Origin of the sequence: Paraburkholderia antibiotica (assembly GCF_012927125.1) — a bacterium.
Classification (GTDB): Bacteria; Pseudomonadota; Gammaproteobacteria; order Burkholderiales; family Burkholderiaceae; genus Paraburkholderia; species Paraburkholderia antibiotica.
Map to the genome: position 1 here is coordinate 112,075 of NZ_JABBFZ010000013.1, position 56,231 is coordinate 168,305.

52 protein-coding genes and 1 pseudogene (2 of these 53 only partly in view) are annotated in these 56,231 nt (G+C 64.7%); 34 read left to right on the forward strand and 19 right to left on the reverse strand.

The features are described 5' to 3' along the window. The 6 genes from rfaE2 to HHL14_RS20815 form a co-directional block, all read right to left on the reverse strand. On the reverse strand, positions 1-21 hold the beginning of the coding sequence (gene rfaE2, locus HHL14_RS20790) for a D-glycero-beta-D-manno-heptose 1-phosphate adenylyltransferase (protein WP_169499498.1). Its footprint begins 462 nt before the window's first position; 21 of the gene's 483 nt are visible here — the first part of the coding sequence; its start codon is at positions 19-21; its stop codon lies beyond the left edge, outside the window. A gap of 215 nt (positions 22-236) precedes the next feature. Continuing rightward, positions 237-1,112, reverse strand: coding sequence for a ferritin family protein (locus HHL14_RS20795; protein WP_169499499.1), 876 nt, complete (start codon positions 1,110-1,112; stop codon positions 237-239). A gap of 660 nt (positions 1,113-1,772) precedes the next feature. Next, positions 1,773-2,534, reverse strand: coding sequence for a PhaM family polyhydroxyalkanoate granule multifunctional regulatory protein (locus HHL14_RS20800; protein WP_169499500.1), 762 nt, complete (start codon positions 2,532-2,534; stop codon positions 1,773-1,775). Positions 2,535-2,636: 102 nt separating this feature from the next. Continuing rightward, complete coding sequence (locus tag HHL14_RS20805) at positions 2,637-3,521, reverse strand: enoyl-CoA hydratase/isomerase family protein (RefSeq protein ID WP_169499501.1); 885 nt, start codon at positions 3,519-3,521, stop codon at positions 2,637-2,639. 43 nt (positions 3,522-3,564) lie between these two features. Beyond that, positions 3,565-4,833, reverse strand: a complete 1,269-nt coding sequence (locus HHL14_RS20810) for an ABC transporter substrate-binding protein (protein WP_169499502.1) — start codon at positions 4,831-4,833, stop codon at positions 3,565-3,567. A 274-nt stretch (positions 4,834-5,107) separates the two neighbouring features. Then, the gene (locus tag HHL14_RS20815; RefSeq protein ID WP_169499503.1) at positions 5,108-6,091 is read right to left on the reverse strand and encodes a fumarylacetoacetate hydrolase family protein; all 984 of its coding nucleotides are present in this window, start codon (positions 6,089-6,091) and stop codon (positions 5,108-5,110) included. Between the two features lie 258 nt (positions 6,092-6,349). On the opposite strand from HHL14_RS20815, the gene HHL14_RS20820 reads away from it, so the two are divergent. From HHL14_RS20820 to HHL14_RS20850, 7 genes are all read left to right on the forward strand, one after another. After that, a complete protein-coding gene (locus tag HHL14_RS20820; protein ID WP_169499504.1) occupies positions 6,350-7,273 on the forward strand; it encodes an IclR family transcriptional regulator in 924 nt (307 codons plus the stop codon). 128 nt (positions 7,274-7,401) lie between these two features. Further along, positions 7,402-8,760 carry a DUF3108 domain-containing protein gene (locus HHL14_RS20825; protein ID WP_169499505.1) on the forward strand — a complete coding sequence of 453 codons (1,359 nt, stop codon included), beginning with the start codon at positions 7,402-7,404 and terminating at the stop codon, positions 8,758-8,760. A gap of 256 nt (positions 8,761-9,016) precedes the next feature. Next, on the forward strand, positions 9,017-9,805 hold the full coding sequence (locus tag HHL14_RS20830; protein WP_169499506.1) for an alpha/beta fold hydrolase: 789 nt from the start codon (positions 9,017-9,019) through the stop codon (positions 9,803-9,805). A 117-nt stretch (positions 9,806-9,922) separates the two neighbouring features. Next, positions 9,923-10,180 (forward strand): BTH_I0359 family protein, encoded by a 258-nt coding sequence (locus HHL14_RS20835; protein WP_169499507.1) that lies wholly within the window; start codon positions 9,923-9,925, stop codon positions 10,178-10,180. A gap of 517 nt (positions 10,181-10,697) precedes the next feature. After that, positions 10,698-11,768, forward strand: coding sequence for a homocysteine S-methyltransferase family protein (locus tag HHL14_RS20840; RefSeq protein ID WP_169499508.1), 1,071 nt, complete (start codon positions 10,698-10,700; stop codon positions 11,766-11,768). Positions 11,769-11,842: 74 nt separating this feature from the next. After that, a complete protein-coding gene (gene metH, locus HHL14_RS20845; RefSeq protein WP_329601712.1) occupies positions 11,843-14,575 on the forward strand; it encodes a methionine synthase in 2,733 nt (910 codons plus the stop codon). 250 nt (positions 14,576-14,825) lie between these two features. Further along, complete coding sequence (locus HHL14_RS20850) at positions 14,826-15,035, forward strand: acid-shock protein (protein ID WP_169499510.1); 210 nt, start codon at positions 14,826-14,828, stop codon at positions 15,033-15,035. Positions 15,036-15,212: 177 nt separating this feature from the next. On the opposite strand, the gene HHL14_RS20855 is transcribed toward HHL14_RS20850, so the two are convergent. Further along, a complete protein-coding gene (locus HHL14_RS20855; RefSeq protein WP_169499511.1) occupies positions 15,213-15,539 on the reverse strand; it encodes a DUF1840 domain-containing protein in 327 nt (108 codons plus the stop codon). 434 nt (positions 15,540-15,973) lie between these two features. On the opposite strand from HHL14_RS20855, the gene argS reads away from it, so the two are divergent. From argS to HHL14_RS20885, 6 genes are all read left to right on the forward strand, one after another. Then, complete coding sequence (gene argS / locus HHL14_RS20860; protein WP_169499512.1) at positions 15,974-17,764, forward strand: arginine--tRNA ligase; 1,791 nt, start codon at positions 15,974-15,976, stop codon at positions 17,762-17,764. A gap of 61 nt (positions 17,765-17,825) precedes the next feature. Further along, positions 17,826-18,641 carry an SPOR domain-containing protein gene (locus HHL14_RS20865; RefSeq protein WP_169499513.1) on the forward strand — a complete coding sequence of 272 codons (816 nt, stop codon included), beginning with the start codon at positions 17,826-17,828 and terminating at the stop codon, positions 18,639-18,641. 182 nt (positions 18,642-18,823) lie between these two features. Next, positions 18,824-19,462 carry a thiol:disulfide interchange protein DsbA/DsbL gene (locus HHL14_RS20870; protein WP_169499514.1) on the forward strand — a complete coding sequence of 213 codons (639 nt, stop codon included), beginning with the start codon at positions 18,824-18,826 and terminating at the stop codon, positions 19,460-19,462. Positions 19,463-19,477: 15 nt separating this feature from the next. Further along, positions 19,478-20,251 carry an SDR family oxidoreductase gene (locus HHL14_RS20875; RefSeq protein WP_169499515.1) on the forward strand — a complete coding sequence of 258 codons (774 nt, stop codon included), beginning with the start codon at positions 19,478-19,480 and terminating at the stop codon, positions 20,249-20,251. Positions 20,252-20,254: 3 nt separating this feature from the next. After that, entirely contained in the window at positions 20,255-21,070 is an 816-nt protein-coding gene (locus tag HHL14_RS20880; RefSeq protein WP_169499516.1) for a helical backbone metal receptor, read from the forward strand. Positions 21,071-21,355: 285 nt separating this feature from the next. Beyond that, positions 21,356-22,942 carry an ABC transporter substrate-binding protein gene (locus HHL14_RS20885; RefSeq protein WP_169499517.1) on the forward strand — a complete coding sequence of 529 codons (1,587 nt, stop codon included), beginning with the start codon at positions 21,356-21,358 and terminating at the stop codon, positions 22,940-22,942. A 128-nt stretch (positions 22,943-23,070) separates the two neighbouring features. Here HHL14_RS20885 and HHL14_RS20890 read toward each other — a convergent pair whose 3' ends face one another. Further along, positions 23,071-23,616 (reverse strand): hypothetical protein, encoded by a 546-nt coding sequence (locus HHL14_RS20890; RefSeq protein WP_329601707.1) that lies wholly within the window; start codon positions 23,614-23,616, stop codon positions 23,071-23,073. A 19-nt stretch (positions 23,617-23,635) separates the two neighbouring features. Then, the gene (locus tag HHL14_RS20895) at positions 23,636-24,238 is read right to left on the reverse strand and encodes a DUF6782 family putative metallopeptidase (protein WP_169499518.1); all 603 of its coding nucleotides are present in this window, start codon (positions 24,236-24,238) and stop codon (positions 23,636-23,638) included. A gap of 657 nt (positions 24,239-24,895) precedes the next feature. Here HHL14_RS20895 and HHL14_RS20900 point away from each other — a divergent pair. Beyond that, a complete protein-coding gene (locus HHL14_RS20900; RefSeq protein WP_169499519.1) occupies positions 24,896-25,336 on the forward strand; it encodes a lysozyme inhibitor LprI family protein in 441 nt (146 codons plus the stop codon). Positions 25,337-25,425: 89 nt separating this feature from the next. On the opposite strand, the gene HHL14_RS20905 is transcribed toward HHL14_RS20900, so the two are convergent. Beyond that, positions 25,426-26,499 carry an MBL fold metallo-hydrolase gene (locus tag HHL14_RS20905; RefSeq protein WP_169499520.1) on the reverse strand — a complete coding sequence of 358 codons (1,074 nt, stop codon included), beginning with the start codon at positions 26,497-26,499 and terminating at the stop codon, positions 25,426-25,428. A gap of 160 nt (positions 26,500-26,659) precedes the next feature. On the opposite strand from HHL14_RS20905, the gene HHL14_RS20910 reads away from it, so the two are divergent. The 7 genes and pseudogenes from HHL14_RS20910 (at position 26,660) to HHL14_RS20940 (ending at position 34,500) form a co-directional block, all read left to right on the forward strand. Further along, positions 26,660-27,064 (forward strand): MerR family transcriptional regulator, encoded by a 405-nt coding sequence (locus HHL14_RS20910; RefSeq protein WP_169499521.1) that lies wholly within the window; start codon positions 26,660-26,662, stop codon positions 27,062-27,064. A 31-nt stretch (positions 27,065-27,095) separates the two neighbouring features. Then, a complete protein-coding gene (gene aceK, locus HHL14_RS20915; protein WP_169499522.1) occupies positions 27,096-28,922 on the forward strand; it encodes a bifunctional isocitrate dehydrogenase kinase/phosphatase in 1,827 nt (608 codons plus the stop codon). 60 nt (positions 28,923-28,982) lie between these two features. Beyond that, the gene (locus tag HHL14_RS20920) at positions 28,983-30,191 is read left to right on the forward strand and encodes an acetyl-CoA C-acetyltransferase (RefSeq protein WP_169499523.1); all 1,209 of its coding nucleotides are present in this window, start codon (positions 28,983-28,985) and stop codon (positions 30,189-30,191) included. Positions 30,192-30,234: 43 nt separating this feature from the next. After that, positions 30,235-30,912, forward strand: coding sequence for an SDR family oxidoreductase (locus HHL14_RS20925; RefSeq protein ID WP_169499524.1), 678 nt, complete (start codon positions 30,235-30,237; stop codon positions 30,910-30,912). Between the two features lie 38 nt (positions 30,913-30,950). Further along, positions 30,951-32,074, forward strand: a pseudogene (locus HHL14_RS20930) (acyl-CoA dehydrogenase family protein). A gap of 5 nt (positions 32,075-32,079) precedes the next feature. After that, positions 32,080-32,535, forward strand: coding sequence for a YchJ family protein (locus HHL14_RS20935; protein ID WP_169499525.1), 456 nt, complete (start codon positions 32,080-32,082; stop codon positions 32,533-32,535). 654 nt (positions 32,536-33,189) lie between these two features. After that, on the forward strand, positions 33,190-34,500 hold the full coding sequence (locus HHL14_RS20940; protein WP_169499526.1) for a dienelactone hydrolase family protein: 1,311 nt from the start codon (positions 33,190-33,192) through the stop codon (positions 34,498-34,500). Positions 34,501-34,530: 30 nt separating this feature from the next. Here HHL14_RS20940 and HHL14_RS20945 read toward each other — a convergent pair whose 3' ends face one another. The 5 genes from HHL14_RS20945 to HHL14_RS20965 all read right to left on the reverse strand — a co-directional run bounded on the left by HHL14_RS20945 (position 34,531) and on the right by HHL14_RS20965 (position 40,240). Next, complete coding sequence (locus tag HHL14_RS20945; RefSeq protein WP_169499527.1) at positions 34,531-35,712, reverse strand: lipid-transfer protein; 1,182 nt, start codon at positions 35,710-35,712, stop codon at positions 34,531-34,533. A 16-nt stretch (positions 35,713-35,728) separates the two neighbouring features. Next, positions 35,729-36,604, reverse strand: a complete 876-nt coding sequence (locus HHL14_RS20950) for a transporter (RefSeq protein WP_169499528.1) — start codon at positions 36,602-36,604, stop codon at positions 35,729-35,731. A gap of 80 nt (positions 36,605-36,684) precedes the next feature. Next, on the reverse strand, positions 36,685-38,226 hold the full coding sequence (locus tag HHL14_RS20955) for an AMP-binding protein (RefSeq protein ID WP_169499529.1): 1,542 nt from the start codon (positions 38,224-38,226) through the stop codon (positions 36,685-36,687). 40 nt (positions 38,227-38,266) lie between these two features. Next, the gene (locus HHL14_RS20960) at positions 38,267-39,388 is read right to left on the reverse strand and encodes a DUF5938 domain-containing protein (protein WP_169499530.1); all 1,122 of its coding nucleotides are present in this window, start codon (positions 39,386-39,388) and stop codon (positions 38,267-38,269) included. A gap of 48 nt (positions 39,389-39,436) precedes the next feature. Then, entirely contained in the window at positions 39,437-40,240 is an 804-nt protein-coding gene (locus HHL14_RS20965) for an SDR family NAD(P)-dependent oxidoreductase (RefSeq protein ID WP_169499531.1), read from the reverse strand. A 256-nt stretch (positions 40,241-40,496) separates the two neighbouring features. On the opposite strand from HHL14_RS20965, the gene HHL14_RS20970 reads away from it, so the two are divergent. From HHL14_RS20970 to bioB, 5 genes are all read left to right on the forward strand, one after another. Continuing rightward, positions 40,497-41,153, forward strand: a complete 657-nt coding sequence (locus HHL14_RS20970; RefSeq protein WP_169499532.1) for a TetR/AcrR family transcriptional regulator — start codon at positions 40,497-40,499, stop codon at positions 41,151-41,153. Between the two features lie 372 nt (positions 41,154-41,525). Then, entirely contained in the window at positions 41,526-42,899 is a 1,374-nt protein-coding gene (gene bioA / locus HHL14_RS20975; RefSeq protein ID WP_169499533.1) for an adenosylmethionine--8-amino-7-oxononanoate transaminase, read from the forward strand. After that, entirely contained in the window at positions 42,899-44,083 is a 1,185-nt protein-coding gene (gene bioF / locus HHL14_RS20980) for an 8-amino-7-oxononanoate synthase (protein ID WP_169499534.1), read from the forward strand. Before bioA ends, bioF begins: the two co-directional genes overlap by 1 nt. Then, positions 44,080-44,814: a dethiobiotin synthase gene (gene bioD, locus HHL14_RS20985; protein ID WP_169499535.1), complete on the forward strand. Its 735-nt coding sequence runs from the start codon at positions 44,080-44,082 to the stop codon at positions 44,812-44,814. The genes bioF and bioD overlap by 4 nt, the downstream gene beginning before the upstream one ends. Before the next feature lie 45 nt (positions 44,815-44,859). Next, the gene (gene bioB / locus HHL14_RS20990) at positions 44,860-45,975 is read left to right on the forward strand and encodes a biotin synthase BioB (RefSeq protein WP_169499536.1); all 1,116 of its coding nucleotides are present in this window, start codon (positions 44,860-44,862) and stop codon (positions 45,973-45,975) included. 98 nt (positions 45,976-46,073) lie between these two features. Here the strand turns inward: bioB and HHL14_RS20995 are convergent, their stop codons facing one another. Both HHL14_RS20995 and HHL14_RS21000 read right to left on the reverse strand, forming a co-directional pair. Then, a complete protein-coding gene (locus HHL14_RS20995; RefSeq protein ID WP_169499537.1) occupies positions 46,074-47,111 on the reverse strand; it encodes a sulfate ABC transporter substrate-binding protein in 1,038 nt (345 codons plus the stop codon). 169 nt (positions 47,112-47,280) lie between these two features. Beyond that, positions 47,281-47,883, reverse strand: coding sequence for an RBBP9/YdeN family alpha/beta hydrolase (locus HHL14_RS21000; protein WP_169499538.1), 603 nt, complete (start codon positions 47,881-47,883; stop codon positions 47,281-47,283). Between the two features lie 350 nt (positions 47,884-48,233). Here HHL14_RS21000 and HHL14_RS21005 point away from each other — a divergent pair, with 350 nt between their 5' ends. From HHL14_RS21005 to HHL14_RS21030, 6 genes are all read left to right on the forward strand, one after another. Further along, positions 48,234-49,175 carry a 2-hydroxyacid dehydrogenase gene (locus tag HHL14_RS21005; protein WP_169499539.1) on the forward strand — a complete coding sequence of 314 codons (942 nt, stop codon included), beginning with the start codon at positions 48,234-48,236 and terminating at the stop codon, positions 49,173-49,175. Between the two features lie 88 nt (positions 49,176-49,263). Continuing rightward, on the forward strand, positions 49,264-50,190 hold the full coding sequence (locus tag HHL14_RS21010) for a hydroxymethylglutaryl-CoA lyase (RefSeq protein ID WP_169499540.1): 927 nt from the start codon (positions 49,264-49,266) through the stop codon (positions 50,188-50,190). A 55-nt stretch (positions 50,191-50,245) separates the two neighbouring features. Further along, entirely contained in the window at positions 50,246-50,767 is a 522-nt protein-coding gene (locus HHL14_RS21015; RefSeq protein WP_169499541.1) for a YbaK/EbsC family protein, read from the forward strand. Positions 50,768-50,772: 5 nt separating this feature from the next. Continuing rightward, entirely contained in the window at positions 50,773-51,030 is a 258-nt protein-coding gene (locus HHL14_RS21020; RefSeq protein ID WP_169499542.1) for a DUF1289 domain-containing protein, read from the forward strand. Then, entirely contained in the window at positions 51,027-51,500 is a 474-nt protein-coding gene (locus HHL14_RS21025) for a MaoC family dehydratase (protein WP_169499543.1), read from the forward strand. Before HHL14_RS21020 ends, HHL14_RS21025 begins: the two co-directional genes overlap by 4 nt. Continuing rightward, positions 51,497-52,414, forward strand: coding sequence for an MBL fold metallo-hydrolase (locus HHL14_RS21030; protein ID WP_169499544.1), 918 nt, complete (start codon positions 51,497-51,499; stop codon positions 52,412-52,414). The genes HHL14_RS21025 and HHL14_RS21030 overlap by 4 nt, the downstream gene beginning before the upstream one ends. A 323-nt stretch (positions 52,415-52,737) precedes the next feature. Here the strand turns inward: HHL14_RS21030 and HHL14_RS21035 are convergent, their stop codons facing one another. Next, a complete protein-coding gene (locus HHL14_RS21035; protein ID WP_169499545.1) occupies positions 52,738-53,676 on the reverse strand; it encodes a DMT family transporter in 939 nt (312 codons plus the stop codon). A gap of 113 nt (positions 53,677-53,789) precedes the next feature. Here HHL14_RS21035 and HHL14_RS21040 point away from each other — a divergent pair, with 113 nt between their 5' ends. Further along, positions 53,790-54,260, forward strand: a complete 471-nt coding sequence (locus tag HHL14_RS21040) for an Lrp/AsnC family transcriptional regulator (protein ID WP_169499546.1) — start codon at positions 53,790-53,792, stop codon at positions 54,258-54,260. A gap of 51 nt (positions 54,261-54,311) precedes the next feature. Here HHL14_RS21040 and HHL14_RS21045 read toward each other — a convergent pair whose 3' ends face one another. After that, a complete protein-coding gene (locus tag HHL14_RS21045) occupies positions 54,312-55,202 on the reverse strand; it encodes an alpha/beta fold hydrolase (protein WP_169499547.1) in 891 nt (296 codons plus the stop codon). A 356-nt stretch (positions 55,203-55,558) separates the two neighbouring features. Between HHL14_RS21045 and HHL14_RS21050 the strand changes: the two genes are divergently transcribed. Next, on the forward strand, positions 55,559-56,231 hold the 5' portion of the coding sequence (locus tag HHL14_RS21050; RefSeq protein ID WP_169499548.1) for an NAD(P)H-dependent flavin oxidoreductase. Its footprint extends 287 nt past the window's final position; 673 of the gene's 960 nt are visible here — the first part of the coding sequence; its start codon is at positions 55,559-55,561; its stop codon lies beyond the right edge, outside the window.

Consider the following 56,231-nt stretch of genomic DNA (forward strand, 5'->3'; position numbering starts at 1 on the left):
GCGTTCAAAGATAGCGGTCATCGCAGAATCACAAAGTTACGGGAGAAAAGAAAAGTGCCGTCACGATACACGGTGGACGGCCCCAAGCAAAACGGTCCGACAAGCTCGCGCCTGCCGGACCGTGTAAAGCGAATTTCAAAGCACTAGCGGATGCCGTTCGCAGCGGGGACTTTCACCCAACGCCGCGAGGCCCGATACCAGCGCCTACGTCGCCAACGACGTCAGCGCCCGCACCATCACGCCGGTTGCTGCGCCGGGTTCTGCTCGGCGGCTTGCAGGCGCGCGACCACTTCCTTGCGATAGCGGTTCAGTTCCTGCGCGGTATTGAACGTGCGCTCGAACAGCAGCGACAGGTTGTGCAGAATGCGCTCGACGACCTTCTTTTCCCAGCCGTCGTCGAAACGGATCTGCTCGTCGAGCCAACGCTCGAGCCATTCCGGATCCGGCAGACGCGACTGGATCGTGTCGCGCGGGAACAGCGCCTGGTTCACGTGCAGATTGGTGGGGTGCAACGGCTTTTCGGTGCGACGCGCCGACGCCATCAGCACGCCGATCTTCGCGAACGCGGCCCGCGCGATGTCGCCGGTCTGCACCATCGCCTTCTTCATGTAGCGCAGATATGCGCCACCATGACGCGCTTCGTCGCGCGAGATGGTTTCGTAGATGTGCTTGATGACTGGCTCGGTGTGCCATTCGGCAGCACGGCGATACCAGTGATTCAGGCGGATTTCGCCGCAGAAGTGCAGCATCAGCGTTTCGAGCGGCGGCGCCGGATCGAATTCGAAGCGCACCGCGTGCAGTTCCTCTTCGGTCGGGCACATTTCCGGCTTGAAGCGGCGCAGGTATTCCATCAAGACCAGCGAGTGTTTCTGTTCCTCGAAGAACCACACGCTCATGAACGCGGAGAAATCGCTGTCGTGATGATTGTCACGCAGAAACATTTCCGTGGCGGGCAACGCCGACCATTCGGTGATCGCGTTCATCTTGATCGTCGCGGCCTGCTCGTCGGTCAACAGCGATGCATCGAATTTATCCCAGGGAATGTCCTTCTCCATGTCCCATCGAACGGATTCGAGCGATTTATAAAGTTCCGGATAAAGCATGGTGTTCATAGTCCCACCCCTGTTCTGCGCATACTGTATGTGTCTGTTACTGCTACGTGTAGCCGTTTTGCCTGCGACGAACGGACGTGCCGTTTATCGGCCAAGCATTCAATTTTACGCGGTAATCGGCCGCCCATATGCATCGGGCAACAAAGAAGTCCGGGCGTTTTTGCACTGGCGTCTGAAGCATGATCGGGCGCGGTGCGGTCAACCGTGGGTGAGGAATACCCTGTGCCTGGGGTCGAGCCAGTCTGGGTCGAATACCGTACCGTCCAGCCCCGCACCGGGAGTGCCGGCGGCAATGACGCAAGGGCGGCGGGATTGGTTCTTTTCAGCACACGCCCCAAAGCCAGATCAAGCTTACACAATGATAGCACGCGGATTTGACGAAACCTGTGACAGGAGGGGCTCGAAGCGCTTCGCCGTTGACTTCTCTCAACAAAGTCGCTGAGAGGTGCGGAAGGCCGATTGCAGCGCCGAAATCGGGACGAAAAAGGACGAGCTTCAGGCATGCCGCTCGCTATGCCGTACCGGTTTGGATGACGGTTGGATGGTGGGCTAACGGAAGCGCGGTGGATTCGCACATCGTGAGGGAAGGAAGCGCGACAGGTCCGCGCCTCCTCCATGTTTCGTCGCGCGGCGGTCACGCTTGCCAGCGCCATCGTCCGCTTACGACGATTTCTTCGGCGCTGCCGCGCCCGCGCCTTCGCCGGCCGCACGTTTGGCCGCCGGCGCCGCGCGCTTCGCAGCCGGCCGTTTGGCCGCGGGCTTCGCGCCCGGTGCATCCGACGCACCGGCGTCCGACGCCGCCGGCTTGCCCTGCGTGCCGCCACCGGCCGCGGCCACCGCCACCGACGGCTGCGTCATCGCGAACTGGGCGATCTGGTTGAACTGCGATTGCAGCAAATTCCACCACGCGGAGGCATCGAACGACGGCGCCGCGGGCGCTTCCTGTTCCTCGCCGTCCGCCGCGGCCGTGCTTTCAGGCGCAGCCGGCGCCGGCTCGGCCGGCCTCGCCCAGCTCGGCGTCGCACTCGGTGTGGAGTTCGGAGCCGGCGTTGCAGCCGCCGCCGGCTGCGTCATCGACGACTGCGCGAACGCGCCGAACGCACGCAGCGTCGTGAGCGTCGCACGCTGCACTTCGAGCGCCTGGATCGCGGACTGCAGCATGCTCAGATTCAGCTTCAGCCACTGCTCGACCGCGCGCATGTCGGTGATGCGCTTGTCGAGTTCCTCGACGTTGGTGAGCGGCGCCATCATGTCGGACATCATCGACAGCGACGGGCTCGCGCCGCTGCCCGGCTGCGCGCCGGTGAGCGCCGAGCCGAACGGCGACAGCCGCATCATGCCCCACATGCGATCGAGCATTTCAGCGGGCGGGAAACCAGGAAAGCCCGGAAAGGGCGGCGTGGAGCCAGTCGTATCGGTCATGCTTGTCGCCTCAGTGCTTAATGAGATGTCATGCGCGAAGCTGCGCGCGGTGTTTCGATCATACCGTGCCAGTTACCTACTCCAGCTACCCACTCGCCAACCTCAATCGCTCGCCCCACCACCCGACTCAGTCCCCGTCTCACTCCGCCACGGATCGCGCCCGCCAAAATCCGGCGCGCGCCGCTCACGCAATGAGCTCACGCCCTCGCGCACGTCCGGCCCCGCAAAGCCCATGAATTCGAGCGCGAGCGACGTATCGAACGCCGGCCCCGCGGTACGCAGCCAGTTGTTCAGCGCGTACTTGGTCCAACGGATCGCGGTCTGCGAACCGTCGGCCAGCTTGCGCGCGACTTCGAACGCCTTCGGCAGCAGCTCGCTTTCGTCGACGGCGAGCGACACGAGCCCGATGCGCTCGGCCTCCTCGCCGCTCACCGGTTCGCACAGCATCAGGTAGTACTTCGCCTTCGCCATGCCGCACAGGAGCGGCCAGACGATCGCCGCGTGATCGCCGGCGGCGACGCCGAGCCGCGTGTGTCCGTCGATGATGCGCGCCGTCTTCGCCGCGATCGAGATATCGGCGAGCAGTCCCGCGACGAGCCCCGCGCCGACCGCCGGCCCGTGCATCGCCGACACGATCGGCTTGCCGCAATTGATCACGTTGTAGACGAGGTCGCGCGCTTCGCGCCACACCCGCGCGCGAACGTCGAAATCGTTCGCCATGTCCTCGACGAGCTGCAGATCGCCGCCCGCCGAAAAGCCCTTGCCCTCGCCGCGAATGATCGCGACGCGCGTGTCGGGATCGCGGTCGATGTCGCGCCAGATTTCCGCGAGTTCGTAATGCATGCGCGCGTTCGCGGTCGCGAGCCCGCTTTTATTCGCGCCCTCGCCGCTCATCACGACTTCGAGCACGCCGTGCGGATGACGCTGCAAACGCAATGCGCGGTAGTTCGCGTAGTACGTATCGTTGGATTGCGGTGGCTGAGACATGGTGAGCAGTCCGTAAAAGATCGATCGGGGTATCGTCGCGCGTTCAACGCGGCTGATACACCCATTTGCCGTTGCTGATCTCGACCATCACGCGGGCACGCTGATCGAGCCCGAGGTGATCGGTCGCGCTCATGTTGACAACGCCGTTGGTATCCGCGAGACCGTGCGTTCCCTCCAGCGCGTCGCGCAACGCGCGGCGAAATGGCGGCGTGCCCGGCGCGCCTGCTTTCAGCGCGAGCGGAATCGCGTGTTCGAGCAGCGCGCCGGCATCCGACGTGTACGAGCCGAACGCCGACACGCTGCCCGCGCCGTGCTTCGCTTCGAAACGCGCGATGTAGTCGAGCGCGAGGCGCTTCGCCGGATGATCGGCCGGCAATTGCGCGGCGACCAGCACCGGGCTCGCGGGCAGGAAGGTGCCGTTGCAATCGGCGCCGCAGACGCGCAGGAAATCGTTATTGCCGACGCCGTGGTTGTGATAGATCGCGCCTTTGTAGCCGCGCTCGCGCAGCGTCTTCGGCGGCAGCGCGGCGGGCGTGCCGGCCGCGCCGACCACCACCGCGTCCGGATGCGTCGCGAGAATCTTCAGCACCTGGCCGGTCACGCTCGGATCGGTGCGATTGAAGCGCTCGCTCGCGACCACATCGATGTGATGCAACTGCGCGAACTTCGCGACCTCGGCGTAGAAAGTCTCGCCGAGCGCGTCGGCCTGGCCGATGAACGCGATCGTCTTCACGCCGTGGCTGCTCGCGTGCTCGGCGATCGCCGAGGCCATCATCGCGTCGGTCTGCGGCGTCTTGAACACCCAGCGGCGTTTCGCATCGACTGGTTCGATGATTTTCGCCGACGACGCGAGCGAGATCATCGGCGTTTCACCTTCGGCGACCACGTCGATCATCGCCAGCGAATTCGGCGTGATCGACGAACCGATGATCGCGTCGACGTGGTTCTCGGAGATCAGCTTCTTGGTGTCCTGCACGGCCTGGGTCGTGTCGGAGGCATCGTCGAGCACGATGTATTCGACGTTCTGGCCGCCGATCTGCTTCGGCAGCAGCGCGACCGTATCGCGCGCGGGAATGCCGAGCGATGCGGCCGGCCCGGTCAGCGACAGCACGAGCCCGATCTTGACCTGCGCGAACGACGGCAACGGCAACGCGCAGGCGAGCGCCGCGCACGCCGTCATGCACAGCGTCGCGACACGCTGCCCGAGACGCCGGCCGCGCGAGTCGACACACGCATCGACTCGCGCCCCGACCACCGAAGACGACGCGCGCGCGCGCCGGTTCTCAACTTCGCGGAAGTCCAATCGCGGCATGCTGTCTCCTCACGTCGGTTTTCGTTCTGATGGGTTGCCGATGCATGGCTGCACTCGATCCGCCCGGCTCGCCGGCCGCTCCGGCGCGCCAGTCAGTGTAGCGGCGCGCGCAGGCGGTGGCATCGGGCGAAACCCTTTCGCGCGGCGATGGGGCGATGGGGCGCCACGGCGTCGCGCAGGCGCGCGTCAATGTCAATGCAATGTCAACTGCTCGTGCCTTGGCGCGTGCATCGCCGATCTGCCGATCACTCGCGCCGTCCACCTAACCGCACACTCAATCGAGCGGCGCGATGCTCTGCTCGATTGCGCCGAAGATCGACTTGCCGGCTTCGTCGAACATCTCGATCTTCACGACATCGCCGTACTTCATGAAGCCGGTTTGCGGCGCGCCGTGCTCGATCGTTTCGAGGCAGCGCTTCTCGGCGATGCAGCAGTAGCCGCGCTTCGCGTCCTTGTTCGACACCGTGCCCGAACCGACGATCGCCCCGGCACGCAGATTGCGCGTCTTCGCCGCGTGCGCGATCAGTTGCCCGAAGTGAAACACCATGTCGGTGCCCGCATCGGGCTGGCCGACTTTCCGGCCGTTCCAGTGGACGATCATCGGCCGATGCACGCGGCCTTCGCGCCAGTACTCGCCGAGTTCGTCGGGCGTGACTGCGACCGGCGCGAACGAGGTGGCCGGCTTGCTCTGAAAAAAGCCGAAGCCCTTCGCGAGTTCGGCGGGAATCAGATTGCGCAGCGACACGTCGTTGACGAGCGTGACGAGACGCACGCTTTTCAATGCCTGCTCGGGCGACGTGCCCATCGGCACGTCGGTCGTGACGACCGCGACTTCCGCCTCGAAGTCGATGCCGTACTCTTCCGATGCGCACAGCACATCGTCGCGCGGGCCGATGAAGTCGTCGCTGCCGCCCTGGTACATCAGCGGGTCGGTCCAGAATTCGGGCGGCATTTCCGCGCCGCGCGCGCGCCGCACCAGCTCGACGTGATTCACGTACGACGAGCCGTCGGCCCACTGGAACGCGCGCGGCAGCGGCGCCATGCAGTCCTTCGCGTCGAAGGAGAAGCTGTTGCGCGCGCGGCCCTGGTTGAGCGCGTCGTAAAGGTCTTGCAGTTGCGGCGCGTAGAAGGCCCAGTCGTCGAGCACGCGCTGCAGCGTGGGCGCGATCGCGTCGGCGATGGCCGCGGTATGCAGGTCGCGGGACACGACGATCAGTTGACCGTCGCGCGTGCCGTCCTTCAGCGAGGCAAGTTTCATAGAGCTGTGAACCGTGGGTTAGTGACGATGGAAGGAATCTATTCTACGATGGTGAATCGGCGCGGCCCAGTGCGCCCGCGTTGCGTACGTCGCGCGCGGTGCGCTGGAAGCCGCCGTGCGCAAGGTCGCATGCAGTCCTCGCCGCAGCAGCCACCGCTGCCGCCGCCGCTGTCGCCGCCTTTATCGCAACTCTTACCGCAACCCTCGCCACTCCCGGCCACGACCGATTACCGAACGCGCCGCCCGCGCCCTTTGCATATGTCCGCCAACGCCCGCTCCGGCACGCCCCGCACCCGCACCGCTCACGCCTGCGCCGACGATCCGCTCGACTCCGTCGATGCCACCGACGCCGGCGTCGACGACGACGCGGCCGAAGCCGGCGAGGAAAAACTGCGCTCGGGCATCCAGTCGATCGAAGTCGGCTTCAGGCTGCTCGAGGTGCTGACCCACGAACCGCGCGCGATGATGCTGCGCGATCTCGCGCAACGCGCGGGCATGAGTCCGGCGAAAGCGCATCGCTATCTGGTGAGCTTTCTGCGCCTCGGCGTGGTCGCGCAGGATCCGCTGTCGGGCCGCTATGAACTCGGCGGCTTCGCGTTGCAGTTGGGGCTCGCGCGGCTCGCGCGCGTCGACGGCGTATCGCTCGCGCGCATCGCACTCGCCGAATTGCGCGACCGACTCGATCTGACGGTCGGCATCGCGGTGTGGGGCAATCGCGGACCCACGATGGTGCACTGGATGGAATCGAGCTATCCGGCCAAGGCATCGCTGAAACTCGGCGATGTGATGCCGTTGCTCGGCTCCGCCACCGGTCTGCTGTTCGCCGCCTACATGCCGTCCGGCAAAACCGCGGCGATGCTCGAACGCGAGCTGGCCGACTCGCGCCGCTCGTCGTATAGCGGCGCGCCGCGCACCCGCGAGGACGTCGAGCGCGTGCTCGGCGAGGTGCGCGAGCATCGGGCGGCGCGCGTCGAAGGGATGTTGCTGCCGACCATCCACGCGTTCTGCATGCCGGTGTTCGACTCGACCGGCGAACTCGCGCTCGGCCTCGTCGCACTCGGTCATGAAGGCGCGTTCGATATCCGCTGGGGCGGCGAGGTCGATATGGCACTGCGCGAATGCGCGCAAAAGCTGTCGTACGAGCTTGGCTATAGCGCGACGCCGCGTAGCGAGAACGGTTAAACGCGCGGCTGAACCGCAACTGAACCCGCAGCTAAACCTGCGGCTACACTTGCAGCCAGACTCTCTGGCAGATACCCGAACCACGCCTCACACACGCACACCTTCAACACCCTCACGCTCACGCGCCGATGGACTTTGCTTCCGCACCCCGCCGCTCCGCTTCGCCGCCGCCGACTGGCCACGGGCCCAGGCACGCGGCGCGCGCCTCGCGCTGGATCGCGGTGCTCGTCGCGGTGGCTGTGTTGCACTGGATCGCCGCGCAGTGGTTCGAGCGTAATCGCGTGAACCTGAATCCGGCCGATCGCGAACATGTGCCGGTGCAGGTCGCGCTGTTGACGCCCGAGCGCGTCGAGCGGCAACCGCAAATCGCGCCCGCCGCGGCACCCGCGCATGCGCCCGCGCCGACGCATAAACCCGCTGCGCCTGAACCGCGTCAGCAGCATGTGCTGACCGCGTTGCAGCCGGCCAAACCGGATGAGCCGGCGGCGGCGCCCGCCTCGGAAGCGGCGGCGAGCGCGCCTGCCGCCGCGGCTTCCGCGACTGCGGGCGCCGGTGCGAACGCGAACGGCAACGCCGCTAGCGCACCCGCTGCGGCGAGTGCGGTGCAGGCATCGAAGGGCGTAAAGTTTGCGGTGCCACCATCGGCCGAACTCGAATACGACACCTTCTACAACGGCGTGCGCAATGCGCCCGGCACGATCCACTGGGCGAGCAATGCACAGGGCTACGAAATGATTGTGTCGGTGCCACTGCCGTTCGTCGGGCCGTTCGTGTTTTCGAGTCACGGCGGCATCGACGCGTTCGGTCTCGCGCCGGCGCAATACAGCGAAAAGCGCGGTCATCGCGCGGAAGACATCGCGATCTTCAATCGCGACGAGAAAAAAATCGGCTTCACCCGCACGCCGACAACACTGCCGCTGCCCGATGGCGCACAGGACCGCTTCAGCGTCGTGATGCAACTCGCGAGTCTCGTGCGCGGCGACCCAAACGCTTATACGCCGGGCGTCACGCGACAATTTTTTGTCGTCGATAGCGATAGCGGCGAGAACTGGCCGATCGAAACGATCGGCGACGAAACGATCCGCGCGGCCCAGGGTTATCTGCAGACGCGTCATTTCAAACGCCTGCCGCGCCACGATGGCGATCAACGCCGCATCGACGTGTGGCTCGCCCCGTCGCTCGGCTGGCTACCCGCGCGGATCTTGCAGACGGAGCCGAACGGTACGCAATTCGAACTGGTGTGGCGCGGCAAGCTTGCTCTCGATGACGCGGCGCAAGACGGCGCAAACGCGGGCACGGCCGCTGCGGCGACGTCGTCCGCTCCCGCCGCGGCAAGTCCAGCAGCGGTAAGTCCCATGACGGCGGCGTCCGGCAACACTGCCGCCACTGCACCTACGGCAGCGCCGGCTGACGCATCGGCAATCATACCCGGCGCCGCGCCAGCCGCACCGGTCGAACCAACCGCCCCCGCAAACATCAAGCCCTGACCCACTGAGCTATTTACACGGCGGACTGCCCCCGCTCGCCTCGAAACCGTTACAAACACACACGAGCAGATTGACGCCACTTCGGCGAAACTTCCTCTACGACGCCGACTCGCACATCCATGCAACACCGGCTCGCGCAAACGCCCGTATGAAATAACGCATGACACGCGCCGTCATCGTGGCGAGAAAATTGCACGAGCGAACTATCGGGCGAATCAGTCATCTTTCTCACGGCATTTCCTTCAAAGGAGTCCGTATGCAAGTGAACATCAACGGTATCGACACACGCTATGTGCTGAGCAACGAGGGCGGCGGCCCATGGCTCACGTTCATCCACCAGCTGGGAGGCGATCTCTCCATCTGGGATCAACTGGCCGGCTATTTCCGCGACGATTACACGGTGCTGCGCTACGACGTGCGCGGCCACGGCCACAGCGCGGTCGCGCGCGAGCCGTTCGGGATGCACGATCTGTCCGGCGATCTCGCGACCCTGCTCGATGCGCTCGGCGCACCGTCGACGCACCTCGTCGGCCTTTCACTCGGCGGCATGATCGCGCAGCAATTCGCGCTCGATCACCCGACGCGCGTCGACACCCTGACGATCGCCGACAGCACCGGCGGCACCCCGCCCGAAAACCGTGCACTGTGGGACCAGCGCGCCCACACGGCGCGCAGCGAAGGCATGGCCGCGCTCACGCCGTCGACGATCGCCCGCTGGCTCACGCCCGATTTCCAGGCCGCGCATCCGGAAGCGGTCGAACCGATCCGCGAGACCTTCGCGCGCACGCAACCGGAGGGCTTCGCGATGGCCTGCGAAGCGCTGCGCGACTTCGACCTGCGCGGCCAGCATGGCGCGATCCGCTGCCCGACGTTGACGGTGGCCGGCCGCCACGACACGGGCACGCCGCCTGCTGCGACACAGGCGATAGCGGACGCAATCGAAGGTGCCCGCTTCGAGTTGCTCGACGCCGCGCATCTCGCACCGATCGAACAATCTCACCGATTTGCCGCTTTATTGGAATCGTTTCTGCAGCGGCGGGTCTAACCGTTAGGTCCGGAGTTTTACGAGCGTCGTTCGGACCCACCCCTTGAATTCCATCTCACATGCTCCACCTATGTTGCAGAAGAGGCCAGGAGCCCAACGGAAATAAGGAGTGTCGCCATGCAAATGATCTACAACAGCCCCAACTATTGTGTCGTCGAGTTTCCGCCGCAAGAAGGCCTGCTGGCCATGAAGTCGGGCGGCTACGAGATTGTGGACAAGAACATGCAGCGCGAAATCTATATCGACGGTGCCATGGCGGCGAATTTTCGCGAGCATGTGCAGAAGCTGATCGAAGGCGAGCCGACGCTTGACGAGGTCGATGAATTCCTCGGCCAGTTCGATAGCCTGATGCATCAACCGGTAATTCTGCACTAACCGTAGGCAACTCGACCTGGCGTTCTGGCGACATCGATCGACCGCGCCGCCGGCCCGCCGGCGGTTTTCATCAGACGGCCGAGAGCAACCAAACGGCCCAGCAGGCCTTTAGCTTGCTGGGCCGTTTTTCATGGGGCCCTGATTGGCCACGCTGGACACTCGTACGACGCATCGGCAGCGACGGGCGGCCCCCTTTTACCCTTGCAGTATCTGTTTCGACACGGCCTTATCGGTCGTTTTTACAACCTTCGTTCAGACAACTTCGCAGCGGATTTCGCCTCAGGCCTCACAACCGCGGTTGGATTTAACATTTTCGAATCGCGCCGCCCAGCTAGCGAGTCCTCACATCGAACAGCAGGTATCGCTGTGCACTTCTTCTCGACTGCTGTGCCCCATCGCTGGACCCGGCAATCACTACCCGATGCACCGCCCACGCCCGGCGCATCCCGCCGGCAACGGCTACAATGACAGGTTTTCCGCCAACGCCGGCCAACGCTGGCATAAGCCCCCGTCCGCCATGACCCAGCCCGCCCAAACCGCCACGCCAGTCCGTTCCGACGCCGCCTACACGCGCGGCGCCGCGCTGCCCGCGCTGCTGAACTCGCGCATCCTGATCCTGGACGGCGCGATGGGCACGATGATCCAGCGCTACAAGCTCGACGAAGCCCGTTATCGCGGCGAGCGCTTCAAGGACTACGAGCGCGACATCAAGGGCAACAACGAGCTGCTGTCGATCACGCAGCCGCAGATCATCGCCGAGATTCACGAGCAGTATCTGGCGGCGGGCGCGGACATCATCGAGACCAACACGTTCGGCGCGACCACCGTCGCGCAGGCCGATTACGGCATGGAGTCGCTCGCGATCGAGATGAACGTCGAATCGGCGAAGCTCGCGCGCGCCGCGTGCGACAAGTACTCGACGCCGGACAAGCCGCGCTTCGTCGCCGGCGCGATCGGCCCGACGCCGAAGACCGCCAGCATTTCGCCCGACGTCAACGATCCGGGCGCGCGCAACGTGACCTTCGACGAACTGCGCACCGCTTATTACGAGCAGGCGAAGGCGCTGCTCGACGGCGGCTGCGACCTGTTCCTCGTCGAAACGATCTTCGACACGCTGAACGCGAAGGCTGCCCTCTTCGCACTCGACGAACTGTTCGAGGACACCGGCGAGCGTCTGCCGATCATGATCTCCGGCACCGTCACCGACGCATCGGGGCGCATTCTGTCGGGCCAGACCGTCGAGGCATTCTGGAACTCGCTGCGTCACGCGAAGCCACTCACGTTCGGTCTGAACTGCGCGCTCGGCGCGGCGCTGATGCGCCCGTACGTCGCCGAACTCGCGAAGCTGTGCGACACCTACGTGTCGTGCTATCCGAACGCCGGCCTGCCGAATCCGATGAGCGACACCGGCTTCGACGAACTGCCCGCCGATACCTCCGGACTGCTGAAGGAATTCGCCGAAGCGGGCCTCGTCAACGTCGCGGGCGGTTGCTGCGGCACGACGCCCGAGCACATCGCGGCGATCGCGAAGGCGCTCGCCGAGCTGAAGCCGCGCAAGTGGCCGACGCAGTATCGCGACGCGGCCTGAACGCCGCCTGAAGCACTTCACCCGGACGCCCCGCACGTCCTGCACGACCTGCAAGCCCCTTAACGCACGCACCGATTCGCACCTACGCCATGACCGATCACACCATGCGCCTTGCCGGCCTCGAGCCGTTCAACGTCACGACCGGAACGCTTTTCATCAACGTCGGCGAACGCACCAACGTGACCGGCTCGAAGGCGTTCGCGCGAATGATCCTGAACAATCAGTTCGACGAAGCATTGGCCGTCGCGCGTCAGCAGGTCGAAAACGGCGCGCAGGTGATCGACGTGAACATGGACGAGGCGATGCTCGATTCGAAAGCGGCAATGGTGCGCTTCATGAATCTGATCGCGTCGGAACCGGACATCGCGCGAGTGCCGATCATGATCGACTCGTCGAAGTGGGACGTGATCGAGGCGGGTCTCAAGTGCGTGCAGGGCAAGGCGATCGTCAACTCGATCTCGCTGAAGGAAGGCAAGGAGCAGTTCGTTCATCACGCGAAGCTGATTCGCCGCTACGGCGCGGCCAGCGTCGTGATGGCCTTCGACGAGCAGGGCCAGGCCGACACGTTCGAGCGCAAGAAGGAAATCTGCCAGCGCTCATACGAGATTCTCGTCAACGAAGTCGGCTTTCCGCCCGAAGACATCATCTTCGATCCGAACATCTTCGCGGTCGCGACCGGCATCGAGGAACACAACAACTACGCGGTCGACTTCATCGAGGGAACCCGCTGGATCAAGCAGAACCTGCCGTACGCGAAGGTGAGCGGCGGCGTGTCGAACGTGTCGTTCTCGTTCCGCGGCAACGACCCGGTGCGCGAGGCGATCCACACCGTGTTCCTCTATCACGCGATCCAGGCGGGGATGGACATGGGCATCGTCAACGCGGGCCAGCTCGGCGTGTATGCCGAGCTCGATCCCGAACTGCGCGATCGCGTCGAAGACGTCGTGCTGAATCGCCGCGAAGACGGCACCGACCGCCTGCTCGAAATCGCCGACAAGTTCAAGACCGGCGCCGCGAAGAAGGAAGAGAACCTCGAGTGGCGCAACCAGCCGGTCGAAAAGCGTCTCGCGCATGCGCTCGTGAGCGGCATCACCACGTTCATCGTCGAAGATACCGAGGAAGTGCGCGCGAAGATCGCCGCCGCGGGCGGGCGTCCGATCAACGTGATCGAAGGTCCGCTGATGGACGGCATGAACATCGTCGGCGACCTGTTCGGTCAGGGCAAGATGTTCCTGCCGCAGGTCGTGAAATCGGCACGCGTGATGAAGCAGGCGGTCGCGCATCTGATCCCGTTCATCGAGGAAGAAAAGCGTCAGGTCGCGGCCGCCGGCGGCGACGTACGCGCGAAGGGCAAGATCGTCATCGCGACGGTGAAGGGCGACGTGCACGACATCGGCAAGAACATCGTGTCGGTGGTGCTCCAGTGCAATAACTTCGAAGTGGTCAACATGGGCGTGATGGTCCCGTGCAGCGAGATCCTCGCGAAAGCGAAGGTCGAGGGCGCGGACATCATCGGGCTGTCGGGCCTGATTACACCGAGTCTCGAAGAGATGGCCTACGTCGCGGCGGAAATGCAGCGCGACGACTATTTCCGCGTGAAGAAGATTCCGCTGCTGATCGGCGGCGCGACCACCTCGCGCGTGCACACCGCCGTGAAGATCGCGCCGCATTACGAAGGGCCGGTGGTCTACGTGCCGGACGCGTCGCGCTCGGTGTCGGTCGCCTCGAGCCTGCTGTCCGACGAAGGCGCGACGAAGTACATCGACGAGCTGAACGCCGACTACAACCGTATCCGCGACCAGCACGCCAACAAGAAAGCGCAGCCGATGGTCACGCTCGCCGAAGCGCGCGCCAACAAGGCGAAGATCGACTGGGCCGGCTATCAACCGGTCAAGCCGAAGTTCATCGGCCGCCGCGTGTTCAAGAACTTCGATCTGAACGAGCTCGCGAACTACATCGACTGGGGTCCGTTCTTCCAGACCTGGGATCTGGCCGGCCCGTATCCGGCGATCCTCAACGACGAGATCGTCGGCGAATCGGCGCGGCGCGTGTTCTCGGACGGCAAGTCGATGCTCGCGCGCCTGATCCAGGGCCGCTGGCTGCAGGCAAACGGCGTGATCGCGCTGCTGCCGGCCAACACGGTCAACGACGACGACATCGAAATCTACACGGACGAATCGCGTACCGAAGTCGCGCTGACGTGGCGTAACCTGCGCCAGCAAAGCGTGCGGCCGGTGGTGGACGGCGTGATGCGGCCGAACCGCTCGCTCGCCGACTTCATCGCGCCGAAGGATTCGGGCGTGGCCGACTATATCGGCATGTTCGCGGTGACGGCGGGTCTGGGCGTCGACGTGAAGGAAAAGCAGTTCGAGAAAGATCACGACGACTACAGCGCGATCATGCTGAAGGCCCTCGCGGACCGGCTCGCCGAAGCGTTCGCCGAAGCGATGCACGCGCGCGCGCGGCGCGACCTGTGGGGCTACGCGAACAGCGAAACCCTCTCCAACGACGAGCTGATCGCCGAAAAATATCGCGGCATCCGCCCGGCGCCCGGCTATCCGGCCTGCCCGGACCACCTCGTGAAGCGCGACATGTTCGAGGTGCTGCAAGCCGAAGAAATCGGCATGAGCGTCACCGAATCCCTCGCGATGCTGCCGGCCGCCAGCGTGTCGGGCTTTTACCTCGCGCATCCGGACAGCACCTACTTCTCGGTCGGCAAGATCGGCGCGGACCAGCTCGACGACTACGCGCAGCGGATGGCGCTGTCGAAGACCGACGCCGAGCGCGCACTGGCGCCGCTGCTGTAAGCGGCGCCAGTGCGTGTGGTTGCCGTGGTCACCGTGGCTCGAGCGGCCCCGTGACCCGCATGCCCCAGTGGGCGCGGCGCAACAACGGGATGCTCCCGGATGACGCGCCGCCCACTATATCGCCGCTGAAAGCCTGAATATTTGCCGTCACGGCATTTTCGGCTTTGTAGACTGAGTCGGCTTTCATCCTGTCAGGCGCGGCCAGAACGCGCCGGCCTACCGAGATTGCAACCGTCAACGGAGAAATCGTATGAAGAAGCTGACGCTGGTACTGACCGCTGTTTCGCTGGCCGCGGGCGCTTCCGTGGCGCTCGCGCAAACCGCCGCGCCGGGCGCGTCGAGCGAGGTCAGTTCGTACTCGCCGCCCACCGAAAAGCACGTGAAGAAACCGAAGAAGAAAAAAATGAAGAAAGGCGCGTCCGCGCCGGCGGCTGCACCGGCGGACGCCGCGAGCCAGTGAGCGGCGCCGCCTGCGCGCCCTGAATGACGAAGAGCCCGCATCGAGCGGGCTCTTCTGTTTTGCGGCGCGGGCCATGCCGACACGCTTCGTGCGAGGCGCCGCCGCGCACCGGTTCGACTGGATGCCGCGCCCCCTCTACCGCAGCCGCCCGGCCTCTTCAGCCTCGGCGCGCCGGAATCACAACCCCCAAACGATATCGGCGTTTTCCTTCTGCGCCGCCCGCAGCATGTCGAGGAACGGATACGCGCGTTGCGCGAGTCCGGGCGGAATCTCGTGATGCTCGTGACCATCCTCGCCTTCGTGGAAATGGCCGTCGTGCTCGGCGCGCTCCTGCTTGTCGAAGGTGATCGCCGCTTCGAGCTTTTCGATCGCCGCGCCCAGTTCCTCGTGAGTGATCACACCCCGCTCTCCCAGCCGTTTGCCGACGATCCCGACCAGATAGCTCGCGAGATTTTCCAGCATCATCACGTCCGGGCAGGCGTGGCACTTGAAAGTAATCAGCATGACTGTTCCCTTTTTCGTTATGTCGGGTTGACGCGCGAGCGGCCCGCGAGCGACCTGAGCGCGCTCGACGCGACGCCGTGCGGGCACGGCGGCCGCGGCCGCCTGCGGCCATCTCATTGAACATATTAGCACCTGCTAAAATCCGTCTGAACGGAAAAGCGTGCCGCTAGGCGCCGCCTGCAGCAAGGCTGCGACGAGCGGGACACCAGCGCGCGGCACGGTGCCTGAAGCCTGCGTCGCAACCTGCGTGCCGCGCGAAAGCGCATGACGGCAAACCGCCATGCTCGCCCATCGCGTCGCGGGCCCTGCGCCGGTCGACACGTCGGGTCCGCGCATGCTCGCGACGCCCGCCGCCGCTTTCCACACCTGCGCGACCGGCCGCGGCCGGCGCCTCTTCCGCCTTACCGGATTGCCTCACTGGACTCGCAACAAGCATGCTGCCCGCACATAAACACACACTCGAAACACTGCTCGCCGAGACGGTGAACCAGGTCGCGCTCGCCACCCAGGGCGCCGCCGAAGCCGCTTTCGTATCGCCCACCATCGCGCTCGAACGCCCGAAAGTCGCCGCGCACGGCGACGTCGCGTGCAACGTCGCGATGCAGCTCGCCAAGCCGCTGCGCGCCAATCCGCGCCAGCTCGCGCAACAGATCGTCGATGCGCTGCTCGCCAACCCGCAGGCCGAAGGCCTGATCGACGCCGCCGAAGTCGCGGGCCCCGGCTTCATCAACCTGCGCCTGACGGCCGCGGCCAAGCAGGCGGTGGTCGGCGCGGTGTTCGCCGAAGGCGCCGCGTACGGCCGCTCGCAGCGCGAAGCCGGCAAGCATGTGCTGGTCGAATTCGTGTCGGCGAACCCGACCGGTCCGCTGCACGTCGGCCACGGCCGCCAGGCCGCGCTCGGCGACGCACTGTCGAACGTGCTTGCGTCGCAGGGCTGGGACGTGCATCGCGAGTTCTACTACAACGACGCCGGCGTGCAGATCCACACGCTCGCGCTGTCGACCCAGGCGCGCGCGCGCGGCATCGCCCCCGGCGACGAAGGCTGGCCCGCGTCGGCGTACAACGGCGACTACATCGCCGAAATCGCACGCGACTACATGAGCGGCGCCACGGTCGAGGCAAGCGACGGCGCGCCCGTCACCGGCGCGCGCGACGTCGAAGACCTGGAAGCGATCCGCCGCTTCGCGGTCGCCTATCTGCGCCGCGAACAGGACATGGACCTGCAGGCGTTCGGCGTGAAGTTCGACCGCTACTACCTGGAGTCGTCGCTATACACGGAAGGCCGGGTCGAGAAGACCGTGCAGGCACTCGTCGACGCCGGCAAGACCTACGAGCAGGAAGGCGCGCTGTGGCTGCGCACCACCGACGACGGCGACGACAAGGACCGCGTGATGCGCAAGACCGACGGCACCTACACGTACTTCGTGCCGGACGTCGCCTACCACGTCGCCAAGTGGGAGCGCGGCTTCACCAAAGTTATCAATGTTCAGGGCTCGGACCACCACGGCACGATCGCGCGCGTGCGCGCCGGCCTGCAGGGTCTCGGCATCGGCATTCCGAAGGGCTACCCCGACTACATCCTGCACAAGATGGTCACGGTGATGCGCAACGGCGAAGAGGTGAAGATCTCGAAGCGCGCCGGCAGCTACGTGACCGTGCGCGACCTGATCGAATGGTCGGGCGGCGCGACGCCGGGCTCGGAAGCCGCGGTCGATCTGATCGACGAGGAAACCATCCGCCGCGGCCGCGACGCGGTGCGCTTCTTCCTGATTTCGCGTAAGGCCGACACGGAATTCGTGTTCGACATCGACCTCGCGCTGAAGCAGAACGACGAGAACCCGGTCCACTACGTGCAGTATGCGCACGCGCGGATCTGCTCGGTGATCGCCGAATGCAACACGCGCTACGGCATCGACGAGAGCACGCTCGCCAGCATCGACCTCGCGCCGCTTTCAAGCGAACGCTCGATGGCGCTGCTGAACAAGCTCGCCGAATTCCCGGACATGCTCCAGCACGCGGCCGACGAACTCGCGCCGCACGCGGTCGCGTTCTACCTGCGCGACCTCGCCGGTGAATTCCACTCGTTCTACAATGACCGGGCCGAGCGCGTGCTGGTCGACGATGCGGCCGAACGCAACGCGCGCGTCGCCCTGCTCGCGGCCACGCGCCAGGTGCTGGCCAACGGTCTCGCGACGATCGGCGTCTCCGCTCCCGTCAAGATGTAACCCCTCCGGCGCAATATGCATGCGGCCGTCGTTATAATCGACGGCCGTTCCTGGATTCTTTTTGCAGGTGATTCGTACGATGGCAAAACCACGCCGCACAACAAAGCAATCGAAGCAAACCGGGGGTACTTTCATCGGTATCGTGCTGGGACTGATCGTCGGTCTGGCAATCGCGGTCGTGGTGGCGCTGTACATCACCCGTGCGCCTACGCCGTTCGTGTCGAAGGTCGCGCCGCCCGCGGCGCCGGACAACGGCGCGAGCCAGCCGCAATACGATCCGAACCGGCCGCTGCAAGGCAAGACGCCGGGTCAGCCGGTGCCGCAGGCCGCGCAACCCGCGCCGCCGAACACCGCGCCGGGTCAGACCAACGCGCAGACCCAGTCGGGCATGCTCGAAGAGCCGCAGATCGTCGAAGTGCCGCCGTCGGCTGGTAATACGAACGGTACGGCGGTCGCGCCGAAGCCCGCGCAGGACAACAGCGGCATCGTGGCTCCCGCGCCGGTGAAGAAGCCGCAGGCATCGAGCACGCCGGCCGCCACCGCGGCAGGCTCCGCGCCGAAGACCACCAGCACGCCGAGCGCCACCGCGAACAACGCCAAGCCGGGCTCGACCGCCGCACCGGCGCCGGGTGACGCGAACACCGGCTACTTCCTGCAGGTGGGCGCCTACAAGACCTCCGCCGACGCCGAACAACAGCGCGCACGCCTCGCGTTCCAGGGCTTCGAGTCGAAGGTCACGCAGCGCGACGCGGGCGGCGTCACGTACTACCGCGTGCGCATCGGGCCGTTCTCGAAGTTCGAGGACATGAATTCGAGCCGTCAGCGTCTGTCGGACGCGGGCGTCGATACCGCCGTGATCCGCTTCACCAAACAATAAATAAACGGTAACGCCGACCCGTGCGACGCCCCCGAACTATCGGCGCGCTGCGCGGGTCACAAGCACGATGGCCGCTTCGAACTAACCGACTGGTGGGTCGGGCGGCCATGCCGAATCCGAAAAAGCGCTGACGGGCCGTTCGCATGGCGTCATCGCACTACTGCCTTATCTGGGTCTACAACATGAAAAAACTGCTGAGCATCCTGTTTCTCTCGCTGGGTCTGATCGCGGCCACCGCGCATGCGTCGCCGGCTGCACCGGTCGCGGGCAAGGACTACACCGTGCTAGCCACGCCGCAGCCCACCGACGTGCCGGCCGGCAAGATCGAAGTCACCGAGTTCTTCTGGTACGGCTGCCCGCACTGCAACGAATTCAACCCGTTCCTCGAAGCGTGGATCAAGAGGCAGGGTCCGGACGTCGTGTTCCGCCGCGTGCCGGTCGCCTTCCGCGACGACTTCATCCCGCATTCGAAGATGTTCCATGCACTCGACGCGCTCGGCGTCGAACACGAACTGACGCCGAAGATCTTCAACGAAATCCACGTCAACAAGAACTATCTGCTGACGCCGGAAGATCAGGCCAAATTCCTCGCCAAGCTCGGCGTCGACCCGAAGAAGTACATGGAAGCGTACAACTCGTTCTCGACGCAAAGCTCGCTGCAGAAGGACAAGAAGCTGCTCGACGACTACAAGATCGAAGGCGTGCCGACGCTCGCCGTGCAGGGCAAGTATGAAACCGGCCCGGCCGCGACCGGCACCCTGCCGGGCACGATCCAGGTGCTCGACTACCTCGTCTCGCAAGTCCGCGCCAAGAAGATGTAATTACGAGGCGCCGGTATGACTTCACCGCTGAAGGTTTTCATTACCGGCGCATCGAGCGGCATCGGCCTCGCGCTCGCCGGCGAATACGCCCGGCGCGGCGCGATTCTCGGCCTCGTCGCCCGTCGCGGCGACGCGCTCGCCGCGTTCCAGCAGTCCCATCCCCAGAACACCGTTTCGATTTACGCCGTCGACGTGCGCGACGCGGAAGCGCTCGCCGAAGCGGCCGCGCGCTTCATCGCCGAACACGGTATGCCCGACGTCGTGATCGCCAATGCCGGCATCAGCCGCGGCGCGCTCACCGGTCACGGCGATCTGCGCACGTTCCGCGAAGTGATGGACATCAATTATTTCGGCATGGTCGCGACGTTCGAGCCGTTTGCCGCGGCGATGGTCGCCGCTCGGCGCGGCACGCTCGTCGGCATCGCCAGCGTGGCCGGCGTGCGCGGCCTGCCGGGCTCGGGCGCGTACAGCGCGTCGAAATCGGCGGCGCTCAAGTATCTCGAAGCACTGCGCGTCGAGATGCGGCCGCAGGGCGTCGGCGTCGTCACGATCGCACCGGGCTACATCCGCACGCCGATGACCGAGCACAATCCGTACAACATGCCGTTCCTGATGGATGCGGACCGTTTCGCGGCGAAAGTCGCGCGGGCGGTCGAGCGGCAGACCTCGTTCGCGGTATTCCCGTGGCAGATGCGGGTGGCCGCCATGCTACTGCACGTGCTGCCGCGCTGGCTCTACGACCGCGTGTTCGAACGCGCGCCGCGCAAGCCGCGCGCCGTCGCCGAGTAGCGCATGAATCCCCGTGCGGTCGATGCAGCCGGCGTCGCGCACGAGCCAGCCGGCGCCGCCGCGCGCATCGTATCGCTGGTGCCAAGCCTCACCGAAACGCTGTTCGCGCTGGGGCTCGAACGGCAAATCGTCGGGCGCACGGGCTTTTGCGTGCATCCGCGCGACAAGGTCCAGGCGGTACGCAAGGTCGGCGGCACCAAGGCCGTCAAGCTCGACGCGATCCGCGCGCTGTGCCCCACCCACCTGATTGTCAATATCGACGAAAACGAGCGCGACACCGTCGAGCAACTGCGCGCGTTCGTGCCGCATATCGTCGTCACCCATCCGCAAACGCCGCGCGACAACCTCGCGTTGTACGCGCTGCTCGGCGCGATCTTCGGACGCGAGCAGCAGGCGCAGCGCCTCGCCGACGCGCTCGACGCACGGCTGCGGGAAGCCGCCGCGCACCACTTCGCCGCGCAGAACGTGCTGTACCTGATCTGGCGCGAACCGTGGATGAGCGTCGCGCGCGACACCTACATCGCCGCGATGCTGCGGCTCGTGAACTGGCACACGCTGCCCGACGTGCAAGGCGGCACGCAGGGCGCCGCGCGTTATCCGACGCTCGATTTCGACGCCGCGCCGTGGCTCGCGCAGGTCGATCGCGTGCTGCTGTCGAGCGAGCCGTACCGCTTCACCTCCGCGCATCGCGAAGCGCTCGCGCGCGAGCCGCGCATGGCCGGCAAGCACATCGAGCTGATCGACGGGGAAATGGCCTCGTGGTACGGCGTGCGCGCGATCGACGGTATCGCCTATCTGCTGCGGCACGCGGCGGCGTGAGTGGCAACACGAGCGGCGACATGAGCCGGGCCGCCGGCCCACGCGCCGCCGCACCCATATGGATATGTGGATTAAATTGTTGTCGCCATAATCGCCCTTCGATAAGCTTTCGCGAAGACGCGCCGCCGGCCCCGCACGAGGCCGGGATCGCCCGATCTGTACGGCGGCGCCGGGAACGTATCACAATCGTTGCGACGCGCGCGCCGGGATCGCTGCCCGCTCACGCATCGCCGCCATAAACACAACCAGACGCACAGCCTGACTGCGCTCGTTACCGGAGATCCTATGCGCTTCAAACTGCTCGCAGCCGCCATCCTGTTCACAGCGCCCGCGCTCGTGCTCGCCAAACCGCTGACCGTCTGCACCGAATCGAGCCCCGACGGCTTCGACGTCGTGCAGTTCAACTCGCTCGTCACGACCAATGCGTCGGCCGACGTGATCTTCAACTCGCTGGTGTCGTTCGACGAAGGCGCGAAGAAGGTCGTCCCGGCACTCGCGGACAAGTGGGAAGTGAGCGCCGACGGCCTCATCTACACGTTCCATCTGCGCCCGAACGTGCAGTTCCAGACCACCGACTACTTCAAGCCGACGCGCGCGCTGAACGCCGACGACGTGGTCTTCACGTTCAACCGCATGCTCGACGACAACAATCCGTGGCACAAGGTGACGGGTGCGAGCGGCTTCCCGCATGCGCAGTCGATGGGGCTGCCGAAGCTGATCAAGTCGATTACCAAAGTCGACGACAACACCGTCAAATTCGAACTGAACGAGCCGAACGCGACCTTCGTGTCGATCCTGACGATGGGCTTCGCGTCGATCTATTCGGCCGAATACGCGGACCAGTTGCTGAAGGCCGGCAAACAGGTCGACCTGAACGCGAAGCCGATCGGCACCGGACCGTTCGTGCTGAAGAGCTACACGAAGGACGCGGTGATCCGCTACGACGCGAACCCGACCTACTGGGGGACGAAGCCGAAGATCGAGCGCCTGATCTATGCGATCACGCCCGACGCGACCGTGCGCGCACAAAAGGTGAAGGCCGGCGAATGCCAGATCGCGCTGTCGCCGAAGCCGCAGGATCTCGCCGACGCGAAGAAAGACAAGTCGCTCGCGATCGTTCAAACGCCGGCATTCATGACCGCGTTCGTCGCGCTGAACACGCAGAAGAAGCCGCTCGACAACCAGAAGGTGCGCGCCGCGCTGAACATGGCGTTCGACCGCACGACCTATCTGAAGACCGTGTTCGACAACACCGCGACGCCGGCCGTGAATCCGTTCCCGCCGAATACGTGGAGCTACAACCGCTCGATCAAGGGCTGGCCGTACGACCCGGCCAAGGCGAAAAAGCTGCTCGCCGAAGCGGGCTATCCGGACGGCTTCTCGACGACGATCTGGGTGCGTCCGAACGGCAGCGTGCTCAATCCGAATCCGAAAGCCGGCGCCGAGTTGCTACAGGCCGACTTCGCGAAGATCGGCGTGAAGGCGGAAGTGAAGGTGATCGAATGGGGCGAGCTGATCAAGCAGGCCAAGCAAGGCCAGCATGACACGCTGTTCATGGGCTGGGCCGGCGACAACGGCGATCCGGACAACTATCTGTCGCCGCTCTTCAGTTGCAACGCGGTGAAGTCGGGCATCAACTTCGCGCGCTTCTGCGATCAGGATCTCGACAAGCTGATCGCCGACGGCAAAGCCACCTCCGATATCGCCAAACGCACGAAGGCGTACGAAGCCGCGCAACAGATCATCCACGATGAGGCACTGTGGATTCCGCTTGGCTATCCGACGGCTGCGGCGATCACGCGCACGAACGTGAGTGGGTATCACGTGAGTCCGTTCGGACGGCAGAATTTTGGGACGGTGGTGGTGCAGTAAGTTTGCGCTGCGCTTGAAGATTGGTGTGTAAATAAAAAGCCGACCTTGGAGTCGGCTTTTTTGTTTCTGGATTCCGGGGGAGATAGCTTTCGCGCTGCCCGCCCCACGCCCTTGCGGATAATCCAGCACTACTTCACCGTACTATCCACATCTAACAATACGGGCTTAAAAGCCACGGACGAAAGACAATTTGGATTGCGCTCCTTGAAACTGAAAGATAGTTTTCCCCATTGAAGTACCGCGGAATACGACGTAACTTCATCGAGCGATATTCCACGCGGACGATCCGTGACTTTCAAGTCGCCGTAATGTTCGCGCACTGCGTTCAGGTCAGTACAAGCGCCGTCGAGATTTAGCACGAGAAAGCCCGGATGTCCCGGCTTGTGCCGGATACGCAAGTCCACCTTGCTGATTGTCATGCCGTCCGATAATTTGACCGGTCCACCTATGTAGAATCGAAATTCCCTGTTCAGGATAGGGTTACGACTCGAATCCTCCTCGAAAAGCTGAGTCGCAAGCACATGCTCGATATTGGCCCTGGTGAAGGGAATCTGTTGCACCAGTGTGTCAATGGCCTGCCATAGGGTCATGTTCGTTTGCGTCATCGGTAAATCTTTTCCTTGTTGACCGGTCGCGAAGTTACATCCGGCGAGCCAGCTTGTCAGGGCAAGCATTGCCAGTATCCTGATCGGCTTACTTGAGCGCGTACGCCTCGTCATACCAATTTCCATAGTAGTCAGCGTATGTCTGTCCAGTGTTCGATGTAATTTCTTTACCGAATGCGACTCCAATGGCTTGCCGGCATGCCGCGGCATTGCCGTCCTGCATGAACTTGTCATATGCAGCGTTGTAGGCCGCGGCATTCGCACCCGCGACACCGATATCTGGACCGCCATTGGCGAGAATTTCGCGCTGCGTGCGAATACTGCTCATCGTCGCCGCAGCCTCATCGGCCAATGTGCCGTTCACGTAAGCGGCTTTAGATGACAGATCTTCCTCGTAAGGATAAGCCGCATGCCGGACCTCATGAGATAAGACCTGCACATACTTGAGTGGCCGGCTTTGAAGACTTGCATCCAGCGTAATCATCTGGTCATTCCGGTTTGCAAAAGAACCCTTTCCGGCTTCCCCGTATTGAATTTTCCAACCGCTTACCCCCAATTTCTTCAGATCAGCCAGCAATCCTGGAGATTTTCCGATGAGGCGACTGACATCCTCGCCCACTTCACTCGCCATAAAATCGGTAACCGGAGCAGGTACAACCGGGCGGCGCACGGCCGATATGTTGACAGACACGACCGCATCCGCGCGTTCTCGTTGATTCGGGATCGACGCACCAGGACTCCTCGGCATTGAGATACGGTTACGCTTCGCTCTTTCCTCTTCGAGGTATCGCAGAACCTCCTGATGCGGTGGAACGAAAATAGAACGCGACTCTTGAGTTTCCCGCATATCGCCCGGGCTACCTCATGGTCTCTCATCATATGAACACGCGCCGCACTATCAGCTGCCGACAGCAGACCTCGCAATCTATACATCTCCCAACTGCTCGACGCCCACGCTTCCGGACTCGCCCGCCCCACAAACTGCTCATGCGCGACCTTCAATGCGTGCTCGACCTCGTTGAGGTCTTCGCGTGTAAATTGCCGGTCGACAAAACTCCAATAAGACGCCACCGAAAATGAACACCCTTGTTTTATATGCATGGTGTTCTGGCTAAAAATCATAAGGATTCCACACCACTCAGACAGGCAGACGGAACTCCAATCCTAGCGCCGAACTTTTATTTACATGCCATATCGATATTCTTTCTCCATCATCATTGACATCGCTCAAGAATACCACCGCACGATCCAAATCCTAAAATCACACAATAAAATTATGATATAGAAATGATTTTTATAATCCACCCTTCAATCAAAGAGTAATTCCGGCAAGAAAAATGACAATCCTATGCACAAGATAAAGCCCAACTATTTTTGTATAGCCGCAGGCCTTTCTTCGGCAGTCTTTGCAGCGCCGACTACCTCGTGGCAAGAAAAAACGCTACGAGAAGAATGCAGTGCATTCTCACAGGCAGGAATGCGTGACTGTCTGGCAAAAAAAGCCGAGAGTAGTCAAAAGACACTCAGGCAAGCCGAAGAGAAATTAGCCGGCACCCTCTCCAGATGGGACGAAGACAATAAGTATGTCGATCAGGCCAAAGCAGCGCTCGTCGAGTCAAACAAAAAATTCGCCGAATACCGCGAGACGCAATGCGAATTCTCGGCTTCGCTCAGTGGCGGCGCAGCCGGCAATGCACACGAAATGCACCATCTGGCTTGCATCTCGGAACTCAACAACAAGCGAGCCGAGCAACTACGCGACGCTGTCTCTGATTTGCCGTTGAAGTAGTGTGTACAAGTCAAAAAGCCCGGTTGCGCAGCAGCGCAACCGGGCTTTTTATATCGACACAACGTATAGAACTATAAAACCCCTACCGCTCAACCCGCCGCAAACCGAATCACCCCATCCGCATCCTGCGTGCGCTTCAACTCGCCAGCCAGCCACAGCAGATGCAAATGCGCGAGCGCCTCGCCCATCGCGAACGTCATCTGATGGATGTCGAGTTGGCGCTTGAACATCAGCGGCACGATATCCGCGGCGCTGCGCGGTTTTTCCGCGCAGGCCTCGCGCACTTCGGCAAGCCGCGCGTCGTGATGCTCGCGCAACTGACGAATCCGCGTGTGCATGCCGCGAAACGGCTTGCCGTGCGAAGGCAGTACCAGCGTATCTTCGGGCATCGTCTCGTAGCGACCCAGCGACTGCAGATACAGCGCGAGCGGCGAGCCCTCCGGCTCGATATCGAACACCGACACGTTGGTCGAAATACGCGGCAGCACCATGTCGCCGGAAATCAGCGTGCCGGTCTCCGCACAATGCAGCGCGCAGTGCTCCGGCGAATGGCCGAAGCCCGTCACCACGCGCCACGTCCGTCCGCCGATCTTCACGTCGTCGGCTTCGCGCAGACGCCGGTATTGCGCGGGAATCGCCGGCACGAGGCTCGTGTAATAGCTCTTGCGATTGCGCAGCTTGTCGAGCGACTCCTCATCGTTCAGGCCGTGTCGCGAGAAATGCCGCGCCGCCGCCTCGCCGCCCGCGTTCGAGCCGTCGCCAGTCGCCATCACGCGCGCCTGCATGTATTCGCCGAGCGTCATCCATAGCCGCACGTCCCAGCGCTTCTTCTCGCCGCCGCTGCAGACCCAGTGCGCAAGGCCGATGTGGTCCGGATGGCAATGCGTGACGATCACGCGCAACACCGGCAAACCGTCGAGCACCGTGTCGAACACGCTCTCCCAGTTCTGCTTGATCGTGTCCGACGTGATGCCGCAATCGACCACGGTCCAGCCCTGCTGTCCGTCGATCTCATCGCGCAACAGCCACAGGTTGATATGGTCGAGCGCGAACGGCAGCGGCATGCGCAGCCATAGCACGCCGGGCGCGACTTCCATCGTGCGGCCCGCGTCGGGCATCGTGTCGTTGAAGGGATACTGGAGTTGGTGTTCGAGTGCATTCATGGGGACTGTCTTCCTCCGTCGACTCTCCGGCATGGCGAGGTATGCGATACCGGTCGGCCTGGTTGTGGTTGCTTTCCGCTCTGCTTGACGATAACGTAAACGTCGATTCTATCGTCCAATCCGGTTTTGTGCCGGGCCAACCCGGCCACGGAATATCCCGATGAACACGCAATACACGATTACCGAGCTCGCCCGCGAATTCGACGTCACGCCACGCGCGATCCGCTTCTATGAAGATCAGGGTTTACTCTCGCCGAGCCGCGAAGGTTCGAGCGGCTTACGGCGCGTCTATTCGGGCCGCGACCGCACGCGGCTGAAGCTCACGCTGCGCGGCAAACGGCTCGGCTTCACGCTCTCCGAGATTCGCGACCTGCTCGACGTGTACGAGTCGCCGACCGACACCGTGCCGCAGCTGCACGCGTTTCTCGCGACCGTCTCGCGTCATCGCGAGGTGCTCGAGCGTCAGCGCGAAGATCTGAACGCGACGCTCGAAGATCTCGAGCAATACGAAGCGCAGGCGCGCGCGCTGCTCGACGGCGGCAAGCGCGAAGCGAAGCCTGCCTGACTCTGACCGGCGTTCCGGGAGTTCGCGTCTTATGAATCACTTCCCCAAACTGTTGTCGTCGCAAATCGGCTTCGACGTCGCGCAAACGATGCTAGAAGGATTCGATCGTCACTACCGGATCTTTCGCGACGCCGCGATTCACGCGAAGACGCTGTTCGAAACTGGCGACTGGCACGGCCTGCAGAAACTCGCGCGCGATCGCATCACGTCCTACGACGACCGCGTGAAGGAATGCGTGGAACTGCTGGAGGACGAGTACGACGCGGAGAACATCGACAGCGACGTATGGCAGCAGATCAAGCTGCACTACATCGGCCTGTTGACCACGCACCGTCAGCCCGAATGCGCGGAGACGTTTTTTAATTCGGTGTGCTGCAAGATTCTGCACCGCTCGTATTTCAACAACGACTTCATCTTCGTGCGCCCGGCGATCTCGACCGAATACATCGAGAACGACGAGCCGGCCGCGAAGCCGACCTATCGCGCGTATTACCCGGGCACCGACGGGCTCGCGGCCACGCTCGAGCGGATCGTCACGAACTTCCAGCTGGAGCCGCCGTTCGAGGATCTGAAACGCGACGTCGACTGCGTGATGCAATCGCTGCACGACGCGTTCGGCGTGTTCGACGAAAAGCCCAACTTCCAGATTCACGTGCTGTCGTCGCTGTTCTATCGCAATAAGGCCGCGCACATCGTCGGGCGCATCATCAATGGCGACGCACTGCTGCCGTTCGCGGTGCCGCTGCGTCACGTAAGGCCCGGCGTGCTCGCGCTCGACACCGTGCTGCTGCGGCGCGAACAACTGCTGATCATCTTCAGCTTCTCGCATTCGTACTTTCTGGTCGACATGGAAGTGCCGTCCGCGTACGTCGAGTTTCTGCGCACGATCATGCCGGGCAAGCCGAAGGCGGAAATCTATACGTCGGTGGGTTTGCAGAAGCAGGGCAAGAATCTGTTCTATCGCGACCTGCTGCATCATCTGTCGCATTCGAGCGACCGCTTCATCATCGCGCCCGGCATCAAGGGGCTCGTGATGCTGGTGTTCACGCTGCCGTCGTTTCCGTACGTGTTCAAGCTGATCAAGGATAACTTCCCGCCGCCGAAGGAAACCACGCGCGCGCAGATCCAGCAGAAGTATCAGCTCGTCAAACGACACGACCGGCTCGGCCGCATGGCCGACACGCTCGAATATTCGAGTGTCGCGCTGCCGCTGTCGCGACTCGACGACGCGCTGTTGCGTGAACTCGAAAAGGAAGTGCCATCGCTGATCGAATACGAGGGCGACAACCTCGTGATCCGCCATATGTACATCGAGCGGCGCATGGTGCCGCTGAACCTGTTCCTGCAGAACGGCAACGACGACGACGTCGAGCACGGCATCAAGGAGTATGGCAACGCGGTGAAGGAACTGATTCAGGCGAACATCTTCCCCGGCGACATGCTGTACAAGAACTTCGGCGTGACACGCCATGGCCGCGTGGTGTTCTACGACTACGACGAGATCGAGTACCTGACCGACTGCAACGTGCGCGCGGTGCCGCCGCCGCGCAACGAGGAAGACGAAATGTCCGGCGAGCCGTGGTACGCGGTCGGCCCGCACGACATTTTCCCGGAGACGTACGGCACGTTCCTGCTCGGCGATCCGCGCGTGCGTCGCTCGTTCATGCGGCATCACGCGGACTTCTTCGAACCCGCGTTGTGGCAGGGGCATAAGGATCATCTGTTGAAGGGCGAGTTGCCCGACTTTTTCCCGTACGACGAGAGCGTGCGCTTTTGCGTGCGCTATCCGGAGCGATTCGCCGGATTCGCCGACACGCCCGCCCTGCAGGCGAGCGAGCCCAGCGTACGCGTGGCGTAGGTCCAGCTTTCAGATAACGGTTCGGCCACGGTATCGGCCGGACGCTCAAGGAGCGCAGACATGAGTGATGCAAAACCCGAAGGAATCCTCGCGGACCCGATCGTCATCGTCGGTGCGGCGCGCACGCCGATGGCTGGTTTTCAGGGCGACTTCGCGACGCTGACCGCACCGCAACTCGGCGCGGCCGCGATCGAAGCGGCGGTACAACGCGCGGGCATCAAACCCGAACAGGTCGACGAAGTGGTGATGGGCTGCGTGCTGCCCGCTGGCCTCGGCCAGGCGCCCGCGCGCCAGGCGTCGCTCGGCGCGGGCCTGCCGCTCGCCGCCGGCAGCACGACGGTCAACAAGATGTGCGGCTCCGGCATGCGCGCGGCGATGTTCGCGCACGACATGCTGGCCGCGGGCTCGCTCGACGTGATCGTCGCGGGCGGCATGGAGAGTATGACCAACGCGCCGTACCTGTTGCCGAAGGGACGCGGCGGCATGCGCATGGGCCATGGCCAGGTGCTCGACCACATGTTCTACGACGGCCTCGAAGACGCGTACGAGAAAGGCCGGCTGATGGGCACATTCGCCGAGGAATGCGCGGCGTCGTTCGACTTCACGCGCGAAGCGCAGGACGCGTTCGCGGTCGAATCGCTGAACCGTGCGAAGCGCGCAAACGAGGACGGCTCGTTCGACTGGGAAATCGCACCGGTGAAAGTGGCCGGCCGCAAAGGCGACGTCACGATCACGCACGACGAGCAGCCGTTCAAGGCCAACCTGGAAAAGATCCCGACGCTCAAGCCCGCGTTCAGCAAGACCGGCACCGTGACCGCGGCGAATTCGTCGTCGATCTCGGACGGCGCGGCCGCACTCGTGATGATGCGCGAATCGACCGCGAAGCGGCTCGGCCTCACGCCGCTCGCGCGCGTGGTCGGTCATTCGACCTTCGCGCAGGAGCCCGCGAAGTTCACCACCGCGCCGGTCGGCGCGATCCGCAAGCTGTTCGAGAAGAACGGCTGGCGCGCGAGCGACGTCGATCTGTACGAGATCAACGAAGCCTTCGCGGTCGTCACGATGGCCGCGATGAAAGAACACGACCTGCCGCACGACAAGGTCAACGTGAACGGCGGCGCCTGTGCGCTCGGCCATCCGATCGGCGCATCGGGCGCGCGTATTCTCGTCACGCTGATCGGCGCGCTCAGAAAGCGCGGCGGCAAGCGCGGCGTCGCGACGCTGTGCATCGGTGGCGGCGAAGCAACCGCGATGGGTATCGAACTGGTCTGACGCGCGGCCTCTGCGGCGTGTCGGCAAAACCTTGAGGAATGCGATGAAAACAGTGTTGATCGTCGGTGCGTCGCGTGGCATCGGCCAGGAATTCGTACGGCAGTATCAGAAGAGCGGCTGGCGCGTGCTCGCCACCGCGCGCGACGGCGCCGCGCTCGATGCGTTGAACGAACTCGGCGCGGAAACGTTCGCGCTCGACGTGACCGCGCCCGAAGAAATCGCCGCGTTCGGCTGGAAGGTCGACGGTGAACGGCTCGACGCGGCGGTGCTCGTCTCGGGCGTGTATGGCCCGCGCACCGAAGGCATCGAAACGATCACCGCCGAGGACTTCGATCACGTGATGCACACGAACGTGCGCGGCCCGATGCAATTGCTGCCGATCCTGCTGCCGCTCGTCGAAGATGCGAACGGCGTGCTTGCGGTGATTTCGAGCCACATGGGCAGCATCGCCGATGCGAACGGCACGACCGGCTGGCTGTATCGCGCGAGCAAGGCGGCGCTGAACGACGTGCTGAAGCTCGCGTCGCTCGAAGCGCGGCGCGCGACCTGCGTGTCGCTGCATCCGGGCTGGGTGCGCACCGACATGGGCGGCTCGCAGGCCGCGCTCGATCCGGCGCGCAGCGTCACCGGCATGCGCGAGGTACTCGCGCAAGCAGCGGCCTCGCGCGATGCGTTCAACGGCAAGTTCTTCCAGTACGACGGCACGCAACTCGACTGGTAACGGGTAAGCGACGGCTTTGCAGGTGAGGAGACCCACTCATGGTGCTTGATCAGGATCACCAGATGGTGCGCGACGCGCTGCGCACCTTCGTACGCGACGCGATCACGCCGTACGCGGCGCAATGGGATCGCGAGCGCACTTTTCCGCGCGACGTGCACAAACAGCTCGCCGAACTCGGCGCCTACGGCGTGCTGGTGCCCGAAGCGTACGGCGGCGCCGGCATGGACGCGCTCGCGCTCGCGTTGATTCTCGAAGAAATCGCCGCCGGCGACGGCGGCACGTCGACCGCGATCTCGGTGAACAACTGTCCCGTGTGCAGCATCCTGCTCACCTATGGCAACGACGCGCAGAAGCGCGACTGGCTCACGCCGCTCGCGCGCGGCGAGATGCTCGGCGCGTTCTGCCTGACCGAGCCGCAAGCCGGCTCCGACGCGTCGGCGCTGCGCACCACCGCGACGGCGACGCGTACGTGCTCAACGGCGTCAAGCAGTTCATCACGAGCGGCAAGAACGGCAACGTCGCGATCGTGATGGCCGTCACCGACAAAACCGCCGGCAAGCGCGGCATCAGCGCGTTCATCGTGCCGACCGACACGCCGGGCTACGTGGTCGCGCGCGTCGAAGACAAGCTCGGCCAGCATTCGTCGGATACCGCGCAGATCGTGTTCGAGGATTGCCGCGTGCCGGCCGCGAATCTGATCGGCGCGGAGGGCGAAGGCTACCGGATCGCGCTGTCCGGTCTCGAAGGCGGACGCATCGGCATCGCCGCGCAAAGCGTCGGCATGGCGCGTGCCGCGTTCGAAGCCGCGTTGAGCTATGCGAAGGAACGCGAGAGTTTCGGCGTGCCGCTGTTCTCGCACCAGGCGGTGCAGTTCCGCCTCGCCGACATGGCGACGCAGCTTGAAGCCGCGCGTCAGTTGATCTGGCATGCGGCGTCGCTGAAAGATGCGGGTCAGCCGTGCCTCACCGAAGCGGCGATGGCGAAGCTGTTCGCATCCGAAGCGGCCGAGCGCATCTGTTCGGCGGCGTTGCAGATTCACGGCGGCTACGGTTATCTGAGCGACTTCCCGGTCGAGCGGATTTACCGCGACGTGCGCGTCTGCCAGATCTACGAAGGCACGAGCGATATCCAGAAGATCCTGATCGCCCGCGCGCTCAACTGAACTCCATGAATAAGCCATTGTTGTCATTGCAACGACCTGCCGACTGTCCGTGCGGTGGCGCCACGCCCGAAGTGCGCAGCGGCGCGGCCACCAAAGCGCCGCGTTTCGCGCAGTGCTGCGGCCGTTATATCGACGGCGGCGAAGTCGCGCCGCGCGCGCTCGAACTGATGCGCTCGCGCTATAGCGCGTACGTGCTCGGCGCGACCGACTACCTGCGCGCGACGTGGGACCCGCGCACCTGCCCCACCGATCTCGACGCGGACCCCGCCGCGCCCGACGCGCCGCGTTGGCTCGGACTCCAGATCAAATCGTTTGCGCAAAGCGACGCCGCGCATGCGACCGTCGAATTCGTCGCCCGCTACAAGGTGGGGGGACGTGCGCATCGGCTGCATGAGTTGAGCCGCTTCGTGCGCGGTGACGATGAGCGCTGGCGTTATGTCGACGGCGATGTCAGTGACTAGTCAATCAATCGCGCCCGTTAAGTACGCACTGCATTACATGCCGTGACACATAGCGCACTCGTCGTCGAATCTTTCCGCTGCCTTTCCATGATCTGACGATGTGCTTCGCGGCACCTCACATCAGGCCCTCATCGAGGGCCTTTTTCATTCCCGCTCGACGAGCTTTTCGTGTTGGCCTCGCACCACAGCACTTACACGACCTTTGCTCGTCGACTCCCGCCACACGTCACCAGGCCCCGCCCGTCGAGGCTTTCGCGCCTTCATCGACAGGCCTGCAATTTTTTCGTCGCGGGTTCTCCTTGATTGCACAAAACAAAATTGTCGTGCCAGGATGAGTCCGTAGTTTCGTGACGTCACGTTGCGAGAGCGGGTCATACCTGCTCCGTAAGATGAACGGGAAACCGGGCCGGCCGCCGCATCGATGCGAGCCGCGACGGTTCGAAGTCCATCCAGTGACGCTCATCATCGGCGCGTGGGGTCGCGTCGGCCGTTGGGTTCATCCCGTGCGATCTCGATTGGCGTGCGTGCGCTTGGCGCACAACGTACGCGAGTGAGTCTGTTTGTCGAAAATGCGGGCGAAAGCAGGATGTCAGCATGAGTTTCGGCACCCGGACCGCACGGAGTTCAGGACAGGTCTTTCAGGCAGGTGCGTCAATGATGTTGAGCAAGGTACTGAAGAAGTGTGCGGCGATCTGCGCCGTGGCCACTTGTGCTGTCGCGGTCGCGCATGCCGACCCGCTACACGTCACGCCTGCCGCCGCCCTGAACGCGACGCCGCTCAGCGACACCCAGGGGCCGCTCTCCAGCGCACGCGTACCGCGCCTCGCGCTCGACGACGACGCCTATCTGCCCACCGCGCACCTGAACGAAAAGATCATTCGCGTGCCGGTCGACGCCGACGGCTCCATCACGCTCGAAACGACGATCTACAAGCCGGACGGCCGCGGTCCGTTTCCGATGATCGTGTTCAATCACGGCAAGATTCAGGGCGACCCGCACACCCAGGAACGCAGCGACCCGCTGCCGCTCGCGCGCGAATTCGTGCGTCGCGGCTACGTGGTGGTCGCGCCGAACCGGCAGGGCTTCGGCAACTCGGACGGCGTGTACCAGCAGGACGGCTGCGATGTCGCGGCCAATGGCCTCGGCCAGGCCGCCGACGTCGCCGCGACGATCGACTACATGTCGAAGCAACCGTATGTCGACGCGACGCACATCGCGGTGGCCGGCACCTCGCACGGCGGTCTCGCGACCATCGCGTACGGCACCGAAGCCGCGCCCGGCGTGCGCGCGCTGATCAATTTCTCCGGCGGCCTGCGCCAGGATGCTTGCGAAGACTGGCAGGGCAACCTGACCCGCGCATTCGGCGCGTACGGCGAGAAAACCAAAGTGCCGTCGCTGTGGCTGTACGGCGATAACGATTCGGTGTGGAACGCCCCGCTCGTCGCGAACATGTACACCGCGTACCACGCGCACGGCGCGAGCGTGAAGATGATCGATTACGGCAACTACAAGAACGACGCGCATCGCCTCGTCGGCGATCGCGACGGCGTGCACGTGTGGTGGCCGGCCGTCGAGTCGTTCCTTGCGCGCGCGGGCATGCCGACGGCCGTGCAGTATCGCGTCGCCGATCCGAGCGCTCCGAAGGCGAGCGGTTTCGCCGCGCTCGACGCGGTGGACTCGGTGCCGTTCCTCGACGAAGCCGGCCGCAACGGCTATCGCAACTTCCTGCATCAGTACCCGAGCCGCGCGTTCGCGGTGTCGGATTCGGGCGCATGGTCGTGGGCCGAGGGCGGCGACGATCCGATGTCGGTCGCGGTGACGAATTGCCAGAAGCAGAGCGCCGATCCGTGCCGCCTCTATGCGGTCGATAACTCGGTGGTCTGGGGCAACCAGAATTCGCAGACCGCCGATGCCGGCGCGGCATCGGACGCCGATGGCCGACGCGCGATCGCGAGTCGCGAGTAACGCCTGCCCACCTCGCCGAATCCACCGACCTTAGTCCTTGCGATACAACGTCACGACGCACGCGCCGCCCAGCCCGATGTTGTGCTGAAGCGCGACACGCGCGCCGTCGACCTGTCTCGGCCCAGCCGTTCCGCGTAACTGCCACACGAGTTCGGTGCACTGCGCGAGCCCGGTCGCACCGAGCGGATGTCCTTTCGACAACAGCCCACCCGACGGATTCGTGACGATCCGGCCGCCATACGTGTTGTCCCGCTCGCGCACGAATCGCTCCGCGCCGCCCTCCTCGCACAACCCGAGCGCTTCGTAGCTGATGAGCTCGTTGCTGGTAAAGCAGTCGTGCAACTCGACGACGTCGAGATCTTCCGGACCGACGCCCGACGCTTCGTAGACCTGCTTCGCCGCCGCGGCCGACATGTCGTAGCCGACCATGCGCATCATCGAGGCGGGCGCGAAGCTGCCGGGGAAATCGGTCGTCATTGCCTGCGCGGCGATGTAGACCGCGTCCGCGTGGCCGTGACGCTTCGCGAAATCGTACGAGCACAACACGGCTGCGCTCGCGCCGCAGGTCGGCGGACAGCACTGGAACCGCGTGAGCGGGTCGTACACCTCGGCCGCTTCCATCACCTGCGCGAGTTCGAGCGGCTCGCGAAACAGCGCGTACGGATTGCGCGCCGCGTGCTCGCGCGCCTTCACCGAGATCAGCCCGAACGTATCCTTGCGCGCGCAGTAGCGCTCGATGTACTCGCGCCCCGCGCCGCCGAACATGCGCGCGGCGAGTGGCGCGGACGATTCACCCTGCAACGTGTCGAGCACATCCACGTGCCGTCCGAGCGGCGACGCGCGATCGTCGAACTGCGTGGTCAGCGCGCCCTTCGCCATCTGCTCGAAGCCGAGCGCGAGTACGCATTCGGCCGCGCCGCTCGCGATCGCCTGACGCGCGAGCCACAGCGCGGTCGATCCCGTCGAGCAGTTGTTGTTGACGTTGACGACCGGCACGCCGGTCATGCCGACCTCGTAGATCGCGCGCTGCCCGCAGGTCGAATCGCCATAGACGTAGCCCGCGTACACCTGTTCGATCGCATCGTAGGGAAAGCCGGCGTCGGTGAGCGCGGCGCGCGCGGCCTGAGCGGCCATTTCGTAGTACTGCGGACTCGCGCCCGGCTTCGAGAACGGAATCATCCCGACACCGACGACGTTGACACGACGATTCATGCTTGCCTCCGCAAATTCAGAAAATCTTCATCACACGCAATTGCGCGCTGTAGCTGTTCTTGAAGCCGCCTTCGGTCGCGACCGCCTTGCCGAGCATCGCGGAGAGTTGCCACGTCGGCGTCAGCATGTGGCTCGCGAACAGGCGCAACTGACTCGAACTCGTCTTCTGCCCGGTGTACACGTCGTCGACGTACTGCTTGCCGCCGAACGTGCCCGAATAGCCGAACGACAGCGACGTGGCCGGTGTGAACTGATAGCGCAGATAGGTCTGCAGCTGGATCGATGGCCGCACCGAGATGTCATACCCGGCATCGCTGTGCGACGGCTGCGCGGCGACGTCCAGAGAGGCATCGAGGAACAGGTTCTTGCCGAGCCCCTGAATCAGGCCGAGCTGCGGTGTAAAGGTCACGGTCCCCGCGCCGGCGCCGACCTTGCCGTAATCGTATTTGCCGGTCGGCACCGACAGATACATCGTGAAGCCGACCGTCGTGCCATATTCCGCGTCCGCGCGATTCACGAGAAACGCGGTCGCGCCCAGCGTCAGATCGCCGAGGCCGTTGTTGGTGGGCAAGCTGTTGCCGCCCACCCGCACGTCTGTGAGCTTCGCGAACGGCAGATACGCCTGGAACGCGACGGGCACCCCGCCGATCTGCGTGTAATGCAGCACCCGCGCAATGCCGACGGTCTGGTCGAGGCTCGAGTTCGGTATCTCGCCGACGCCGTCGAGCCTGAACGTGCTGCTCGGCGTGTAGCCGACGTAGCCGAGCGCGAGCGTCGTGCCCGGCGGCAGGATCGTGTAGTCGCCGGGATAGATATCGATCGCCGACGCGGCAGTCGAGATCGCCAGCAATGTGCCCGCCACGGTGGCCGGCCTGGTCAGTTTCGCCATCATGTCTCCATCCTTTTATTTAGTATCACTATCTTTATGGCGCGAACCGGCTGCCTCCGTCGGACGGCCGGCGCGTCGACTCCCTACCCGGCCGCCGTGTCGTCGCGCAAGCGCTGCTTCACGTCCGGCTTCGAGACCTTGCCCACTTTCGAGCGCGGCAAGTCGGGCCACACCTCGATCTGTTTGGGCGTCTTGACGCTACCGATGCGCTGCTTCACGAACGCCATCAGCTCGGCCACGTCGACCTGTTTGCCGGCGCGCGGCTGCACGACCGCGACCACCCGCTCGCCCCACTTCGCGTCCGGCAAGCCGATCACCGCGCAGTCGCGCACGTCGGCATGCGCGAGCAGCGCCTGCTCGACCTCGATCGAATAGACGTTGAAGCCGCCGGTGATGATCATGTCCTTCGCCCGATCGACGATGAACAGGAAGTTGTCCGCGTCGAGATAGCCGATGTCGCCCGTGTGGTGCCAGCCGAACGCGGAGGCCGCCTCGGTGGCAGCGGGATTGTTGTAATAGCCTTGCATCACCAGCGAGCCGCGCACGACGATCTCGCCGCGCTCGCCGGTCGCGAGCAACTGCCCCGCGTCGTTCATCACACCGACCTCGACAAGCGGCGTCGGCCGGCCCGCCGACGACAGCCGCTCGGTCGCGATCGAACCATCCGCCCGGTAGTGATCCTTCGGCGCGAGCGTCGACACCATCATCGGCGCCTCGGTCTGGCCGAACAGTTGCGCCATCGGACCGAGCTTGCCGAGCGCCTCGACGAGACGCTCCACCGAGATCGGCGCCGCGCCGTACCAGAAGCACTGCAGCGAACTCAGGTCGGTACTCGCCAGCCGCGGATGATCGAGCAGCATGTAGATGACCGTCGGCGGCAGGAACGTGTGCGTGACGCGCTCGCGTTCGATCTCCGCGAGAAATGCGCCGACGTCGGCGTGACGCATCACGACGATGCGCCCGCCGAGCGTCATGATCGGCAGGCACAGCACGCCCGCCGCGTGCGTGAGCGGCGCGAACGCGAGGTAGACCGGCCGGCCGTCGAACGGATAGCCCATCAGCGTGAGCGCCGTCATCGTCTCCAGGTTGCGCCCGCTCAGCATCACGCCCTTCGGCACGCCGGTCGTGCCGCCCGTGCCGGGCAGCATGACCAGATCGTCGAGCGGTTCGCGTTCGTAGAACGTGTCGGCGAGACCGTCGAGCCACTGGGCGAGGCTCGGCGCGAACGGCAACTGCGCATCGAGACAGACGACCACCGTCAGCGCGGGCAGCTCGGGCAACATCGCGCACACCATCTCCGCGTAGTCGCTGTGGAACAGCAACGCGCGGCAGTCGAACGCGGCGAGCACGAAGCGGTTCTCGGCGACCTCGTTGCGCGGATTGATCGGACACCACACGTTGCCCGCCCGCGAGATGCCGAACACGCACGCGAACGCAACCGGGTCGTTGCTGGACAGGATCGCCACGCGCTCGCCGGCGCCGACACCGTCGCGGACGAGCCCGCGGGCCACCCGGTAGGTCAGGCGCTGCACCTGCGCGTAGCTGAGCGCGCTGTCGTCGGCGACGAGGCAAGGTCGCTCGGCGCCGAGCGACGCGCCCTTGTCGAGGTAATGGGTCAAACGCATGACGATTCCCCTGCAAAACGCGGCGTGGTCAGGAAGCGTGTCAGTCGTGCACGGTGATAACGGGCTTCATCACGAGGCCGAAGCTGCGCAACTGGCCGAGCAACGCGCGATGACCAAATGCCTGGCATCCCGAAGCAAAACCGACCCGCAGAGGCGGCGTCTGCAGCAGCGAGTACGCCGCATAGGCCTGCAACAGCCCGGTCTGCTTGTAGTTGCACACGCCGTGGATCACGCAGTGCGCGCGACCGAGCGGCCCCGACGCGTGTACCGAATCGACCGTCGTATTGAGGCGCGGATTCTCGCGCGGCGGCATGTTGGCCTGCATGCTGCTGGCGATTTCCGCGAGCGCGACCTCCTGCTGATCCGGCGGCAGCGGACGGATCTTCTCCTCGAACATCTGCTGCGTCTGCCGCACGCCCTCCATGACCGCACGCGCCATCACGCCGCCCACCGCGCGGCAGTTCGCCACACGCGGATCGTCCTTGAACCACACCGGATGCGCGGTGCCGCCCCACGGTACCGCGATGGCCGTGTCGTGCTGCCCGGGCACCTGCACCTCGACGTGCGCGGTCGGCTCCCACGCAACGTACTTGTTCTGCTCCAGGTAGTACCAGGTTGCCTTCAGGATCGTGAAGATGGTCTGTGTCGATGCGTAAGTGGGGAAACCCTTCCACAGCACGAGGATGTCGAGCGTGTCGAGCCCCGGCGTTTCGAGGCACAGATTCGCGGCGATCTCGCCCATCGTGTACATCTGCGCGACGTTCGGCGCGAGCAGCAGGTCGCGCTTCGCGAACGCTTCGCCCCAACGCTCCTTCGTGTACAGCACCCAGTCCTGTTCGCCGGTCGTGTCCGAGTAATGACAGCCAGCCGCGAGACACGCCTCGACCACTTCCGAGCCGTACTTGATGAACGGCCCGACCATGTTGCTGACGAACTTCGCGCCCTTGAACAGCTCGGTCAACGCGGCGACCGTATGCTCGACCTCGACGATTTCGTAGTCCGCGGTCTCGATGCCCGGAATGCGCGAGACCACTTCCTCGATGCGCTTTTTGTCGCGTCCCGCCGCGATGAACGGGATGTTGTACTCGCGCAGGTATTCGCACACCAGGCGGCCGGTGTAACCCGACACGCCGTACACGACCACTGGCTTCTTTGCACTCATGAACTGTCTCCTCTGCAATGCTGGAAATTGGCTAGCCGCTGGCGACGCTCACATGCCCATGCCGCCGTCGATCGGCACGCCGGCTCCGGTGATGAAACGGGCTTCGTCGGAACACAGAAACACGATCGCGGCGCTGATCTCGTCGAGCGTCGCGAGGCGGCCGAGCGGCGTCTGTTCGATCACGGCGCCGACCGCGCCCTCGACGTTCGGCGCAAGGCCATTGGCGACGATGTCGGTGGCGAGCTTCATGCCCATCTCGGTCGGCGTGAGCCCCGGATACACGCAGTTCACGCGAATCCCGTAGCCGAGCTTGCCGGCCTCCATCGCCGCAACGCGGGTCATGCGATCGACCGCGGACTTGGTCGCGGAATAACCGGCGATGGCCGGATAGGCAATTGTCGCGGCCACCGACGACACGTTGACGACGCAGCCGCCGCCGCCCACCGCGCCGCCTGGCCGCATCGCGCGAAACGCGTGCTTGAGGCCGAGCCCGACGCCGACCACGTTGATATCGCACATCCGCCGCAGATCGTCCGCCTGCAGATCCGCGATCAGCGAAGTGATCTCGATGCCGGCGTTGTTGATCAGGATGTCGAAGCCGCCCAGTTCGCCAACGACCGCGCCGACCGCGCGCTCCCACTGGGCGTCGTCGGTGACGTCGAGCGCCACCGAGCCGACCCGCGCGCCGGTTTGCGAGAGCCCGGCCGCCGTTTGCGCGGCGAGTTCGGTGAGCACGTCGCCGATCATCACCGATGCGCCGGCTCTCGCCAGCGCCTGCGCCACCGCCGCGCCGATGCCCCGCGCGCCGCCCGTCACCAGGGCTTTGCGCCCGCTCAGACTGCCATTCGCCATGTCTCCCTCCACGCTTAAAAGTTGCGCCGGACACACCGTGCGGAGCACGGCTACCGACAACATCTAACCAACTGGAAAGTTTATTTTTTACGAATGGTTAGTTTTATTTGAACTGATGTCAAGAATTTTTTGTACAGACGTCCAGCTTTCTCTTGACAGTCGTTTCGCTGCTTCGCACAATGGTTTCGCTCGTCGGGGGGCGGCGCATCCGCGCCGTGCCGCGCGCGGCAACCGTTCAGAGAGAGACGATCACAGCATGACGAGGCAGCACGACAACACGGCCGCGGCACCGAAGCAGCGCGCCGGCCGGCCGCGACGCGATCCGGTGGACAAGTACGAGGCACGCCGCGTGGAACTCGCGGAAGCCGCGTTGAAGACGCTCGCCGAATTGGGCTACGCGAAGACGAGCCTGCGCGAGATCGCGCAGAAGTCCGAGTTCACGCACGCGGTGCTGCACTACTACTTCGAGGACAAGCTCGATCTGATCCGCTGCAGCATCCGCCATTTCAAGGCGCAGTGCGCGACGCGCTACGACGTCGTGACAGTCTCGGCGCGCTCGCAGGACGAGTTGCTGAACGGCTTTCTCGACAAGCTCGCCGAAACGATTCGCGACGAGCCGCAAATGCACAGCCTCTGGTACGACCTGCGCGCGCAGGCGCTGTTCGAAGATGCGTTTCGCGACGTCGTCAGCGAAATCGATGCGAGCCTCGAAGCGATGGTCTGGCGCATCGTCATGCGCAACGCGGAACTCGGCGGAGGCCAGCCGTCGATCACACCGGGCGCCGCATATGCGCTGCTCGACGGGCTGTTCCAGAAGCATCTGCTGCGACATATGTCCGACGATCCGAACGCGATTCCCCATCTGCTCGACGAAGTGCGCGCGCTGTTCCCCAAGCTCTGCTGCGCGAACTGATAAGCGGCGCGCGGGAGCACCCACGCCGCCCCCTGCCCGCTCAAATCCACGCTCTGCACCAAATTCCCGCCAGTCATAGCCCACTACTTTGACGTCGTTATCTACGGCGATCTGCGGGCTTTGATCCCAAACTGTTTCCAGCTGCACCGAACAGCGCTAAACCCCTGTCCTCAAAGGAAAAACTCGCGTGACGCGCCTGATGCGCGCGAGGAAATAAACCGCTAATCTCGACCCCGCGCGCTCGCCGAGGCTCGTGATTCGCGACCAGCCAGACTCCGCGAAACATCGAAATCGTCCTTTAAAAAGGCTCGAAAAGTCCTCTCGCAGTCCTCTCGCGTGCGCAGCAGCAGAAAAGCACCCTGGAGTACCTCTTTGGAAAATTCAGCAGTACCTTCCGTGGCCAACCCGGCCGCCCCCGACGACTGGGTCGCCCGCAGCCTGCGCGCGGTGTGGCACCCGTGCACGCAGATGAAGCATCACGAACGTCTGCCGCTCGTGCCCGTCGCGCGCGGTCAGGGCGCCTGGCTCTACGATCGCGCCGGCCATCGCTATCTGGATGCGATCAGCTCGTGGTGGGTCAATCTGTTCGGTCACGCGAACTCGCGCATCAACGCCGCGCTGAAAGACCAACTCGATACGCTCGAACACGCGATGCTCGCCGGCTGCACGCACGAGCCCGCCGTCGAACTCGCCGAGCGGCTGCACGCGCTGACCGGCAGCACGCTCGGCCATGCGTTCTTCGCGTCGGATGGCGCGTCGGCGGTCGAGATCGCGCTGAAGATGAGCTTTCACAGCTGGCGCAATCGCGGCTTCGCCGACAAGCAGGAATTCGTCTGCATTGCCAACAGTTATCACGGCGAGACCATCGGCGCGCTCGGCGTGACCGACGTCGCGCTGTTCAAGGACGCGTACGACCCGCTGATCCGTCATGCACACGTCGTCGCGTCGCCCGATGCCCGGCTCGCGCAGGCGGGCGAGTCGGCCGCCGACGTCGCGCGCCGCGCGCTCGACAACGTGCGCGCATTGTTCGAAGCCCGCTCGGCGCGTATCGCCGCGCTGATCGTCGAGCCGCTCGTGCAATGCGCGGCCGGCATGGCGATGCACGACGCGTCGTACGTCGCCGGACTTCGTGCGCTGTGCGACCAGTACGGCGTGCATCTGATCGCCGACGAAATCGCGGTCGGCTGCGGGCGCACCGGCACGTTCTTCGCATGCGAACAGGCCGGCGTGTGGCCGGATTTTCTGTGTTTGTCGAAGGGCATCAGCGGCGGTTATCTGCCGCTGTCGATCGTGCTGTCGCGCGACGAAATCTTCGCGGCCTTCTATCACGACGACACCGCGCGCGGCTTTCTGCACTCGCACTCGTACACCGGCAATCCGCTCGCGTGCCGCGCGGCACTCGCCACGCTCGATCTGTTCGCGAGCGACGACGTGCTCGCCGCCAACGCGCGCAAAGCCGCGACGCTCGCAGCCGCCCTCGCCCCGCTCGCCGATCACCCGCAGGTGCGCAACCTGCGCCAGCGCGGCACGATCTTCGCGTTCGATGCGGCGATCGACGACCCGCAGCAGGCCAGAACGTTTTCGCGCCGCTTCTTCGAGAACGCGTTGCGGCGCGAACTGCTGCTGCGTCCGATCGGCACCACCGTGTATCTGATGCCGCCATACATCCTCGACGACGAAGAACTCGCGCTGCTCGCCGCACGCACGCGCGAAACTTTCGACGCCACGCTTGCGGAGGCCGACTGATGCATCTGCTCGACACACTTGCCGAAGGCCTGAAGGAACTGGACGCGCACGGACTGCGCCGGCGCCGCCGTACCGCCGACACGCCGTGCGCCGCGCACATGACCGTCGACGGTCGCGACATCATCGGCTTCGCCAGCAACGACTATCTGGGCCTCGCCGCACATCCGCTGCTGATCGAGGCGATCGCCGAAGGCGCGCGCCGTTACGGCGCGGGCAGCGGCGGCTCGCATCTGCTCGGCGGCCACTCGCGCGCGCATGCGCAACTCGAAGACGATCTCGCGGCGTTCGCGGGCGGCTTCGTCGACGCACCGCGCGCGCTGTATTTCAGCACCGGCTATATGGCAAATCTCGCCGCGCTGACCGCGCTCGCGGGCCGCGGCACGACGCTGTTCTCCGATGCACTCAATCACGCGTCGCTGATCGACGGCGCGCGGCTCTCGCGCGCCGACGTGCAGATCTATCCGCACTGCGACATGGATGCGTTGAGCGCGATGCTCGAAGCATCGGAATCCGAAGTAAAGATCATCGTCTCCGACACCGTGTTCAGCATGGACGGCGATATCGCACCGTTGCCGCGTCTCGTCGAACTGGCGGAGCGGCATGGCGCGTGGCTGATCGTCGACGATGCGCACGGCTTCGGCGTGCTCGGCCCGCAAGGCCGCGGCGCGATCGCGCAGGCCGCGCTGCGCTCGCCGCATCTGATTTCGATCGGCACGCTTGGCAAGGCCGCGGGCGTGTCCGGCGCGTTCGTGGTCGCGCATGCGACGGTGATCGAATGGCTCGTGCAACGCGCGCGGCCGTACATCTTCACGACCGCGTCGGTGCCGGCAGCCGCGCACGCGGTGTCGGCCAGTTTGCGCATTATCGGCGGCGACGAAGGCGATAAGCGCCGCGCGCATCTTCAGCAGTTGATCGAGCGTACGCGCGCGATGCTGAAGGCGACCCCATGGCTGCCGGTCGATTCGCACACCGCCGTGCAGCCGCTGATCATCGGCGCGAACGATGCGACGCTCACGATCGCCGCGTCGCTCGATCGCGCGGGCCTGTGGGTCCCCGCGATCCGTCCGCCGACCGTGCCGGCCGGCACCTCGCGACTGCGCATCTCGCTGTCGGCCGCGCATTCGCAGGCGGATCTCGACCGGCTCGAAGCCGGCCTGCAACAACTCGGAGCGAGCGCCGCATGAGCACCAGCCTGAACGACGCGCTGTCGCTGTTCGTCACCGGCACCGATACCGAAATCGGCAAGACCTTCGTGTCGTCCGCGCTGTTGCGCGGCTTCGTGCGCGAGGGCTTGCAAGCGGCCGCGATGAAACCGATCGCGGCCGGCGCGTTCGAGGTGGACGGCGTGCTGCACAACGAAGACGCGGATCAGCTCGATGCCGCGTCGAGCGTGCTGCTGCCGCCCGGGATGCGCACGCCGTATCTGCTGAAGGAGCCGGCCGCGCCACATATTGCTGCCGCGCTGGAGAACGTCTCGTTCGACCTCGCGCGCATCGTGGCGTGTCATCGGCAGGCTGTGCAGCGCGCGGATGTTGTCGTCGTCGAAGGCGTCGGCGGTTTTCGCGTGCCGTTGACCGCGACGCAGGACACCGCCGATCTCGCGGTCGCGCTGAAGCTGCCGGTCGTGCTGGTGGTCGGCATGCGGCTCGGCTGCATCAGCCATGCGCTGCTCACTGCCGAGGCGATTGCCGTGCGCGGTCTGATGCTCGCCGGCTGGGTCGCGAATCGCATCGACCCCGACATGCTCTTCCCCGACGAAAACATCGCGTCGATTCGCGCGCATCTGGCGCACGCGTACGACGCGCCGCTGCTCGGCATCGTCCCGCATCTCAGTCCGATTTCACCGGACCTCGCCGCACAGCAACTCGACATTCCCAGGCTTCTGCAAACGCTGCGTCAACTGCGCAGCGCATAACGCCGACACCCATTCATCCGAACACGAAACACGAGGATCGATCCCATGACCCAACTGAACATCGCAACGGGCACCGCCGATACGGCCGCCGCGAACCTCAACCCGAACTCCGCCGACGACACCACCGCGGCAGCGAAGCCGCTCGCGCGCTGGCGCGTCGCCGACATCGTCGCGTTGTACGAACTGCCGTTCAACGACCTGCTGTTCCGCGCGCAGCAAACGCATCGCGAGCATTTCGACGCGAACACGGTGCAACTGTCGACGCTGCTGTCGATCAAGACCGGCGGCTGCGAAGAGGATTGCGCGTACTGTCCGCAATCGGTGCATCACGACACGGGCCTCGAAGCCGACAAGCTGATGGCCGTCGACGACGTGCTCGCCGCCGCGCAGGTCGCGAAGCAGAACGGCGCGACGCGCTTCTGCATGGGCGCCGCGTGGCGCAATCCGAAGGACCGTCACCTCGAACCGATCAAGGACATGATCCGCGGCGTGAAGGCGATGGGCCTCGAAACCTGCGTGACGCTCGGCATGCTGGAGACGCACCAGGCGCAGGCGCTGCGCGACGCGGGCCTCGACTACTACAACCACAACCTCGACACGTCGCCCGAGTTCTACGGTCAGATCATTTCGACGCGCACCTATCAGGACCGTCTCGACACGCTGGAGCGCGTGCGCGACGCGGGCATCAACGTGTGCTGCGGCGGCATCGTCGGTCTCGGTGAATCGCGCCGCGAACGCGCGGGGCTGATCGCGCAGCTCGCGAACATGGAGCCGTATCCGGAATCGGTACCGATCAACAACCTCGTGCAGGTGGAAGGCACGCCGCTCACCGGCACCGAAGCGATCGATCCGTTCGAATTCGTGCGTACGATCGCGATTGCGCGCATCACGATGCCGCGCGCGATGGTGCGTCTGTCGGCCGGCCGCGAACAGATGGACGAAGCGTTGCAGGCGATGTGTTTCCTCGCCGGCGCGAATTCGATTTTCTACGGCGATCAGTTGCTGACCACCAGCAACCCGCAGGCGGAAGCGGACCGCAAGCTGCTCGCGCGGCTGGGCATTCGCGCGGAGGCTGCGCAGCAGATGCCGGTGGAGTCGAGCGGGTGCGAGAAGGGCTGCTCGCACGGTCATGGTGACCACGCTCACGCTTCGACGAACTAAGCATCGGAGCAAGCGCGCGCGGTGAACCGCGCGCCCGTAAAAAAAGCTGCCTCGCGCATAGCGAGGCAGCTTTTTTCTTGCCGGCAAACTTTCCGGTTTTACTTCCGGTCGACAATAATCTGATCGAACGTCCCGCCGTCGGAGAAATGCGTGTCCTGCGCTTTCTGCCAGCTGCCGAACATGTCTTCGACCGTGAAGGTTTTGATCGGCTTGAATTCGGCCGCGTGCTTCGCGAGCACGTTCTTGTCGCGCGGTCGCAGATGATGCTGCGCGATGATTTCCTGCGCGGCCGGCGACCACAGGTAGTCGAGATACGCCTGCGCCTCTTTGCGCGTGCCGCGCTTGTCGACGACCTTATCGACGATCGCAACCGGCGGCGCCGCCAGCAGGCTCACCGACGGATACACCGCTTCGTAGCTGCCCGCGCCGACACCCGTGTCGATCAGCGACACCTCGTTCTCGAACGTCACCAGCACATCGCCGATGCCGCGCTGCGTGAACGTGGTCGTCGCGCCCCGGCCGCCGGTGTCGAGCACCGGCACGTTGCGGAAGATCGCCTTCACGAAGTCCTGCGCCTGTGCATCGGTGCCGCCATGCTGCTTGCGATAACCCCACGCGGCAAGATACGTATAGCGGCCGTTGCCCGAGGTCTTCGGATTCGCGATTACCGCCTGAATGCCGGGCTTCGCGAGATCGTCCCAGTCCTTGATGTGCTTCGGGTTGCCCTTGCGCACGAGGAACACCATCGTCGTCGTGTACGGCGCGCTGCCGTCCGGTAGCCGCGCGCGCCAGTTCGCGGGCACCAGGTGGCCCTTGTCGGCGAGCAGATCGATGTCGTTCGGCTGATTCATCGTCACGACGTCGGCCTGCAGACCTTGCAGCACCGACAGCGCCTGCGCACTCGACGCGCCGTGCGACTGCCGCACCGACAGGGTCTCGCCGCTCTTCTGCTTATACGCCGCGATGAAGCTCGCGTTGATGTCCTTGTACAGCTCGCGCGTCACGTCGTACGACACGTTCAGCAGCGCCGTATCCGCATGCGCGCTCGACACGCCGCCAAACGCGAGCGTGATAGCCGTGATGCCGGCCGCGACGCCGGCCTTGATCCGGCGCGTTGTCCCCGTGTTGCCCTTCATCCTGTCCCCGCCTGTCGATAAAGAAAAACTGTGGCCGCATCCGCGCGGCGTGAAGCGGGATTCTAACGGATTGCTTACCTTGCTCGCGGTGCGTGGTCTCGTGCTTTAGTCCCTGGCGATGCAGCGTGATCGCTAGCTTCTACGCAAGCTTCCTCGCACCGCACGGCGATCAAACGAACGCATGCTGCGCGGCCTCGAACGCTTCCTCGCGAAACCGCAACGGCGCCGCGCAATGCACGAGCGTATCGATGAAGTACTTCGCGCGCGGCCACGGACCGAAGCCGGCCGCAGTGTTGATATGTCCCGCGTCGCCGAGATTGACGAATGCGCTGCCGAAGCGATGCGCCAGCGCGCGCGCATCGGCAAGCGGCATCCACGGATCGGTTTCGCTGCCGATCAGAATCGACGGCACGCCGAGACGTCGCGCGTCGAACGGTCCCGCGAACGCGAACTTGCGCGGACTCGCGGGCGCGACGAGCAGCACGCCGACCACGTCGTGCGCGAGTGAGGTCTGCTGCAACGCATGCGCGGTCGCGAGGCAACCGAAGCTGTGCGCGGCCAGCACGAACGGACCGCGTTCGCGCGCGAGCAGATCGCGCAACGACTGCGCCCACAACGCGACATCGGGCGCATCCCAGTTGGCCTGCTCGACGCGCAGCGAGCGCGCGAACTGCCGCTCCAGCCAGCTTTGCCAATGCGTGCCTTCGCTGCCGTGCAGGCCGGGAACGGTGACGAGCCGTGGCGGCCAGGTCGATCGGGTGCATGACAGCATATGCGTGCCTCGCTGCGGGAATCCGGGCAGCCATTGTCCCGCCACGCGACGCGCGGACGAACCAAGTTTTTGTGCTTTGGTTATCGATGAAACGCGCACAGCGCGCTTGCATTGCGCGCCCATCGACACGAAGCCGAACCGCACGGCCGTACGCAAACGCGCGCGATCCGCGTCGAAAAAGTAGAATGAGGCCTATTCATAACGGGAGGAGACCCGATGCCGCTCGCGCTGTCCCACGCGTGCCACGCCCAGCGCGCACGCCACGCGCCGCCTTCAGCGCAACCGCGTTGCCGCGGCGCGGCCCGGCTCCGCCCGGCTGCCGACCTCAGCGCGAACGCGGGCCCGAGCGTATGAAAATCCTCTTCTACATGCCGCATACCGACGCCGCCGCGTGGCTGCACGACCTCGCCCGCGCGTTGCCTGCGGCCGAGTTGCGCGAGTGGCAACCGGGCGACAATGCCCCCGCCGACTTCGCGATCGTCTGGCGTCCGCCGCGCGAGATGCTCGCCGGTCGCGATACGCTGCGCGCGATCTTCAATCTCGGCGCGGGCGTCGATGCGATCCTCGCGCTCGAACGTGAACAGCCCGGCACGCTGCCGCGCAACGTGCCGCTGATCCGCCTCGAAGACACCGGCATGGGCGCGCAGATGACCGAGTACGTCGCACACGCGGCGCTACGCTATCTGCGCCGTTTCGACGAATATCAGCTGCTACAAAGCGAGCGGCGCTGGCAGGTGCTCGAACCGCATCCCCGCGCGAGCTTCACCGTCGGTGTGCTCGGCCTCGGCGTGCTCGGCACCCAGGTCGCGCAGACGCTCGCATCGTTCGGTCTGCCGGTACGCGGCTATAGCCGCAGCGCGAAGCAGATCGACGGCATCGCGACGTTCGCGGGCGCAGCGCAATTCGACGCGTTTCTCGATGGCGCGAAGCTGCTCGTGAATCTGCTGCCGCACACACCCGACACCGAAGGCATGCTGAATGCGCGCACGTTCGCGAAGCTCGCGCGCGGCGCGTATCTGATCAACGTCGCGCGCGGTGCGCATGTGGTGGAAGCGGATCTGCTCGACGCACTCGCCAACGGCCAACTCGCCGCGGCCACACTCGACGTATTCCGCACGGAACCGCTCCCCGCCGATCACCCGTTCTGGCGCGAGCCGCGCATCACGATCACGCCTCACGTGTCGGCGCTGACGTTGCGCGAAGAAAGCGTCGCGCAGGTCGCGCGCAAGATCGATGCGCTGCTGCGCGGCGAAGCGGTGAGCGGCATCGTGCAGACGGAGCGCGGCTATTGAGGCGCGCGGATTGAATTGAAGCGAATGTGATTGAAGCATTATCGGAGCCGGTGCCGCAGCACTCGCTCCGATCGACAGGAGACAGATCATGGCCTTACCGAAGCAGGTGAAAATCGTCGAAGTCGGTCCGCGCGACGGACTTCAGAACGAAAAGGAATTCGTGCCGACCGCGACCAAGATCGAGCTGATCGATCGTCTGTCGGCGGCGGGTTTTCGCAACGTCGAGGCGGCGTCGTTCGTGTCGCCGAAATGGGTGCCGCAGATGGCCGACGGCGCCGACGTGATGGGCGGCATCCAACGTCGCGCCGGCACGATCTACTCGGTGCTGACGCCGAACCTGCGCGGCTTCGAAGGCGCGCTCGCCGCGCGTGCCGACGAGATCGTAATCTTCGGTGCGGCCAGCGAAGCGTTTTCGCAGAAGAACATCAACTGCAGCATCGCGGAAAGCATCGAGCGTTTCGCGCCGGTCGCGGCCGCCGCGAAGGAACACGGGCTGCGGATTCGCGGCAGCGTCTCGTGCGCGCTTGGTTGTCCGTACCAGGGCGAGGTGCCGGTCGCGTCGGTCGTCGACGTGGTCAAGCGCTTCGCCGCGCTCGGCTGCGACGAGATCGACATCGCCGATACGATCGGCGTCGGCACTCCCCAGCGCACCCGCGAAGTCTTCCAGGCGGTCACCGAGGTGTTTCCGCGCGAGCATCTGTCGGGGCACTTCCACGATACCTACGGCCAGGCGCTCGCCAACATCTACGCGGCGCTACTCGAAGGCGTCGAGATTTTCCATGCGTCGGTCGCGGGGCTCGGCGGCTGCCCGTATGCGAAGGGCGCGACCGGCAACGTCGCGACGGAAGACGTGCTGTACCTGATGCACGGCCTCGGCATCGAGACCGGCATCGATCTCGCGCAGGTGGTCGAGATCGGCGACTTCATCTCGAACGCGATCGGCCGGCCGAACGTATCACGCGCCGGTAAGGCGCTGCTCGCGAAAGCGCGCAGCGAAGCGAATAGCTGCGTCTGATCTGCCGGATCATTCGACCAGACCCACCATCACCATTCAATCAGGATCCCCAACGATGACCGATCTCGCGTCCTTCGACTCCGACGATCTCGCCGCGCTGCCCGACTCGGCACGCCGCGTCGCGCTGCTGCTGCGCGAACGCGGTCACGCGGGCCGCATCGTCATGCTGCCGGAAACCGGCAAGACCTCCGCCGAAGCCGCAGCCGGACTCGGCTGTTCGGTCGCGCAGATCGCCAAGTCGATCCTGTTTCGCCGGCGCGAGGACGATGCGCCGGTGCTGGTGATCGCGAGCGGCGCGAATCGCGTCGACGAAAAGAAGGTTGCCGCGCAGGTCGGCGAGATCGGCCGCGCGGACGCGAAGTTCGTACGTGAAAAAACCGGTTACGCGATCGGCGGCGTGTGTCCGGTCGGTCATGCCACCGAGCCGGTCACGCTGATCGACGCCGATCTGCTCGCACTCGATAGCCTGTGGGCCGCCGCCGGCCATCCGCACGCGGTGTTCAATCTGACCGCCCAGGAGTTGATCGCGCTGACGGGCGCGCCGGTCGTCGACGTCGCACTGCGCGAGACAGCCTGACGCCGATGGCGACGACGAGCGGCAAGGCCTACGAAGAAGACGACGACGGCTCGGTGCCGTCGCCGTGCATCAACGTGTGCAGGATGGACGCGTCGACCGGCTGGTGCGAAGGCTGCCTGCGCACGATCGACGAAATTGCCGGCTGGTCGTCGTTCGACAATGACGCGAAACGCGCGGTGTGGGACGCGATCGAAACGCGTCACGCGGCGTTCATGGCCCCGTTCATGACACAACGCGCAAAACAATCGAAGGAGCCGCAATGAAAGCCGCGCCCCGCGTCGTCACGCCCGGCGAGACGTTCAGCTCGACGCTCGAACTGTCGGTCGACACGATCAAATCGTTCGCGGCGCTCGTCAACGATTTCAATCCGCTCCATCACGACGAAGCGTATGCCGCGCAGAGCCGCTTCGGCGGGCTGATCGCGTCGGGCACGCAGCCCACCGCGTATTTCATGGCGCTGCTCGCCACGCACTTTTCGACCTACGCGCAACCGCTCGGCCTCGAATTCGACATCAAGCTGAAAAAAGCGGTGCAGGCGCACGACACGCTGACGATCACCTGGCGCGTGCGCGACGCTCACTGGAAGCCGAGCCTGAACGGCGACCTGACCTTCCTCGAAGGCTCGGTCGTCAATCAGCACGGCGAGTTGATGCTGACCGGCACGTCGACGATCCTCGTGATGCCGAAGCCGGACACGGCCGCGGCGCCCGACGCGCAGGCAGTAGCGTCATGAGCGCGCTGCCCGCATCGATCCGCGTGTTCGAGCGCGGCTGGCTGTCGTCGAACAACGTGCTGCTCGTCGACGACGCGTGCGCGGCGCTCGTCGATACCGGCTATGCGACGCACGCGACGCAGACCGTCGCGCTGGTACGCCACGCACTGAACACGCGGCCGCTCGATCTGATCGTCAACACGCATCTGCATTCGGATCACTGCGGCGGCAACGCGGCGCTGCAGGCCACCTGGCCGTGCCGCACACTAATCCCCGCAGCGGAAGCCGACGCGGTGCGCGACTGGGACGACACGCGCCTCACCTTTCGCGCGACCGGTCAGAACTGCGAGCGTTTCGGCTTCACGGGCACGCTTGCGCCCGGCGCGCGCTTGCGGCTCGGCGCGCTCGACTGGCAGGTGCTCGGCGCGCCCGGCCACGATCCGCATTCGCTGATGCTCTATTGCGCGGACGAACGCGTGCTGATCAGCGCCGACGCGCTGTGGGAAAACGGCTTCGGCGTGATCTTTCCGGAGCTCGAAGGCGAAAGCGGTTTCGCCGAGCAGCAGGCCGTGCTCGACACGATCGCGACGCTCGACGTGCGCGTCGTGATTCCGGGCCACGGCGCGCCGTTCACGAATGTCGAACAGGCGCTTGAACGTGCGGGGTCGCGCATTGCGTGGCTGCGCGCCGATCCCGCGCGCAATGCAAAGAACGCGTTGAAAGTGCTGATCGTGTTCAAGCTGCTCGACGTCCGTGAGATGAGTTTCGACGCGCTGCTGCGCATGCTCGACGACGCAGCCGTGCTGCGCGCCGCCGCGTCGATGCTGAAGCCGCGCGGCGAATGGCCGGCGTTGCTGAAAGGGATGATCGGGGAGCTGGCGGCGAATGGTGGGCCGCTCGACGTGGATGGCGAGCGGATTCTCGCGCGGGGCTGAGCGTGCAGCGCAGTGCGGTGCGGTGCGGCCAACAACAACGCACCAGAACGCAAAACCGTCCGCACAAAAAGAAAGCCGCTCGACGAAGCGAGCGGCGGAACATCTTGTTGGACGTGATCAGCGTCACCTCGAATGATACGCGTGCGGGTTTTTGCAACGCATCGGTGATTTCCCTACAGAAATTTAACAGTACGTTTTAAAGCTGCATACACGCGACGCCGGAAAGCGGCGCCAGGCCTACGTTTGCGCGCAATTGGTCCGCTTATATGAACAATGGGGCCACGCGCATTGCTCGGGAATCCGTAATATTTCCCGCTCTACCCTTAGGTCGACGACAGTCGCTTCTTCTGCGGCACGATCCGCCAGCCAAGATTAACGCCGGCCGCCGCGAGCAGAATCAGCGCGGCGCCGAGCACCTGAATCCACGCGAGCGTCTGTCCGAACGCCACGCGGTCGACGATGATCGCGACCACCGGATAGATAAACGACAACGCGCCCGTCATCGTGGTCGGCAGCTTCTGGATCGCGCCATACAGCAGCACGTACATGAGCCCGGTGTGGACGACGCCGAGCACGACGAGTTCGAGCCACTGCGTGCCGCTCGCCGGCAGCGCGTCGAAGCGCACGAACGGCGCGAGCAGCAGCACGCCGAGCGAGACCTGGATCAGCGCTAGCAGATGCGGCGGCGTGCCCTTCAGCCGCTTCGTGATGATCGACGACACCGCGTACATCGCCGCCGCGCCGACCGCGTACGCGACACCGACCAGATACTGCCCCGGCACCGCCAGCACCGCCGGCTCGACCTTCACGACGAACACGAGGCCGACGAACGCGACCACGAGCCAGACCAGCGTCGACGCGCTGATGCGCTCGCGAAACACCAGCGCGCCGAGCGCGATCAGCATGAACGGCTGCGTGTTGTAGACGGCCGTCGCCATCGAAATCGACGCGCGCGAATACGCGGCGAACAGCAGCACCCAGTTGGCGACGATCGCCGCGCCGCCGACGAGCGCGAGGCCGAGCATCTTCCACGAGAACAGCTCGCGGCGGAACAGGCCGAGCAGCGCGCACACGAGCGCGAGCGTCGCGCCGCCGAAAAAACAGCGGAAAAACACCACGTTGAATGGGTTTTGCCCCGACGACACGACGAGCCAGCCGATCGTGCCCGACATCAGCATCGCCATGCTCATCTCGGCGGCGCCGCGGCGGATATCGTTGCGGTTGCTGTTCGCGGTCGTCGCGCCAGCGTTGTTCGAAGCCATGAGTCGATCCCGGATAAATGCCTGTATGACTGGCAGTGTAATTAATCCGCGCACGCGATTACATGGCTAAACTTAAGCGTCTCCAAGCTTTCACCTCATAAACGAAGGTCATCATGAGCAAACGCCTTGCTTCGCCGACACCGGTCGCACTCGACGACATCGATCGCGCGCTGCTCGCCGCGCTCGCGCAGGACGCGCGTCAGCCGGTCAGCGAACTCGCGCGGGTGGTCGGCCTGTCGGCGCCGAGCACGGCCGAACGCGTGCGGCGGCTCGAAGCGCAAGGCGTGATCGAGCGCTTCACGGTGCAGATCGATCCGCGCGCGCTCGGCTTCACGCTGCAGGCGATCGTGCGCGTGAAGCCGTTGCCCGGCCAGTTGCATCTGGTGGAGGAGGTGATCCGGCGCATTCCGGAGTTCGTCGAATGCGACAAGGTGACCGGCGACGATTGCTTCATCTGCCGCCTGTACCTGCATTCGATCGAGCAGCTCGACGAGATTCTGTCGAAGGTAACCGAGCGCGCGGAGACCAGCACCGCAATCGTCAAATCGACGCCGGTCGCGCGGCGCCTGCCGCCGCTCGAATAACGCAGATGAGTAACGCAGCTCGAACCGGGCCGCGCGCGGGCGGCCCGTCGTTCATTGCTCGACCGCCTCGAAAAACGACAGCATCTCGGCGACCAGTTCGTCCGGTGCTTCCTCGGGCAGATAGTGCCCGCAGGACAACGCGCGGCCGCTCACGTCGCGCGCCACATGCCGCCATTCGGCGAGCGCATCGAAGCACTTCTCGATCACGCCCTTGTCGCCCCACAACACCCGCAGCGGACAGCCGATCTTGTTGCCGCGCTCGATATCCGCACGGTCGTGTTCGAGGTCGATGCTCGCCGACGCCCGGTAGTCCTCGCACATCGCGTGCACCGCGCCCGGTTGCGCGAGCGCCGCGCGATAGGCGTCGAGCGCGGCCGGGTCGAACGGCGTGAGGCCTGCGTAGCGGCTGCCCATCACCGCGTCGACGTAGGCGGCCGGATTCGCGCCGATCAGCGTTTCGGGCAGCGGCTCGGGCTGGATCAGGAAGAACCAGTGGAAGTAGTGCGTCGCGAAGGTGCGGTCGGTGGCTTCGTACATCGCCAGCGTCGGCGCGATATCGAGCAGCATCAGACGCTCGACCGCGTCGGCGTGATCGAGCGCCATCCGGTGCGCGACGCGCGCGCCGCGATCGTGCGCACAGACGAGGAAACGCTCGAAGCCGAAGTGGCGCATCACGGCGACCTGATCGGCCGCCATCGCGCGTTTCGAATACGGCGTGTGCGCGGCGTCGCTCGGCGGCTTGCCGGACGCGCCGTAGCCGCGCAGGTCGGTGGCGATCACCGTGAAATGCTGTGCGAGCTGCGTGGCGCAGCGCGCCCAGATCAGGTGCGATTGCGGATGGCCGTGCAGCAGCAACAGCGGCGGTCCGGCACCGCCCTTCACTCCGAAAATATCGACATCGCCCACGGCGACGCGAAAGGGCGTGAAATTCTCGAAGGCCATGACGTCTCGTTGGTCGTTTGAGGGTCTGTGCATTGTAGAAGCCCGGCATGCCGATGCGAGGTGGGATAACCCACGCTCGCATGGAACCTGAATACTCCTTCGAACCGTTCCAAACGGGCACGGCGCGCGCGGGCCCCAGGCTTCGCCTATAATCGAACGACCGTTCTTAAATTAGCGGGTGCTTCGGCGGGTGGGCTGGTCGTCAGCGGGAAACACCCATAACCCAACGGCTACCGCGCGACACAACACGGCACAACACGACGCGCCGCAAGCCGTGTGCCGCTAAACTCATCGAACCTCATCAAACGCCGGGCGCGGTACGTCGCACCGGCTGGCCTAAATTGGAGACTCGCACCATGGCATTGCCCGCCGTTCTGCAAAACCTCGCGTTGCCCGTCGTCGCTTCGCCGATGTTCATCGTCAGCTATCCCGAACTCGTGCTGGCTCAGTGCAAGGCCGGCATCGTCGGTTCATTCCCGGCGCTGAACGCACGGCCGGCCGAATTGCTCGACGAATGGCTGACGCAGATTCAGGCGCAGCTCGCCGAGCACAAGGCGGCGAACCCCCACGCGGTCATCGGACCGATCGCGGTCAATCAGATCGTCCACCAGTCGAACGTGCGGCTCGAGCAGGACGTGCGTGTGTGCGTCGAACACCAGGTGCCGATCTTCATCACGAGTCTGCGCGCGCCGGCGCGCGAAATCGTCGATGCGGTGCACAGCTACGGCGGCATCGTGCTGCATGACGTGATCAATCTGCGCCATGCGCAGAAGGCGCTCGAAGCGGGCGTCGACGGGCTGATCCTCGTCGCGTCGGGCGCCGGCGGCCATGCGGGCACGACCTCGCCGTTCGCGCTGGTCGGCGAAGTGCGACGGATTTTCGACGGCCCGATCGTGCTGTCGGGGTCGATTGCGAACGGCGGCTCGATTCTCGCCGCGCAGGCGATGGGCGCGGACCTCGCGTACATGGGCACGCGCTTCATCGCGACCAAAGAGGCGCACGCGGTCGACGCCTACAAGCAGGCGATCG

What these genes read in the sequence shown, in the direction of transcription:
- HHL14_RS20795 (WP_169499499.1), bottom strand. Translation starts at nt 1,112, where the DNA reads ATGAACACCATGCTTTATCCGGAACTTTATAAATCGCTCGAATCCGTT.
- HHL14_RS20800 (WP_169499500.1), bottom strand. Translation starts at nt 2,534, where the DNA reads ATGACCGATACGACTGGCTCCACGCCGCCCTTTCCGGGCTTTCCTGGT.
- HHL14_RS20805 (WP_169499501.1), bottom strand. Translation starts at nt 3,521, where the DNA reads ATGTCTCAGCCACCGCAATCCAACGATACGTACTACGCGAACTACCGC.
- HHL14_RS20810 (WP_169499502.1), bottom strand. Translation starts at nt 4,833, where the DNA reads ATGCCGCGATTGGACTTCCGCGAAGTTGAGAACCGGCGCGCGCGCGCG.
- HHL14_RS20815 (WP_169499503.1), bottom strand. Translation starts at nt 6,091, where the DNA reads ATGAAACTTGCCTCGCTGAAGGACGGCACGCGCGACGGTCAACTGATC.
- HHL14_RS20820 (WP_169499504.1), top strand. Translation starts at nt 6,350, where the DNA reads ATGTCCGCCAACGCCCGCTCCGGCACGCCCCGCACCCGCACCGCTCAC.
- HHL14_RS20825 (WP_169499505.1), top strand. Translation starts at nt 7,402, where the DNA reads ATGGACTTTGCTTCCGCACCCCGCCGCTCCGCTTCGCCGCCGCCGACT.
- HHL14_RS20830 (WP_169499506.1), top strand. Translation starts at nt 9,017, where the DNA reads ATGCAAGTGAACATCAACGGTATCGACACACGCTATGTGCTGAGCAAC.
- HHL14_RS20835 (WP_169499507.1), top strand. Translation starts at nt 9,923, where the DNA reads ATGCAAATGATCTACAACAGCCCCAACTATTGTGTCGTCGAGTTTCCG.
- HHL14_RS20840 (WP_169499508.1), top strand. Translation starts at nt 10,698, where the DNA reads ATGACCCAGCCCGCCCAAACCGCCACGCCAGTCCGTTCCGACGCCGCC.
- HHL14_RS20850 (WP_169499510.1), top strand. Translation starts at nt 14,826, where the DNA reads ATGAAGAAGCTGACGCTGGTACTGACCGCTGTTTCGCTGGCCGCGGGC.
- HHL14_RS20855 (WP_169499511.1), bottom strand. Translation starts at nt 15,539, where the DNA reads ATGCTGATTACTTTCAAGTGCCACGCCTGCCCGGACGTGATGATGCTG.
- argS (WP_169499512.1), top strand. Translation starts at nt 15,974, where the DNA reads ATGCTGCCCGCACATAAACACACACTCGAAACACTGCTCGCCGAGACG.
- HHL14_RS20870 (WP_169499514.1), top strand. Translation starts at nt 18,824, where the DNA reads ATGAAAAAACTGCTGAGCATCCTGTTTCTCTCGCTGGGTCTGATCGCG.
- HHL14_RS20875 (WP_169499515.1), top strand. Translation starts at nt 19,478, where the DNA reads ATGACTTCACCGCTGAAGGTTTTCATTACCGGCGCATCGAGCGGCATC.
- HHL14_RS20880 (WP_169499516.1), top strand. Translation starts at nt 20,255, where the DNA reads ATGAATCCCCGTGCGGTCGATGCAGCCGGCGTCGCGCACGAGCCAGCC.
- HHL14_RS20885 (WP_169499517.1), top strand. Translation starts at nt 21,356, where the DNA reads ATGCGCTTCAAACTGCTCGCAGCCGCCATCCTGTTCACAGCGCCCGCG.
- HHL14_RS20890 (WP_329601707.1), bottom strand. Translation starts at nt 23,616, where the DNA reads ATGCTTGCCCTGACAAGCTGGCTCGCCGGATGTAACTTCGCGACCGGT.
- HHL14_RS20900 (WP_169499519.1), top strand. Translation starts at nt 24,896, where the DNA reads ATGCACAAGATAAAGCCCAACTATTTTTGTATAGCCGCAGGCCTTTCT.
- HHL14_RS20905 (WP_169499520.1), bottom strand. Translation starts at nt 26,499, where the DNA reads ATGAATGCACTCGAACACCAACTCCAGTATCCCTTCAACGACACGATG.
- HHL14_RS20910 (WP_169499521.1), top strand. Translation starts at nt 26,660, where the DNA reads ATGAACACGCAATACACGATTACCGAGCTCGCCCGCGAATTCGACGTC.
- aceK (WP_169499522.1), top strand. Translation starts at nt 27,096, where the DNA reads ATGAATCACTTCCCCAAACTGTTGTCGTCGCAAATCGGCTTCGACGTC.
- HHL14_RS20920 (WP_169499523.1), top strand. Translation starts at nt 28,983, where the DNA reads ATGAGTGATGCAAAACCCGAAGGAATCCTCGCGGACCCGATCGTCATC.
- HHL14_RS20925 (WP_169499524.1), top strand. Translation starts at nt 30,235, where the DNA reads ATGAAAACAGTGTTGATCGTCGGTGCGTCGCGTGGCATCGGCCAGGAA.
- HHL14_RS20935 (WP_169499525.1), top strand. Translation starts at nt 32,080, where the DNA reads ATGAATAAGCCATTGTTGTCATTGCAACGACCTGCCGACTGTCCGTGC.
- HHL14_RS20940 (WP_169499526.1), top strand. Translation starts at nt 33,190, where the DNA reads ATGATGTTGAGCAAGGTACTGAAGAAGTGTGCGGCGATCTGCGCCGTG.
- HHL14_RS20945 (WP_169499527.1), bottom strand. Translation starts at nt 35,712, where the DNA reads ATGAATCGTCGTGTCAACGTCGTCGGTGTCGGGATGATTCCGTTCTCG.
- HHL14_RS20950 (WP_169499528.1), bottom strand. Translation starts at nt 36,604, where the DNA reads ATGATGGCGAAACTGACCAGGCCGGCCACCGTGGCGGGCACATTGCTG.
- HHL14_RS20955 (WP_169499529.1), bottom strand. Translation starts at nt 38,226, where the DNA reads ATGCGTTTGACCCATTACCTCGACAAGGGCGCGTCGCTCGGCGCCGAG.
- HHL14_RS20960 (WP_169499530.1), bottom strand. Translation starts at nt 39,388, where the DNA reads ATGAGTGCAAAGAAGCCAGTGGTCGTGTACGGCGTGTCGGGTTACACC.
- HHL14_RS20965 (WP_169499531.1), bottom strand. Translation starts at nt 40,240, where the DNA reads ATGGCGAATGGCAGTCTGAGCGGGCGCAAAGCCCTGGTGACGGGCGGC.
- HHL14_RS20970 (WP_169499532.1), top strand. Translation starts at nt 40,497, where the DNA reads ATGACGAGGCAGCACGACAACACGGCCGCGGCACCGAAGCAGCGCGCC.
- bioF (WP_169499534.1), top strand. Translation starts at nt 42,899, where the DNA reads ATGCATCTGCTCGACACACTTGCCGAAGGCCTGAAGGAACTGGACGCG.
- bioD (WP_169499535.1), top strand. Translation starts at nt 44,080, where the DNA reads ATGAGCACCAGCCTGAACGACGCGCTGTCGCTGTTCGTCACCGGCACC.
- bioB (WP_169499536.1), top strand. Translation starts at nt 44,860, where the DNA reads ATGACCCAACTGAACATCGCAACGGGCACCGCCGATACGGCCGCCGCG.
- HHL14_RS20995 (WP_169499537.1), bottom strand. Translation starts at nt 47,111, where the DNA reads ATGAAGGGCAACACGGGGACAACGCGCCGGATCAAGGCCGGCGTCGCG.
- HHL14_RS21000 (WP_169499538.1), bottom strand. Translation starts at nt 47,883, where the DNA reads ATGCTGTCATGCACCCGATCGACCTGGCCGCCACGGCTCGTCACCGTT.
- HHL14_RS21005 (WP_169499539.1), top strand. Translation starts at nt 48,234, where the DNA reads ATGAAAATCCTCTTCTACATGCCGCATACCGACGCCGCCGCGTGGCTG.
- HHL14_RS21010 (WP_169499540.1), top strand. Translation starts at nt 49,264, where the DNA reads ATGGCCTTACCGAAGCAGGTGAAAATCGTCGAAGTCGGTCCGCGCGAC.
- HHL14_RS21015 (WP_169499541.1), top strand. Translation starts at nt 50,246, where the DNA reads ATGACCGATCTCGCGTCCTTCGACTCCGACGATCTCGCCGCGCTGCCC.
- HHL14_RS21020 (WP_169499542.1), top strand. Translation starts at nt 50,773, where the DNA reads ATGGCGACGACGAGCGGCAAGGCCTACGAAGAAGACGACGACGGCTCG.
- HHL14_RS21025 (WP_169499543.1), top strand. Translation starts at nt 51,027, where the DNA reads ATGAAAGCCGCGCCCCGCGTCGTCACGCCCGGCGAGACGTTCAGCTCG.
- HHL14_RS21030 (WP_169499544.1), top strand. Translation starts at nt 51,497, where the DNA reads ATGAGCGCGCTGCCCGCATCGATCCGCGTGTTCGAGCGCGGCTGGCTG.
- HHL14_RS21035 (WP_169499545.1), bottom strand. Translation starts at nt 53,676, where the DNA reads ATGGCTTCGAACAACGCTGGCGCGACGACCGCGAACAGCAACCGCAAC.
- HHL14_RS21040 (WP_169499546.1), top strand. Translation starts at nt 53,790, where the DNA reads ATGAGCAAACGCCTTGCTTCGCCGACACCGGTCGCACTCGACGACATC.
- HHL14_RS21045 (WP_169499547.1), bottom strand. Translation starts at nt 55,202, where the DNA reads ATGGCCTTCGAGAATTTCACGCCCTTTCGCGTCGCCGTGGGCGATGTC.